Source organism: Acidimangrovimonas sediminis, assembly GCF_002871005.1.
Classification (GTDB): Bacteria; Pseudomonadota; Alphaproteobacteria; order Rhodobacterales; family Rhodobacteraceae; genus Acidimangrovimonas; species Acidimangrovimonas sediminis.
Genome location: NZ_PHSN01000022.1, coordinates 1 through 55,093 on the forward strand (window position 1 = coordinate 1; position 55,093 = coordinate 55,093).

55 protein-coding genes (1 of these 55 cut by a window edge) are annotated in these 55,093 nt (G+C 68.5%); 25 read left to right on the plus strand and 30 right to left on the minus strand.

What is annotated here, in order from left to right:
• Window positions 1-88: 88 nt before the first annotated feature.
• The 3 genes from CVV76_RS18840 to dapD are packed head-to-tail and all read right to left on the minus strand — an operon-like array spanning window position 89 to window position 1,527.
• The gene (locus CVV76_RS18840; RefSeq protein WP_102226242.1) at window positions 89-436 is read right to left on the minus strand and encodes a hypothetical protein; all 348 of its coding nucleotides are present in this window, start codon (window positions 434-436) and stop codon (window positions 89-91) included.
• Between the two features lie 4 nt (window positions 437-440).
• Complete coding sequence (locus CVV76_RS18845; RefSeq protein ID WP_102226243.1) at window positions 441-686, minus strand: GlsB/YeaQ/YmgE family stress response membrane protein; 246 nt, start codon at window positions 684-686, stop codon at window positions 441-443.
• Window positions 687-690: 4 nt separating this feature from the next.
• The gene (gene dapD / locus CVV76_RS18850; protein WP_102226244.1) at window positions 691-1,527 is read right to left on the minus strand and encodes a 2,3,4,5-tetrahydropyridine-2,6-dicarboxylate N-succinyltransferase; all 837 of its coding nucleotides are present in this window, start codon (window positions 1,525-1,527) and stop codon (window positions 691-693) included.
• 149 nt (window positions 1,528-1,676) lie between these two features.
• Here dapD and CVV76_RS18855 point away from each other — a divergent pair, with 149 nt between their 5' ends.
• Both CVV76_RS18855 and queC read left to right on the plus strand, forming a co-directional pair.
• Window positions 1,677-2,504: an LOG family protein gene (locus CVV76_RS18855; RefSeq protein WP_102226245.1), complete on the plus strand. Its 828-nt coding sequence runs from the start codon at window positions 1,677-1,679 to the stop codon at window positions 2,502-2,504.
• A gap of 34 nt (window positions 2,505-2,538) precedes the next feature.
• Window positions 2,539-3,237 (plus strand): 7-cyano-7-deazaguanine synthase QueC, encoded by a 699-nt coding sequence (queC, locus tag CVV76_RS18860; RefSeq protein WP_102226246.1) that lies wholly within the window; start codon window positions 2,539-2,541, stop codon window positions 3,235-3,237.
• Window positions 3,238-3,247: 10 nt separating this feature from the next.
• Here the strand turns inward: queC and CVV76_RS18865 are convergent, their stop codons facing one another.
• The 3 genes from CVV76_RS18865 to CVV76_RS18875 all read right to left on the minus strand — a co-directional run bounded on the left by CVV76_RS18865 (window position 3,248) and on the right by CVV76_RS18875 (window position 6,806).
• Entirely contained in the window at window positions 3,248-4,456 is a 1,209-nt protein-coding gene (locus tag CVV76_RS18865) for a winged helix-turn-helix domain-containing protein (RefSeq protein WP_102226247.1), read from the minus strand.
• A gap of 470 nt (window positions 4,457-4,926) precedes the next feature.
• Window positions 4,927-6,138: a 23S rRNA (adenine(2503)-C(2))-methyltransferase RlmN gene (gene rlmN / locus CVV76_RS18870; RefSeq protein ID WP_102226248.1), complete on the minus strand. Its 1,212-nt coding sequence runs from the start codon at window positions 6,136-6,138 to the stop codon at window positions 4,927-4,929.
• 131 nt (window positions 6,139-6,269) lie between these two features.
• A complete protein-coding gene (locus CVV76_RS18875; protein WP_102226319.1) occupies window positions 6,270-6,806 on the minus strand; it encodes an invasion associated locus B family protein in 537 nt (178 codons plus the stop codon).
• Window positions 6,807-6,977: 171 nt separating this feature from the next.
• Here CVV76_RS18875 and CVV76_RS18880 point away from each other — a divergent pair, with 171 nt between their 5' ends.
• A complete protein-coding gene (locus tag CVV76_RS18880) occupies window positions 6,978-7,967 on the plus strand; it encodes an asparaginase (protein ID WP_102226249.1) in 990 nt (329 codons plus the stop codon).
• A 208-nt stretch (window positions 7,968-8,175) separates the two neighbouring features.
• Here the strand turns inward: CVV76_RS18880 and wrbA are convergent, their stop codons facing one another.
• The gene (wrbA, locus tag CVV76_RS18885) at window positions 8,176-8,769 is read right to left on the minus strand and encodes an NAD(P)H:quinone oxidoreductase (protein WP_102226250.1); all 594 of its coding nucleotides are present in this window, start codon (window positions 8,767-8,769) and stop codon (window positions 8,176-8,178) included.
• Between the two features lie 121 nt (window positions 8,770-8,890).
• Complete coding sequence (locus CVV76_RS18890; protein WP_102226251.1) at window positions 8,891-10,549, minus strand: NAD+ synthase; 1,659 nt, start codon at window positions 10,547-10,549, stop codon at window positions 8,891-8,893.
• Window positions 10,550-10,906: 357 nt separating this feature from the next.
• On the opposite strand from CVV76_RS18890, the gene CVV76_RS18895 reads away from it, so the two are divergent.
• Window positions 10,907-12,379 (plus strand): MORN repeat-containing protein, encoded by a 1,473-nt coding sequence (locus CVV76_RS18895; RefSeq protein WP_408607893.1) that lies wholly within the window; start codon window positions 10,907-10,909, stop codon window positions 12,377-12,379.
• Window positions 12,380-12,418: 39 nt separating this feature from the next.
• On the opposite strand, the gene CVV76_RS18900 is transcribed toward CVV76_RS18895, so the two are convergent.
• Window positions 12,419-13,084, minus strand: a complete 666-nt coding sequence (locus CVV76_RS18900) for a LysE family translocator (protein ID WP_102226253.1) — start codon at window positions 13,082-13,084, stop codon at window positions 12,419-12,421.
• A gap of 95 nt (window positions 13,085-13,179) precedes the next feature.
• Between CVV76_RS18900 and CVV76_RS18905 the strand changes: the two genes are divergently transcribed.
• From CVV76_RS18905 to CVV76_RS18925, 5 genes are all read left to right on the plus strand, one after another.
• Window positions 13,180-13,632, plus strand: coding sequence for an Lrp/AsnC family transcriptional regulator (locus CVV76_RS18905; RefSeq protein ID WP_102226254.1), 453 nt, complete (start codon window positions 13,180-13,182; stop codon window positions 13,630-13,632).
• Between the two features lie 239 nt (window positions 13,633-13,871).
• Window positions 13,872-14,486, plus strand: a complete 615-nt coding sequence (locus tag CVV76_RS18910) for a LysE family translocator (RefSeq protein WP_102226255.1) — start codon at window positions 13,872-13,874, stop codon at window positions 14,484-14,486.
• Between the two features lie 205 nt (window positions 14,487-14,691).
• The gene (clpS, locus tag CVV76_RS18915; RefSeq protein ID WP_102226256.1) at window positions 14,692-15,024 is read left to right on the plus strand and encodes an ATP-dependent Clp protease adapter ClpS; all 333 of its coding nucleotides are present in this window, start codon (window positions 14,692-14,694) and stop codon (window positions 15,022-15,024) included.
• 21 nt (window positions 15,025-15,045) lie between these two features.
• Window positions 15,046-16,056 (plus strand): class I SAM-dependent methyltransferase, encoded by a 1,011-nt coding sequence (locus CVV76_RS18920; RefSeq protein ID WP_102226257.1) that lies wholly within the window; start codon window positions 15,046-15,048, stop codon window positions 16,054-16,056.
• Between the two features lie 33 nt (window positions 16,057-16,089).
• Window positions 16,090-16,905: an SDR family NAD(P)-dependent oxidoreductase gene (locus tag CVV76_RS18925; RefSeq protein WP_102226258.1), complete on the plus strand. Its 816-nt coding sequence runs from the start codon at window positions 16,090-16,092 to the stop codon at window positions 16,903-16,905.
• A gap of 55 nt (window positions 16,906-16,960) precedes the next feature.
• Here the strand turns inward: CVV76_RS18925 and CVV76_RS18930 are convergent, their stop codons facing one another.
• On the minus strand, window positions 16,961-17,410 hold the full coding sequence (locus CVV76_RS18930) for a hypothetical protein (RefSeq protein ID WP_102226259.1): 450 nt from the start codon (window positions 17,408-17,410) through the stop codon (window positions 16,961-16,963).
• 97 nt (window positions 17,411-17,507) lie between these two features.
• Window positions 17,508-19,607 (minus strand): bifunctional DedA family/phosphatase PAP2 family protein, encoded by a 2,100-nt coding sequence (locus CVV76_RS18935; RefSeq protein WP_102226260.1) that lies wholly within the window; start codon window positions 19,605-19,607, stop codon window positions 17,508-17,510.
• Window positions 19,608-19,840: 233 nt separating this feature from the next.
• Between CVV76_RS18935 and hemF the strand changes: the two genes are divergently transcribed.
• The 4 genes from hemF (at window position 19,841) to CVV76_RS18955 (ending at window position 24,295) form a co-directional block, all read left to right on the plus strand.
• Window positions 19,841-20,731, plus strand: a complete 891-nt coding sequence (gene hemF / locus CVV76_RS18940; RefSeq protein ID WP_102226261.1) for an oxygen-dependent coproporphyrinogen oxidase — start codon at window positions 19,841-19,843, stop codon at window positions 20,729-20,731.
• A gap of 79 nt (window positions 20,732-20,810) precedes the next feature.
• Entirely contained in the window at window positions 20,811-21,509 is a 699-nt protein-coding gene (locus CVV76_RS18945) for an HAD family hydrolase (RefSeq protein ID WP_102226262.1), read from the plus strand.
• Between the two features lie 283 nt (window positions 21,510-21,792).
• The gene (locus CVV76_RS25490) at window positions 21,793-23,529 is read left to right on the plus strand and encodes a D-alanyl-D-alanine carboxypeptidase family protein (RefSeq protein ID WP_233193029.1); all 1,737 of its coding nucleotides are present in this window, start codon (window positions 21,793-21,795) and stop codon (window positions 23,527-23,529) included.
• 73 nt (window positions 23,530-23,602) lie between these two features.
• Window positions 23,603-24,295 carry a fumarylacetoacetate hydrolase family protein gene (locus CVV76_RS18955; protein ID WP_102226263.1) on the plus strand — a complete coding sequence of 231 codons (693 nt, stop codon included), beginning with the start codon at window positions 23,603-23,605 and terminating at the stop codon, window positions 24,293-24,295.
• Between the two features lie 61 nt (window positions 24,296-24,356).
• On the opposite strand, the gene ccoS is transcribed toward CVV76_RS18955, so the two are convergent.
• From ccoS to CVV76_RS18980, 5 genes are all read right to left on the minus strand, one after another.
• Entirely contained in the window at window positions 24,357-24,515 is a 159-nt protein-coding gene (gene ccoS / locus CVV76_RS18960; protein ID WP_102226264.1) for a cbb3-type cytochrome oxidase assembly protein CcoS, read from the minus strand.
• Between the two features lie 4 nt (window positions 24,516-24,519).
• Window positions 24,520-26,706, minus strand: a complete 2,187-nt coding sequence (locus CVV76_RS18965; RefSeq protein ID WP_102226265.1) for a heavy metal translocating P-type ATPase — start codon at window positions 26,704-26,706, stop codon at window positions 24,520-24,522.
• A 39-nt stretch (window positions 26,707-26,745) separates the two neighbouring features.
• Window positions 26,746-27,198, minus strand: a complete 453-nt coding sequence (locus CVV76_RS18970; RefSeq protein WP_102226266.1) for a FixH family protein — start codon at window positions 27,196-27,198, stop codon at window positions 26,746-26,748.
• On the minus strand, window positions 27,199-28,755 hold the full coding sequence (gene ccoG, locus CVV76_RS18975) for a cytochrome c oxidase accessory protein CcoG (RefSeq protein ID WP_233193025.1): 1,557 nt from the start codon (window positions 28,753-28,755) through the stop codon (window positions 27,199-27,201).
• A gap of 318 nt (window positions 28,756-29,073) precedes the next feature.
• Window positions 29,074-29,991: a LysR family transcriptional regulator gene (locus CVV76_RS18980; RefSeq protein ID WP_102226320.1), complete on the minus strand. Its 918-nt coding sequence runs from the start codon at window positions 29,989-29,991 to the stop codon at window positions 29,074-29,076.
• Between the two features lie 101 nt (window positions 29,992-30,092).
• Between CVV76_RS18980 and CVV76_RS18985 the strand changes: the two genes are divergently transcribed.
• Complete coding sequence (locus tag CVV76_RS18985; RefSeq protein ID WP_102226268.1) at window positions 30,093-30,335, plus strand: hypothetical protein; 243 nt, start codon at window positions 30,093-30,095, stop codon at window positions 30,333-30,335.
• Window positions 30,336-30,416: 81 nt separating this feature from the next.
• Here the strand turns inward: CVV76_RS18985 and ccoP are convergent, their stop codons facing one another.
• The 4 genes from ccoP to ccoN are packed head-to-tail and all read right to left on the minus strand — an operon-like array spanning window position 30,417 to window position 33,841.
• Entirely contained in the window at window positions 30,417-31,292 is an 876-nt protein-coding gene (gene ccoP / locus CVV76_RS18990) for a cytochrome-c oxidase, cbb3-type subunit III (protein WP_102226269.1), read from the minus strand.
• Window positions 31,289-31,492 (minus strand): cbb3-type cytochrome c oxidase subunit 3, encoded by a 204-nt coding sequence (locus CVV76_RS18995; protein WP_102226270.1) that lies wholly within the window; start codon window positions 31,490-31,492, stop codon window positions 31,289-31,291. The genes ccoP and CVV76_RS18995 overlap by 4 nt, the downstream gene beginning before the upstream one ends.
• A 9-nt stretch (window positions 31,493-31,501) precedes the next feature.
• The gene (ccoO, locus tag CVV76_RS19000) at window positions 31,502-32,230 is read right to left on the minus strand and encodes a cytochrome-c oxidase, cbb3-type subunit II (RefSeq protein ID WP_102226271.1); all 729 of its coding nucleotides are present in this window, start codon (window positions 32,228-32,230) and stop codon (window positions 31,502-31,504) included.
• Between the two features lie 12 nt (window positions 32,231-32,242).
• Window positions 32,243-33,841: a cytochrome-c oxidase, cbb3-type subunit I gene (gene ccoN / locus CVV76_RS19005; RefSeq protein ID WP_102226272.1), complete on the minus strand. Its 1,599-nt coding sequence runs from the start codon at window positions 33,839-33,841 to the stop codon at window positions 32,243-32,245.
• A gap of 249 nt (window positions 33,842-34,090) precedes the next feature.
• Between ccoN and CVV76_RS19010 the strand changes: the two genes are divergently transcribed.
• Window positions 34,091-34,930, plus strand: coding sequence for a universal stress protein (locus CVV76_RS19010; protein ID WP_102226273.1), 840 nt, complete (start codon window positions 34,091-34,093; stop codon window positions 34,928-34,930).
• A gap of 74 nt (window positions 34,931-35,004) precedes the next feature.
• Here CVV76_RS19010 and CVV76_RS25000 read toward each other — a convergent pair whose 3' ends face one another.
• Window positions 35,005-35,148, minus strand: a complete 144-nt coding sequence (locus tag CVV76_RS25000; RefSeq protein WP_158243195.1) for a hypothetical protein — start codon at window positions 35,146-35,148, stop codon at window positions 35,005-35,007.
• A 349-nt stretch (window positions 35,149-35,497) separates the two neighbouring features.
• Here CVV76_RS25000 and CVV76_RS19015 point away from each other — a divergent pair, with 349 nt between their 5' ends.
• Entirely contained in the window at window positions 35,498-36,619 is a 1,122-nt protein-coding gene (locus CVV76_RS19015; RefSeq protein ID WP_102226274.1) for an aspartate-semialdehyde dehydrogenase, read from the plus strand.
• A gap of 293 nt (window positions 36,620-36,912) precedes the next feature.
• Here CVV76_RS19015 and fnrL read toward each other — a convergent pair whose 3' ends face one another.
• Window positions 36,913-37,659: a transcriptional regulator FnrL gene (gene fnrL, locus CVV76_RS19020; protein ID WP_102226275.1), complete on the minus strand. Its 747-nt coding sequence runs from the start codon at window positions 37,657-37,659 to the stop codon at window positions 36,913-36,915.
• Between the two features lie 72 nt (window positions 37,660-37,731).
• Between fnrL and hemN the strand changes: the two genes are divergently transcribed.
• The gene (gene hemN / locus CVV76_RS19025) at window positions 37,732-39,087 is read left to right on the plus strand and encodes an oxygen-independent coproporphyrinogen III oxidase (protein WP_102226276.1); all 1,356 of its coding nucleotides are present in this window, start codon (window positions 37,732-37,734) and stop codon (window positions 39,085-39,087) included.
• Between the two features lie 120 nt (window positions 39,088-39,207).
• Here hemN and CVV76_RS19030 read toward each other — a convergent pair whose 3' ends face one another.
• On the minus strand, window positions 39,208-39,972 hold the full coding sequence (locus CVV76_RS19030) for a DeoR/GlpR family DNA-binding transcription regulator (protein ID WP_102226277.1): 765 nt from the start codon (window positions 39,970-39,972) through the stop codon (window positions 39,208-39,210).
• 169 nt (window positions 39,973-40,141) lie between these two features.
• Here CVV76_RS19030 and glpD point away from each other — a divergent pair, with 169 nt between their 5' ends.
• Both glpD and glpK read left to right on the plus strand, forming a co-directional pair.
• A complete protein-coding gene (glpD, locus tag CVV76_RS19035) occupies window positions 40,142-41,656 on the plus strand; it encodes a glycerol-3-phosphate dehydrogenase (RefSeq protein ID WP_102226278.1) in 1,515 nt (504 codons plus the stop codon).
• 28 nt (window positions 41,657-41,684) lie between these two features.
• On the plus strand, window positions 41,685-43,187 hold the full coding sequence (gene glpK / locus CVV76_RS19040; RefSeq protein ID WP_102226279.1) for a glycerol kinase GlpK: 1,503 nt from the start codon (window positions 41,685-41,687) through the stop codon (window positions 43,185-43,187).
• 351 nt (window positions 43,188-43,538) lie between these two features.
• Here glpK and dapB read toward each other — a convergent pair whose 3' ends face one another.
• Window positions 43,539-44,348 carry a 4-hydroxy-tetrahydrodipicolinate reductase gene (dapB, locus tag CVV76_RS19045; protein ID WP_102226280.1) on the minus strand — a complete coding sequence of 270 codons (810 nt, stop codon included), beginning with the start codon at window positions 44,346-44,348 and terminating at the stop codon, window positions 43,539-43,541.
• A 118-nt stretch (window positions 44,349-44,466) separates the two neighbouring features.
• Between dapB and rbfA the strand changes: the two genes are divergently transcribed.
• From rbfA to CVV76_RS19065, 4 genes are all read left to right on the plus strand, one after another.
• Entirely contained in the window at window positions 44,467-44,916 is a 450-nt protein-coding gene (gene rbfA / locus CVV76_RS19050; protein ID WP_199178654.1) for a 30S ribosome-binding factor RbfA, read from the plus strand.
• Between the two features lie 101 nt (window positions 44,917-45,017).
• Entirely contained in the window at window positions 45,018-45,740 is a 723-nt protein-coding gene (locus CVV76_RS19055; RefSeq protein ID WP_102226322.1) for a phosphodiester glycosidase family protein, read from the plus strand.
• Between the two features lie 161 nt (window positions 45,741-45,901).
• Window positions 45,902-46,810, plus strand: a complete 909-nt coding sequence (gene truB / locus CVV76_RS19060) for a tRNA pseudouridine(55) synthase TruB (protein WP_102226281.1) — start codon at window positions 45,902-45,904, stop codon at window positions 46,808-46,810.
• A 135-nt stretch (window positions 46,811-46,945) separates the two neighbouring features.
• Window positions 46,946-47,452 carry a DUF1643 domain-containing protein gene (locus CVV76_RS19065; RefSeq protein ID WP_102226282.1) on the plus strand — a complete coding sequence of 169 codons (507 nt, stop codon included), beginning with the start codon at window positions 46,946-46,948 and terminating at the stop codon, window positions 47,450-47,452.
• Between the two features lie 174 nt (window positions 47,453-47,626).
• On the opposite strand, the gene CVV76_RS19070 is transcribed toward CVV76_RS19065, so the two are convergent.
• Window positions 47,627-48,538, minus strand: a complete 912-nt coding sequence (locus tag CVV76_RS19070) for a LysR family transcriptional regulator (RefSeq protein ID WP_102226283.1) — start codon at window positions 48,536-48,538, stop codon at window positions 47,627-47,629.
• 98 nt (window positions 48,539-48,636) lie between these two features.
• On the opposite strand from CVV76_RS19070, the gene CVV76_RS19075 reads away from it, so the two are divergent.
• The gene (locus CVV76_RS19075) at window positions 48,637-49,893 is read left to right on the plus strand and encodes a urate hydroxylase PuuD (RefSeq protein ID WP_102226284.1); all 1,257 of its coding nucleotides are present in this window, start codon (window positions 48,637-48,639) and stop codon (window positions 49,891-49,893) included.
• Window positions 49,894-50,015: 122 nt separating this feature from the next.
• Here the strand turns inward: CVV76_RS19075 and CVV76_RS19080 are convergent, their stop codons facing one another.
• Genes CVV76_RS19080 through CVV76_RS19090 form a run of 3 tightly spaced genes read right to left on the minus strand, consistent with a single transcriptional unit; the run spans window position 50,016 to window position 52,172 of the window.
• Complete coding sequence (locus CVV76_RS19080; RefSeq protein ID WP_102226323.1) at window positions 50,016-50,810, minus strand: iron chelate uptake ABC transporter family permease subunit; 795 nt, start codon at window positions 50,808-50,810, stop codon at window positions 50,016-50,018.
• Window positions 50,803-51,630: a metal ABC transporter ATP-binding protein gene (locus tag CVV76_RS19085; protein WP_102226285.1), complete on the minus strand. Its 828-nt coding sequence runs from the start codon at window positions 51,628-51,630 to the stop codon at window positions 50,803-50,805. Before CVV76_RS19085 ends, CVV76_RS19080 begins: the two co-directional genes overlap by 8 nt.
• Window positions 51,627-52,172 (minus strand): helix-turn-helix domain-containing protein, encoded by a 546-nt coding sequence (locus CVV76_RS19090; protein ID WP_102226286.1) that lies wholly within the window; start codon window positions 52,170-52,172, stop codon window positions 51,627-51,629. The genes CVV76_RS19085 and CVV76_RS19090 overlap by 4 nt, the downstream gene beginning before the upstream one ends.
• A gap of 95 nt (window positions 52,173-52,267) precedes the next feature.
• Here CVV76_RS19090 and CVV76_RS19095 point away from each other — a divergent pair, with 95 nt between their 5' ends.
• Window positions 52,268-53,242 (plus strand): zinc ABC transporter substrate-binding protein, encoded by a 975-nt coding sequence (locus CVV76_RS19095; RefSeq protein WP_233193026.1) that lies wholly within the window; start codon window positions 52,268-52,270, stop codon window positions 53,240-53,242.
• Between the two features lie 109 nt (window positions 53,243-53,351).
• On the opposite strand, the gene CVV76_RS19100 is transcribed toward CVV76_RS19095, so the two are convergent.
• Window positions 53,352-54,656, minus strand: a complete 1,305-nt coding sequence (locus tag CVV76_RS19100; RefSeq protein WP_102226287.1) for a UDP-glucose dehydrogenase family protein — start codon at window positions 54,654-54,656, stop codon at window positions 53,352-53,354.
• An 89-nt stretch (window positions 54,657-54,745) separates the two neighbouring features.
• Window positions 54,746-55,093, minus strand: partial view of an NAD-dependent epimerase/dehydratase family protein gene (locus CVV76_RS19105; protein WP_102226288.1) — the end only. Its footprint extends 660 nt past the window's final position; 348 of the gene's 1,008 nt are visible here — the last part of the coding sequence; the start codon falls outside the window, past its right edge; its stop codon occupies window positions 54,746-54,748.

Consider the following 55,093-nt stretch of genomic DNA (forward strand, 5'->3'; position numbering starts at 1 on the left):
GGGGGGGCGGTCGCTTTCTGTCTAGTGCCGTCGTGCGTGGTCTTGGGGCGTGCGGGCGATCTTTCGGCGAAAGATCGTGCCCCGGGCCTCAGTCCCCCTGCTTGTCCAGCACCGTGACCTGCGCGACGATCACCGAATTCTCGGCCAGCGCGCGGTCCATCAGCGCGATCTCTTCCTCGCCGATCTCCTCGCCCGCCGCCTGACGTTCGGCCAGCGTGCCGTAGCCGGTGACGTCGAGTGGCGCCATGTCGGCGGTCTTCAGGAGAGCGACCGTCTCGCGCACCGCCTCGGCCTCGTCCACGCCGGAGGCATAGCACAGAAGGCCCGCGCCGGTCGCGCCCTTGGGCAAGCCGTCGCCGGGCGCGCGGCCGACCTCGACCAGGAGGGTATAGACCTTCTGGACGCGCTTGGGCTTCTTGGGGCTGTCGTCGGTCATCGCGCTACCGCCGTGTGCCGCGGAACAGCGCGATCAGGAGCGATGCGCCGACGATGCCGACCACCAGCTGCGGCAGCCAGGCATTGGCCGCGTAGATACCGATCTTCGCCAAAATCCAGTTCAGCACCACCGCGCCGACGATGCCGAGGATGATGTTGGCGAAGATCCCGGTCTTCGCCTTCATGATCGCCGAGGCGATCCAGCCGGCCAGGCCGCCGACGATGATCGAGGCGAGGATGCCAAGGCCCATCGGATCAGTCCCGCAGCAGTTCGTTGATCGAGGTCTTGGAGCGGGTCTTGGCATCCACCCGCTTGACGATCACCGCACAGTAGAGGTTCACGCCGTTCTTCGACGGCATGGTGCCCGAGACGACGACCGAGCCCGCGGGAACCTCGCCGTACATCACCTCGCCCGTTTCGCGGTCGACGATCTTGGTCGACTGGCCGATGTAGACGCCCATTCCCAGGACCGAGCCCTCGCGCACGATCACGCCCTCGACCACCTCGGAGCGCGCGCCGATGAAGCAATTGTCCTCGATGATCGTGGGGCCGGCCTGCATCGGCTCCAGCACGCCGCCGATGCCGACGCCGCCCGACAGGTGCACGCCCTTGCCGATCTGGGCACAGCTGCCCACGGTGGCCCAGGTGTCGACCATCGTCCCCTCGTCGACATAGGCGCCTAGGTTCACGAACGACGGCATCAGCACCACGCCCTTGGCGATGAAGGCCGAGCGGCGGACGACGCAGTTCGGCACCGCGCGGAAACCCGCGGCGCGCCACTGGTTCTCGCCCCAGCCGGCGAACTTGCTGTCGACCTTGTCCCACCAGCCGCCGCCCTGCGGGCCGCCGGTCTGGATTTCCATGTCCTTCAGGCGGAAGCCCAGAAGAACCGCCTTCTTGGCCCATTGGTTCACGTGCCAGTTGCCGTCGGCCTGGCGTTCGGCCACCCGCAGCCTGCCGCCGTCGAGCGCGCTCAGCGTGTCCTCGATCGCCTCGCGCGTCTCGCCCGTGGTTGCGGGGGTGATCGTGTCGCGGGCCTCCCACGCGGCCTCGATGGCGGTTTCGAGGGCGGCGTTCGGGTTGGTCGTCATCGGCGGATCCTCCGTCACAATCTGGGGCAGGTCAGGCGTTCGTGCAGGGATGGCCCTCCTGCAGGACTGGCCCTCTTGCGGCGTTGGCTATAGACGAGGCGGAGGCCCCGCGCAATCCGACGCGCGGCCGCCCCGGGGTAGGAGCGACCATGAAGGAAGACCACCGCATCAGCCGCCTGCGCGACGCCGGCGAGGATGTGCGCCACGCGCGCGAGACGCCCGACACGCCGCAGGGGCGCTCCCCCTCCTACCGGCTGGCCTATGCCGACACCGATTTCCTGCTGCGCGACGACCTGCGGCCGGTACGCCTGATGCTGGAGCTGCAGAAGCCCGAGGTGATGCTGACGGAGCGCGGGATCGAGTCGACGGTGATCCTGTTCGGCTCGGCCCGGGTGCCGGCCCCGGACGCCAAGGCACCGCCGAACCGCCCCTCGGTCGCCAAGCTCACGAAATGGTACGACGAGGCACAGCGCTTCGCCCGGGCGGTAAGCGCCCGCGCGCTGCAATCGGAGAACCGGGATTTCGTGATCTGCACCGGCGGCGGCCCCGGCATCATGGAGGCGGGCAACCGCGGCGCGGCCGACGCCGGGGGGATCTCGATCGGCCTCAACATCGTGCTGCCGCACGAGCAGGAGCCGAACCCCTACGTCACGCCGGACCTTGCCTTCAACTTCCACTACTTCGCGATCCGCAAGATGCATTTCCTGATGCGGGCGCGGGCGCTGGCGGTGTTTCCCGGGGGCCTTGGCACGCTGGACGAGATGTTCGAGGCGATCACCTTGATCCAGACCGGCAGGATGAACCGCATCCCGGTCCTGCTGTTCAACCGCGACTACTGGGAGCGGCTGATCGACTGGCAGGTGATGGTGGACGCCGGCACCGTTGCGGCAGAGGACCTCAAGCTGATCTCCTTCGTCGAGACGACGGAGGAGGCGCTGGCGATCATGGATGGCTGGAACGGCGGCGCGGGCTGCTGAAGCCCGAACGCCCACCGCGCAACGGAGACGACCGATGAAGACCCTTGTGATCTGTTCCGGCGGGCTCGATTCCGTCTCCCTGGCCCATATGGCGGCCGACACGCGGCAGCTCACGCGGCTGGTGTCGTTCGATTACGGGCAGCGTCACCGCAAGGAGCTGGACTTCGCGGCCCGTGCCGCCGACCGGCTGGGCGTGCCGCACCGGGTGATCGACATGCGCGCGATCGGGGCGTCGCTGACCGGCTCGGCCCTGACCGACGACGTCGACGTGCCCGACGGCCATTACGCGGAAGAGACCATGCGCATCACCGTCGTGCCGAACCGCAACGCGATCATGCTGAGCGTGGCCTATGGCATCGCCGCGGCCGAGGGCGACGCGGCGGTCGCGACGGCCGTGCATGGCGGCGACCACTTCATCTATCCCGACTGTCGCCCCGCCTTCACCGAAGCCTTCGCGCGGATGCAGGACGCGGCGCTTGACGGCTATGCGCAGGTCTCGCTCTGGACGCCGTTCCTTGATGGGTCCAAGGCGGATATCGTGACCGCCGGGGCGGCACATGGCACACCTTTCGCCGAAACATGGTCATGCTACAAGGGCGGCGCCCGGCATTGCGGCCGCTGCGGCACCTGCGTCGAGCGGCGCGAAGCGTTCGAGATCGCGGGCATTCCAGACCCGACCGAGTACGAAGATCCCGACTTCTGGCGCGAAGCGGTGGCAAGCCGGGTCCGATGAACTCCCGGGCTCAGCCCTCCCGCAGCCAGCCGGGATCGAAGCCTACCCTCTCGCAGCCCGCGAAGCCCGCCATCCTGTCCAGCGTGGCCTCCAGCCGCGCCAGCCGGCCCTTGCCCATCGCGACGCCGGCCTCCGGCCAGAAGGCGCGGACGGCAAGCACGCCCTCGTCGCGCCGCGCCTTCATGTCGATGCGGCCGATCAGTCGGTCGCCCTCCATCACCGGAAAGACGTAGTACCCGTAAAGGCGCTGCGCCTCGGGAACGAAGACCTCGATCCGATAGGAGAAGCCGAACAGACGTTCGGCCCGCTTGCGGTCGCGCAGTGCCGGGTCGAACGGGCTGAGGATGCGGATCCGGCCCGGCGGCGCGGGCGCGTCGGCGGCGGCCTCGGCCACGTCGGGGCGCGCGAAGGAACGGCGCGGCGCACCGTCCGCCCCTTCGACGACGACGTCGACGATCTCGCCCCGCGCCAGCGCCTCGGCGCACCATGCCTTCGCCTCGGCCGGGCTGACGGTGGCGAAGAAGGCGGCGATCTCGCCCGAGGTGGCGAAGCCGAGCCGGTCGAGCGCGGCGTTGCAGGCCCAGTCGACCGTTTCCTCCGGATCGGGGCAGGCCGTTGCATGGGCGTCGGGCAGCACCCGTTCGGTCAGGTCGTAAAGCTTGCGGAACCCCTCGCGCCGGGTCACCGACAGGTCGCCCACACGCCAGAGATATTCCAGCGCGGTCTTGGACGGGTGCCATTCCCACCACCCGCCGGAGGATCGCCCCTCGTCCTCGCCCACATCGGAGGAGGACACCGGACCATTCGCCGCGATGCGGGCCAGCACCTCGTCGAACTTCTCCTCGAAACCGTGGCGCTGCCAGCGCTTCCATCGGTCGGCCAGCCGCGCCCGGTCGCGCTCGAACCGCAGCCGCCAATGCGGGAAGAACGCGGTCGGGATCACCGAGGCATCATGCGTCCAGTGTTCGAAAAGCGCGCGATCGCGCTCCAGCAGCCGCTTGAGCGCGCCGGGGCGGTAGGCGGGCCGCCGGGCGAAAAGGATCATGTCGTGGGCGCGTGCGACCGTGTTGATGCTGTCGATCTGGACGAAGCCCAGCTGCTCGATCAGCGCCATCAGGTCCGCACCACGGCCCGGCCCGGCCGGCGCCTCGGCCAGCCCGTGACGATGCAGGAAGAGCCGCCGCGCCTGGGCGTTCGACAGAGGGATCGGGGTGCTCATGCCCTTGGCTTAGCAACGCATTGTTAACTTTGCCATGGAAAGACTGTGACTGCGCCCCGAATTCGCCATCTGGCGGTGATGCATGGCGTCACGTTAACCTGCCAGGCGGGAGGGATGGAACATGCAGATCACGAAGCCGAGCCCCTGGCCCGTTGCGCCGCAACGGCCGCGTCGACCATGGCCGCGCCTCCGCCCCGACCTGCCACCCTGCGACGGCTGGCCCGTTGCCTGGCTACCGGCGGGCACCCCGGGCGCCGCCCCGGCCTCTTCGCGCAACCGGGTCGACCTCTTCGCCTTGCGCCCGCGATCCCTCCGGCCATCGTGACGGCACGATCGTTGGTGCATCGGTGCCATGCCTGACGGGCCGGACGCCCCGGGCCGACAACGGTTTTTCGGAAAGACCTCAGGTCGCGCCTCCCAGAACCCGCGCCGCGGCGGTTGGGTAACGGTCACCCGGGGTCGCGCCCGCATCAGCCCTGCAGGCCGGCCTCCGCCGCGATCTGGGCGCGGCTCTTGCGGGCCCGCTCCGTCGCCGATTTCAGCTGACCGCAGGCGGCCATGATGTCCTCGCCCCGGGGTGTGCGGATGGGCGAGGCGTAGCCCGCTTTGTGGACGATATCGGCAAATGCCTCGATCCGCTCCCAGTCAGAGCGCCGGTAGGGCGCGCCTGGCCATTCGTTGAACGGGATCAGGTTGATCTTGGCCGGGATGCCCGAGATCAGCTTGACCAGCCGCCGCGCATCCGCGTCGCTGTCGTTCACGTCCTTGAGCATGACGTATTCGAAGGTGATCCGCTCCGAGTTCGACAGCCGGGGATATTCCCGTAGCGTGTTCAGCAGCGTCTCGATGTTCCAGCGCTTGTTGATCGGCACCAGCTTGTCGCGCACCTCGTCGGTGGTGGCGTGAAAGCTGACTGCCAGCAGGCAGCCGATCTCCTCGGCCGCGCGGGCGATCTCGGGCACCACGCCCGAGGTCGAAAGGGTGATGCGGCGGCGCGAGAGGCTGATCCCCTCGCCGTCCATCACCACCTTCATCGCGTCGCGCACCGCCTCGAAATTGTAAAGCGGCTCGCCCATGCCCATCAGCACGACGTTGGAGATAAGCCGCGTCTCCTCCTTCGGCACGCCCTGCTGCGGCCATTCCTCAAGGTCGTCGCGGGCCACCATCACCTGGCCGACGATCTCGGCCGCGGTCAGGTTGCGCACCAGTTTCTGCGTGCCGGTGTGGCAGAAGGAACAGGTCAGCGTGCAGCCCACCTGGCTGGAGATGCAAAGCGTGCCGCGGCCTTCCTCGGGGATGTAGACCGCCTCGACCTCATGCCCGCCGGCGATGCGCAGAAGGTACTTGCGGGTGCCATCGTCGCTGATCTGCCGGGTGACGACCTCGGGCAGCTCGATCGTGAACCGCTCTGCCAGCATGGCACGGTAGTCCTTGGCGAGGTTGGTCATCAGCGCGAAATCGCGCACACCCCAGTGGTAGATCCACTGCCAGACCTGCCCCACCCGCATCTTCGCCTGCTTCTCCGGCGTGCCGGCGGCGATCAGCGTGTCGCGCAGCTGGTCACGGGTCAGCCCCACGAGGTTCACCCGCCCGCCCTCGGGCAGCTTGCGGGGGATCGTCACCACGTCCTGGGTGATCGGCGCGGAATGCTGATGTGCGGTCTGCGGCGTGTCGGCGGTCATGGCGCGGTCCGGTTCGGCTTGGGTGCGGAAGCGGGTCATATAGGGCAGACAGGCTGCAATTGGAACAGGAAAATAAGGGCAGTGCCCGCCGGCAGGGCGCGCTCAAACGCACCCTGTCGGCCGCAGCCAACTTACTTGCAGCGGGTCGCCGCGTCCTCGGTCGCCGCGGTGAAACCCAGAAGCGAGAAGGTATCCTTGGTTTCCTTCCCCCGCGAGGAATGCGCGGTGATCACGGCATCCGCCCCGCCCTTCATCGCGTCGATCACCTTCTGATCGTCCTCGGGCTTGGCGGGCCAGGCCCATTCGCCATCGGTGATCATGGTGAACTTGTCCGAGCCGATCACCAGGTCCGCGGTCGAATCCTTGGCGAAGGGATAACCGCCGGTGAATGAGACCTCGCCCTTGCCATCATGCCCCGGGCGATAGGTCACGAACAGCAGGATATCGCCCCGCTGGGCGCTGACCTTCTTGCCATTCTCGGTGATGACCGAAGATTTCGGGCTGGAAACGCCCCAGCATTCCTTGGGATTGCCTTCGGTGAACACGCTCCAGTCGGTTTTGACGGCGACGCGGTTCTTGGTCTCCTGGGCCATCGCCCCGGTCGCCGGCGCGATCATCGCCATTGCCGCGAGCGCGCCGATCATGGCGCGCGCTTTGGTCGGTGTCATCACGATCACTGTCCCTATCTGTCCTTGCCTCGACCCGCCCATCCGTGCGTGGATCGCACCTTTTCCGGTGGCGGGCACCTCTTCAACTCGATATGTCCGTGATAGCCGGAATTGGCCGCTGGTTCAAAGGCCGATGGGCAAGAAATCGCGCATCTTTGAGGAAATCCGAACATGAGCGGAGCACCGATGATCGAGCTGTGGCGCGGCGGGCGGCTGGAGAGCGCCCACCTGGGCCACGCCGTGATCTGCGACACGACCGGGCAGATCGTCGAAAGCTGGGGCGATCCGACCGCGCTGATCTACCCGCGATCCTCATGCAAGATGGTGCAGGGGCTGCCGCTGGTGGAAAGCGGCGCGGCCGATGCCGCGGGGCTGGAACCGCGCCGCCTGGCGCTGGCCTGCGCCAGCCATTCCGGCGCCGCGATCCATACCGACACGGTGACCCGGTGGCTGGGCGACCTGGGCCTGTCCGAGGCCGACCTGCGCTGCGGCAGCCACATGCCGCAGGACAAGCCCGCGCAGAAGGGCCTTGTCTGCTCCGACACCCAACCCTGCCAGATCCACAACAATTGCTCAGGCAAGCATTCCGGGTTCCTGACCCTGACCAAACACATGAAGGCCGGGCCGGAATATGTCGAGATCGACCACCCGGTGCAGCGCGCGGTACGCGCGGCGTTCGAGGATGTCACCGGCGAGGACAGCCCCGGCCACGGCATCGACGGCTGCTCCGCCCCGAACTTCGCGACCTCGGTCACCGGGCTCGCGCGGGCGATGGCGGCCTTCGCCGGCGCCGACGGCAAGCCGGGCGCGCGTGCGGCGGCCATGGTCCGGCTGCGCGACGCGATGCGCGCGCATCCCGAGATGGTGGCGGGCGAGGAACGCGCCTGCACCAACCTGATGCGCGCAACAGGCGGCAAGGTCGCGATCAAGGGCGGAGCCGAGGCGGTCTATGTCGCGATCCTGCCCGAGGCGGGCCTCGGCGTTGCGCTGAAGATCGTCGACGGCGGCACCCGCGCCTCGGAAGCCGCAATCGCCGCGCTGCTGGTCAAGCTGGGCGTGATCGAGGCCGGGCACCCGGCCATCAAGGCCCATCTCGGCACCCAGCGCAACTGGCGCGGGATCGAAACGGGCGAGATCCGGACCGCACCGGGCTTCGCCTGACGGCCTGGCCACTGGCGGCCCCCGGCGCCGGGGGGGGCCACACCCCCGCACCCGCCGCATCAGCGGGGGTTTCACACCCCCGCACCCCCGTGGGATATTTTCACTCAGAAGAAGAGGGGCAACACCGCTGCCCCTTTCATTGTTCTCCAAATACGCAAGCGAGGCGGCCACTCCGAACCACGATCCGGAATGGCCGCGCAGGCCTGCCTCAGGCGTTCAGCTTGGCGGTCACGTCAAGCAGGCGGGTCACCTGGTGGCCGATCACGGTTTTCGCCGCCTCGGTGAATTCCTCGCCCTGGCGGTGGCTGTAGCCGTAGGGATTGCCGGTCTCGAACAGCTTTTCGTGCGTGTAGCCCGGGGTCACGATCACCGTGCCCCAATGCATGAAGCTGGTGTAGAGGCCAAGCAGCGTCGCCTCCTGCCCGCCGTGCAGCGTGCTGGCCGAGGTCATCGCGCTGACCACCTTGCCGGCCAGCTTGCCCTGCTGCCAGAGCGGCCCCAGCGTGTCGATGAAGGCGCGCAGCTGCGACGGCGCCGAGCCGTAGCGCGTGGGGGCCGAGAACAGGTAGGCATCGGCCCAGGTCATGTCGTCATGGCTGACTTCGGGGATATCGGCCGTCTTGTCGGCCTGCGCCTTCCAGGCATCCTGCCCCTCGACCACCGATTTCGGCGCGGTCTCCGCGACCTTCAGCAGGCGCACATCGGCGCCGGCGGCCTTCGCGGCGGCGGCCGCGATCTCGGCCATCTGGTAGTTCGTGCCGTATGTCGAGTAGTAGATGATCGCGAGTTTCACTGCGGACATGTCTCTCTCCTTTCCGGTTGAGGTCGCGGAGAGGATACCGGCAGATGCGATCCCGGAAAGCCCCTTTCGCCGCGCGGAATTTGTGCGCCCCCGCGCGGAACTCCCTCGCTGCGGGCGGGCGTCAGCCCCGGTCGCGCCAGCGGTTGACGATCGGGTAGCGCCGGTCGAGCCAGAACGCCATGGTCGACAGCCGCGTCCCGGGGGCGGATTGGAACCGCTTCCATTCGCTGATGTAGAGCAGATGTTCGACCCGCTCGACCGTGGCGCGGTCAAAGCCAGCGTCGACGATCTCGGCGATCGATTCCTGGTTCTCGACCAGGCGTTCGAGAATGGCATCCAGCACCGGATAGGGCGGCAGGCTGTCCTCGTCCTTCTGGTCGGCGCGCAGTTCGGCCGATGGCGGCTTGTCGATGATCCGGGGCGCGATGACCTCGCCCGCCGGGGCCATCATCCAGGGCCGGTGATTGGCGTTGCGCCAGCGGCAGGTCTCGAACACCCGGGTCTTGTAGAGATCCTTGATCGGGTTGTAGCCGCCCGACATGTCGCCGTAGATGGTGGCATAGCCCACCGCCATCTCGGACTTGTTGCCGGTGGTCAGAAGCATCCCACCGAATTTGTTCGACAGGGCCATCAGCATCAGCCCGCGCAGGCGCGACTGGATGTTTTCCTCGGTGACATCGGGCTGCGTGCCCTCGAACAGATGCGCCAGCGCGCCGCCCACCGCCTTGCGCGCCTCCTCGATATGCACGGTGTCGAGCTTGCAGCCCAGCGCCCGCGCGACCGAGGCCGCATCATCGAGCGAGCCCTGCGAGGTGAATTCCGACGGCAGCATGATGCAATGCACGTTCTCGGGCCCGATGGCATCCGCGGCGACGGTGGCGACCAGTGCCGAATCGATGCCGCCGGACAGCCCCAGCAGCACGCGCTTGAACCCCGACTTGCCGAGGTAGTCGCGCAGCGACAGCACCATCGCGTGGTAATCCTGTTCCCACGCGTCGGCGACCGGCACGGTTTCACCCTGCGCCACGCGCCAGCCCTCGTCGGTGTTTTCGAGCGTGAGTTCGCTGATGACCTCCTCGAAGGCCGGAAGCTGCATCGCCAGCGCCCCGCCGGGGTTCAGCGCGAAGGAGGCGCCGTCAAAGACCTGGTCGTCCTGCCCGCCCACGGTGTTGAGATAGATCAGCGGCAGGCCCGTCTCGACCACCCGGGCGACGGTGACGTTCAGCCGCAGGTCCCGCTTGCCCCGGCGGTAGGGGGAGCCGTTCGGCACGAACAGCACCTCGGCCCCGGTCTCGGCCAGGGTCTCGGCCACGTCGGGGTGCCAGGCGTCCTCGCACACCGGGATGCCGAGGCGCAGCGGGCCGATGCGGATCGGCCCAGAGATCGGGCCGGGGGTGAACAGGCGCACCTCGTCGAAGACATCGTCATTCGGCAGCTCGTGCTTCAGCATCCGTGCGGCGATCTTGCCGTCCTGCAAGATGAAATAGGCGTTGTAGAGCGCGGCCCCCTCGACCCATGGGCCCCCGATCCCCAGCGGCGGGCCGTCGGCGCAGCGTGCCGCCAGTTCCTCGATCGCGAGCATGGCGTCGCGCTGGAAGGCGGGGCGGCGGATCAGGTCCTGGGTCTGGTAGCCGGTGACGAACATCTCGGGCATCGCGACAAAGTCGCTGCCGGCGTCGCGCCCCGTCTCCCAGGCCGCGAAGGCCTTGTCGGCATTGGCTTTCAGCGCACCCACGGTCGGGTTGAGCTGCGCCAGCGTGATGCGGAAAATCTCGGTCATGTCCTGTCGCGCCCGTTCTGCCGTGCTGCCCGTAACCGGGCCGATCTTTAGCAGAACATGGGGCGAGGGAAAGCCTTGGAAACCCGTGCCGGCCCCGTCAGACCGCGCAGCCGGGCGAAAGACCCGCGGCACGGCCCGGACCTGTACCGGATCGGCACGGCACCGACAGGCCTTCACCCCGGGGTCCGCAGCGAAGTTCCGCCCGCCCGGCGCCGGCGACTGCTTGTCAGACCGGGGCGCCCTCCCTTAGGCTTGCCCCGCCCGCAACCGCGACGGCTAAGAGGGAGACATCCGGTGAAACGCACTTTCCGCGCCTCCAGGAACGGCCGCGCGCGCAGCCCGCTGCGGCTTGCGGCCGTGGCCGCACTGACCGCCCTGCCCTTCGCCATTCCCTTCGGCGTCTGGGCACAGGATTCGACCCCGGTCACCAAGCAATACGACAACGGCGGTATCTATACCGGCAGCTTCAAGGACGGAAAGCAGAACGGCCGGGGCACCTACAAGATGCCCAATGGATACGAATACACCGGCCAGTGGGTCGAGGGAGAGATCAGGGGACAGGGCACCGCGAAATTCCCCAACGGGTCGGTCTACGTCGGCCACTTCTCCAAGGGCGAACCCGACGGCAAGGGCAAGATCACCTCGGCCGACGGCTCGACCTACGACGGCGACTGGGTCAAGGGACAGATGACCGGCCAGGGCACCGCGACCTATGCCAACGGGGTAAAATACACCGGGGGCTTCAAGAACGGCGTGCAGGACGGGACCGGCAAGATGACCGGCCCGGACGGCTATGTGTACGACGGCCAGTGGGTGAACGGCGCCAAGCAGGGCAAGGGCAAGATCACCTATGCCGACGGCTCGACCTATGTCGGACAGCTGGAGGCCGGCCAGCGCCAGGGCCAGGGCACCCTGACCATGAAGGACGGCACCGTCTATACCGGCGCCTGGAAGGGCGGGCAGATCAACGGCTCGGGCAAGCTCACCATGCCTGACGGCGATGTCTACGAGGGCGAACTCGTCGATGGCAAGCGCCAGGGGCAGGGCAAGCTCAGCTACGCCAACGGCGACGTCTATGAGGGCGGGTTCAAGGACGACAAGCGCGATGGCCAGGGCACCTACCGCGCCAAGGACGGCTACGTCTACAAGGGGGTCTGGAAGGACGGCAAGCTGAACGGCACCGGCACCATCACCTATCCCGACGGCTCGACCTATACCGGCGACGTGGCCGACAGCGTGCCGAACGGCACCGGCAAGATGACCTACACCGACGGCTCGACCTACGAGGGCGCCTGGAAGGCCGGCGTCATCTCGGGCCAGGGCACCGCGAAATATGCCAGCGGCATCACCTACACGGGCGAGTTCAAGAACGGCCGCAACGACGGCCAGGGCACGACCGTCTATCCCGACGGCTACCGCTACGAGGGCCAATGGAAGGACGGCCAGCGCGATGGCGAGGGCACCGCGACCTATCCCGACGGCACGGTCTACAAGGGGCACTTCAGCCAGGGCAAACGCGACGGCGAGGGTGCGATCACCATGAAGGACGGCTTCAAGTACGAAGGCGCATGGCAGGACGGCCAGATCTCGGGGAAGGGCAAGGCCACCTATGCCAATGGCGACGTCTACGAGGGGATGTTCAAGGACAACCACCGCCAGGGCCAGGGTACGATGCACTACGCCACGGGTCAGCAGGCCTCGGGCGAGTGGAAGAACGGCGCGCTGACCGGCCAGGGATCGGCCCCGGCGCCGGCGCCCGACGGCGTGGCGCCCAAGGTCGAGACACCCCCGGCCGAGGGCACCACGGGAAGCGGCGGCTCGGGGAACTGAGCCCCGCCATTTTCCGGCGCCCCGTCCCGGTGGCGCCCGTCACCCGGCCAGCATCGGCCAGAGCGAGGCCAGCAGAAGCGCCGCCATGGTCCAGTTGAAGACCGCCAGCCGGCGCGGAGAGGTCAGCAGCCGGCGCATCTGTCTCCCCAGGACGGCCCAGCAACTGATCGACGGGAAGCCGACCAGCATGAAGGCCGCGGCGACCACGATCACCCCTCGGAAATCGCCCGCCGGCGCGTAGCCCGCCAGCGCCGCCGTGATCATCGCCCAGGCCTTCGGGTTCACCCACTGGAAGCCCATCGCCTGCAGGAGCGTCATCGGCCGCCCTGTCGCGGCCTCTTCCTCCGCGCCCCCCGATCGCTCCGTACCCCCGACGCCTGTCGTGGCGCCTTCGCCGATGCCCTCGCCCGCCCGCGGTGGCGGCGCCGCGTGGGCGATCTTCCACGCCAGCCAGGCCATGTAGGCGACGCTGGCCAGTTTCAGCGTAAGATGCAGCCCCGGCCAGACCTCGAACGCCTGCATCAGCCCGGCGCCCAGCAGCAGTACCATCACCACCATCCCGAGCGAGATCCCCAGCATGTGCGGCAGGGTCCTCAGCACACCGAAATTCGCCCCTGAGGCCAGCAGCATCAGATTGTTCGGCCCCGGCGTGATCGACGAAACCAGTGCGAACAGCGCAAGCGCCGCGAGGATCTGGAAGGTCATGTCACCTCTCCCGTTGAGACTGAGACGCAATCTTATGCGCCGGAAAGCGCAATTTGATTGCGATCCGCGTTCCGGATCATCTATTCACGCAATCCATGGCGGAACTGGATCAGATCAACGAAAACATATTGCGCGAGCTCGGCCGCGACGGCCGGATGTCCAACCTCGATCTCGCGGCGCGGGTCGGGCTCTCGCCCTCCGCCTGCCTGCGCCGGGTGCAGGAGCTGGAGCGCCGCGGCGTGATCCTCGGCTATCGCGCCCGCATCGACCCCGGGGCGCGCGGCGCGGGCTTCATCGCCTATGTCGCCGTCGGCCTATCGCAACACACGAAGTCCTCCCTCGAGGCCTTCGAACGCGCCGTGGCCCGCGCCCCACAGGTCACCGAATGCCACAACATCACCGGCGGCATCGAATACCTGCTCCGGGTCGAAGTTGCCGACATCGCGGCCTACAAGACCTTCCATACCGACATCCTGGGCGCCCTGCCGCAGGTGAATTCGGTCACCTCCTACGTCGTGCTCGGCTCGCCCAAGGATAGCCGCGCGTGAGCCGCGGGGCGCCTCTGCCCGGGCGGCGGCGCGGGCTGGGAGAGCTGCGTATTTGGGGAACAATGAAAGGCAGGCGGATCGCGGCGTGGATTTAGGGGTGGCGGCGAAGAGGCGGGGATAAGGGGCGGCCTTTCGGGCTTTCCCGATCCGTCCCTCGCCTTTTCGTCCTGGGAGCCGTATTCTGGAACGGATTGGGGCGAGCCCCCGATCCCCGGAACGATGCCATCCGAAGGCCGCAGATGACCCTGACCTCGCTTCTGATCTTTGCCGCCGCGCTGGCGGTCGCCGCCGGGTCGCCCGGCCCCTCGATCGCGGCGCTCGTGGCCCGCGTGCTGTCGCGCGGGGCGCGCGACGTGCTGCCCTTCCTGGCCGCGATGTGGGTGGGCGAGGCGATCTGGCTTTCGCTCGCCGTCTGGGGCCTCTCGGCGATCGCGCACGGGATGCAGCCGCTCTTTGCCGCGATCCGCTGGGCCGGGGTCGCCTATCTGCTCTACCTCGCATGGAAGATGTGGCGCGCGCCCGCCGAGACCGACGACGCCGCCCTGCCATCGCGCGCGGAACCCTGGCGGATGTTCGCAGCCGGCTTCGCGGTGACCCTGGGCAACCCGAAGATCATGCTGTTCTACCTCGCTCTCGTGCCGACGATCCTCGACCTCGCGCGGCTTGACGTCGGCGGCTGGGCCGAGCTGACCCTGACCATGACCGCGGTGCTGATCGCGGTCGACCTGAGCTGGGTGCTGCTGGCCAGCCGCGCCCGGCGGTTGCTGCGGTCCCCGCGCGCGATCCGCGCCACCAACCGCGGCAGCGCCGTGGTGATGGCCGGCGCCGCCTCGCTGATCGCCGCCAAGGGCTGACGGCGGGCCCGCTTTTGCGCCCGGACAGCCCTCCCTGCGCCGCACCGGCGCACGCGGCCCTTTTCTCAAACGCGACTCGGGTTATATTGAGGGCCGAACCGAAATCCCCCGTGTCCAACTCTCACTCCCGTGGAGCCTGCCACCCTTGACCTTTACGGCAACAAACCCGACGATCGCGACCCCGTTCGCCCTTCCCCTCCGCTCGATGGCCGAGCGCAAGGATGGTGAAGGCGGAGGACGCGACGGCGAAGGCGGCCTGCTGACCGAGACCAAGACCAGGACCCAGCGCCCGCCGCTCTACAAGGTGCTCCTGCTGAACGACGATTACACCCCGATGGAATTCGTCGTCCATGTGCTGGAACGGTTCTTCGGCCTCAGTCACGCCCAGGCCTTCGAGATCATGCTGACGGTGCACAAGAAGGGCCTCGCGGTGGTCGGCGTTTTCTCATTCGAGGTGGCCGAGACCAAGGTCGCGCAGGTGATGGATTTCGCCCGCCGACACCAGCACCCGCTGCAATGCACAATGGAAAAGGAGTAGGGCCGCACGTTCCGGCCGCCCATGCGCTCCGCCCGCCTTTCGCTCGCGCTGGATACCGGCGCCCTCGTGCTGCCGGCCGAGGGCCGGATCGCGCTGTTCCGTCCCACGGGGGACGAGGACCTCTCCGCATTGCCGCGCGACCGGATCGACGCGATCCAGTCGTTCCGCCCCGATCATGATGCGCTGACCCGCCGCGGCCTCAAGGTGTCGCCCGAGGCGTCGGGCAGCTACGCCGCCGCCATCGTCTGCCTGCCCCGCGCCAAGGCCGAGGGCCGCGCGCTGGTGGCCGAGGCCGCGCGCCGCCTGCCAGAGGGCGCCCCGCTCTGGGTCGACGGGCAGAAGACCGATGGCATCGATTCGATGCTGAAGGACCTGCGCGGCAGGGTCGAGGTCGGCGCGCCGCTTTCCAAGGCGCATGGCAAGCTGATTTCCTTCGCCAATCCCGGCGCCGCGACCTTCGCCGACTGGCAGGCCGCCCCGCGCAAGATCGCGGGCGATTTCGTCACCCTGCCCGGGGTGTTCTCGGCCGACGGGCCCGACCGCGGCTCTGTCCTCTTGGCCGAGGCGCTGCCCGCGAAGCTGCCGGCGCGGGTGGGCGATTTCGGCGCCGGCTGGGGCTATCTCTCGCGCGCCATCCTTGCCCGCGACGGCGTCGAGGAGCTGCACCTGATCGAGGCGGAGAAGACCGCGCTTGACTGTGCCCGCAGCAACGTCACCGATCCGCGCGCGCAATTCCACTGGGCCGATGCCACGCAGGACGTGCCCGGCGCGCCGTTCCAGGCGGTGGTGACAAACCCGCCGTTCCACCAGGGCCGCGCGGCCGATCCCGACCTGGGCCTTGCCTTTCTTGCCTCGGCGGCGCGTCAGCTGACGGGCATGGGCACGCTGTGGCTTGTCGCCAACCGCAATCTGCCCTATGAGCGCAGCCTTGCGGCGCTGTTCCGCGAGGTCGAGGAAATCGCATCTGACGGCGCCTTCAAGGTGCTGCACGCCACCGGTCCGATGACGCGGGCCAGGCCGCGGGCGCACTAACCCCCGGAAATCCAGGAACGTATCGAGGAAGCCATGTCCTTTTCCATTGCCGGCAAGACCGCCATCGTCACGGGCGCTGCCAAGGGAATCGGCCTCGCCATCGCCCGCCAGTTCGTCGAGAAGGGCGCGAACGTCATGTTCGCCGACATGGACGAGTCCTGCCTCGCCAACGAACTCGGCGATCTGCCGAAGGAAGAAGGCCCGGTCCGCATGTTCGGCGGCGACCTTCGCCACAAGCTGACCCTGCAGAACCTGCTGTCGGCCACGATCGACGCCTTCGACCGGGTGGACATCCTGGTCAACGCCAGCCGTCAGATGTACGCCGCCGACCCGCTCTCGTCCGAGGACGACGGGGTCGAAGCGCTTCTGGAGCAGAACCTGATGACCAGCCTGCGCATGTCGCAGATGGTCGCCAAGCGCATGATCGCCCAGGCCGAGCGCGAGGGCACGGGCGGCAACGGCGCCACCATCGGGTCGATCGTCAACATCTCGTCGATCGCCGCGCGCCGGGCCCAGCCCGAGCTGATGGCGTTCTCGATCTCGTCGGCGGCGGTGGACCAGATGACCCGCTCGCTTGCCGTGGCACTGGCGCCCAAGCGGATCCGCGTGAACGGCATCGCCTTCGGGTCGGTCATGAGCACGTCTTTGAAGGAGGCGCTGAAGGACCACCCCGAGATGCGCGACCAGATCCGCAGCCGCACGCCGCTGGAACGCATTGCGCCCCCCGGAGAGCTTTGCGACGCGGCGCAGTTCCTTGCCTCGGACGGTGCGGGCTTCATCACGGGCCAGGTCCTCACGGTCGACGGCGGCCGGTGCCTCGTCGACGCGGCCCTCGCCCCCGTATTCTGACGCCCTGGCCTGAAGCTTTCTTCCGGGAGTCTGCTCCCGGCTCAGCACTCCCGGCTCAGCCCTTGTCAGGATAGGCCTGCCTGCAGGCGGCGATGGCGGGGCCCGCGCGCCGTTCCAGCTCCCGCCGCTTGACCTTCAGCTGCGCCAGCTCCTTGCGTGCCGCCGCCATGTCGAAGGCGGCCGGCCGTTCCACCGTGCGCCCGACCTCGGCAAGGCACATGTCGGGCCCGATCGGCCGCCCGTGCCGGTCGCGCGGCCGCGGGAAGGGACCGCAGGGCACCCATTGCACATCGCGCACCCGGTGGGCCTTCAACGTGTAGCCGCGGGCGAGATCGGTCTCCAACTGCGCGATCAGCCGGCTGACGACCTGAAGGTCGCGCGTCTCGCGGTCGATGCATTGCTGCTGCGGCGTGGCGCAGGCCGCCAGCGCCAGCATCAGCGAGAGGCCGATCGCGGGGCGCCCGCCGAGGGCGGCGTTGCGGCGCTGTAGGCGAGCTGTGGTCATCGAATCCCCTCCTCCGGGGCGTCAGTCTAGCCTCGTCGGGCCGCATGGGGGAAGCGCCCTTAGGGAAAGCACCCCACTTGCGCCCCGCTCCGCGCCGTCACTTCAGCACGACCACCGCCGCGGCGCCATCCGACGTCCAGCGCCCCTTGCGCGCCGCATCGCCCTTCGGCAGCGCGGCCCGCATGGTCTTCGCCACCTGCCCCGAGGCGCTCAGCGCCTGCACCACCCAGTCACGGTCGCGATCGACCTTGGCGTCCATGTCCTCCACCGCGGCCCAGGGCTGGGCGTCGGCATAGCCTGCGCTGGCAACGAAGATCGCCCGCCCGTCCGGGCCGCGCCGGTCGGTCGGCCAGACCCGCAGCAGGTGACGTTTGTGCACACCGTCCTCGGGCCGGGCGCGTACCCAGGTCATGCGGTTCGCCGTGCCGTTCCAGAAGGCGGGCATCGCCGGTGCCCGCGGGTCGGGCTTGCCCGACAACTCGGCCAGCACCGCGTTCAGCAGGGATGAGAGCGTGGCGGAATCGGTGGTCACCATCCCCGCCTCCTTCAGCGCGTCGCTGAGCGCCGAACGGTCCTTGGCCAGCAGCACGAGGTTGATCGGCGCCTCGGCCCGCCCGTCGATCCCCTGGATCTGCCCCGGCAACCCGGCGCTTGCGAAGAACGTCGACAGATCGGCCACGGGCGCGGCCTTCTCCGGTGCGGCGGGCGGGGTCAGCGCCTTGTGATAGCTGATCGCCACCACCACGCATCCGACCAGCGCCGCCGCCCAGACCGCAGTCGCCCCCCAGCGCGCGACCCGGCGCGGCGCCGGCGGCAGAAGCTTGGGCAGCGATCGGTGCACCTGACGGCTGCGCAGCCACTCGCCGACCGAGACCCCGATCAGAAGCCACATCGCGCCCACGAGGTAGCCGTTCAACACGTCGCTCAGGTAATGCTCGATCAGGTAGAGCCGGCTCAGCCCGATCAGGAAGGCCACGATCAGCGCCAGAAGCGCCGCCACCAGCGGCCCGATCAGCCGCACCCGCCAGGCGACATAGGCCAGCATGCCGTAGCAGGCGACCGAGATCGCGGCGTGGCCGCTGGGAAAGCTGCCGCTCGTCTCGACGAAATAGGCAAGGTCGGGGCGGGCGCGGTGGAACGCCATCTTCAGGATCGCCACGGTGATCACGTTGCCGACGATCGAGGTGATCATCCCCACCGCCAGCGCCCCCCGCCCGGCCAGCCAGAGCGAGGCGACGGTCGCCACCAGGACCAGCGTCACCGCCTGCCAGATCCCGAACGCGGTGACATAGGCCGCAAGGTGGATCAGCAGCGGGTTGCGGAACAGGTGCATCAGCGCGGCGACGTTCCGGTCCATCTGCACCACGCTTGCCGAGCCGAGGAAGTCGAACACCGTGTCGAGGTAGACGGTCAGCACGTAGACGAAGGCCACCGCGATCAGCGTCGCCGGCAGCCCGAGGAAGCGGCCGCGATCGACCCTTGCGGCCAGAAAGGCGACGGTCGCAGGGTGACGGTCGCGCCAGGCGCGGATCTTCGGCCGCTCTCCCAGCGCGGCGAGGTAGGAGCCTCCGATCGACAGCAGCGCAGGCAGGTTGCGCTCCAGCTTGACGACGACGTAGATCAGCACCGCCAGCAGCACCGCGGCGGCGGCGACGAAGATCGCGATCCGGGTGGTCGCCGGGCCGAGCCGGGCAAGGATGTCACCGAAGAAATAGCCGAAGGCGAGGTGGCCGAGGGCATAGGGCACAGAGCCCACGACGTTCCAGATCCGGAACCGCCGCGGCTCCATCCCTGCCAGTGCTGCGGCCAGCGGCACGAAGCCCGAGACCGGCCCGAGGAACCGCCCCACCACCAGCGCAAGGCCTCCGCGCCTGTCGCACAGGTCGCGCGCCTTGCGGAACGCCTTGGAACTGTCGGGATCGAAGCGGCGAAACAGCGGCCCGCTGCCCCATCGCCCGACCCAGAAGCCCATCTCGTTGCCGAGGATCGACCCGATCGCCACGAACCACGTCATGTCGAAGAACCCGACATACCCGCGCTGCGCGAGGATCCCCGCCGCATCGACGACCAGCGTACCGGGCACGATCACCCCGGTCAGGAAGAACGCCTCAAGCATCGAGGCCGCGCCCACGATCCAGTAGGTCCAGATCCCCAGTGACTGCAGCGAGGGCAGTAGGGCGTCGATCGAATGGGGCATTGTCCCTCCTTGGTGGCCTGGCCCCGAAAGGCCCCCGGGCGGCGCCTGGTTCCAGGGTCAACGCCACGAAGTGCCAATCTGTTCACTCCGCACCGGAAGGGGAAGACCGTTTGCGCGACGCCGGCCCCACCCTTCCCGCATCCGCCCTTGCGCGGCGCGTCCTGCGGCCTATGTTCGGCGCGCCGTGGCGCCGCCGATCCGATCCCGCGCCGCCCGATGCCAGAGGAGCCCCGATGACCGAGGATTTCGACACCCGCAAGGCCCGTGCCGCCGACTGGTTCCGCGCGCTGCGCGACGAGATCGTCGCGGCCTTCGAGGCGCTGGAGGATGAACAGGAGAAGGGCCCCTTCGCCGCCCTCCCCCCCGGCCGCTTCGAGGTGACGCCGACGAAACGCACCTCCGACGACGGCTCGGACGCCGGCGGCGGGCTGATGAGCGTGATGCGCGGCGGCCGCGTGTTCGAGAAGGTGGGCGTCAACGTCTCGGCCGTGCACGGCACGCTGGGCGAGGCGGCGCAGAAGGCCATGGCCGCCCGCGGCGTGCCGGGGATCGAGGCGGACCCGACCTTCTGGGCCTCCGGCATCAGCCTGGTCGCGCATATGCAGAACCCGCACACCCCTGCGGTGCACATGAACACGCGGATGTTCTGGACCCCGCACGCCTGGTGGTTCGGCGGCGGGGCCGACCTCAACCCCTGCATCGAGTACGAGGAGGACACGGCCTTCTTCCACGGCGTCCTGCGCGAGCATTGCGATCGCCACAGCACCGATTACTACCCCGGCTTCAAGGCCTGGGCCGACGAGTATTTCTTCATCCCCCACCGCGGCCGGGCGCGCGGCGTCGGCGGCATCTTCTACGACGACCTGAACACCGGCGACTGGGACAGCGACTTTGCCTTCACCCAGGACGTGGGCCGCGCCTTCCTGCCGGCCTTCCTGGGCGTCACCCGCACCCGGCGCGACATGCCCTGGACCGAGGCCGACCGCGAGACCCAGGCGATCCACCGCGGGCTTTATGCCGAGTACAACCTCGTCTACGACCGGGGCACCAAGTTCGGCCTGGCCACCGGCCACGACGCGAACGCGGTGCTGATGAGCCTGCCGCCGGTGGCGAAATGGCCGTGAGGAAAGGGGGCGCTGCCCCCGCCGCGCCCCAAGGGGCGCGACTCCCCCGGGATATTTGAGAGCAGAAAGAGGAGAGCGCATGGCACGGGTGACGACGATCGGCTTCGACGCGGACGACACGCTGTGGCAGAACGAGCAGTTCTTCCGCATGACGCAGGACCGCTTTGCCGAATTGCTGGCCGACCATGCCGCGCCCGCGCATCTGGAGGAGCGGCTTCTCGCGGCCGAGCGGCGCAACGTCGGGCGGTACGGGTTCGGCATCAAGGGCTTCACCCTGTCGATGATCGAGACGGCCATCGAGGTGACCGAGGCGCGGGTGCCGGCCTCGGTCATCGCCGAGATCATCGCCGCCGGGCAGGAGATGCTGATCCATCCGATCGAGCTCTTGCCCGAGGCGCGCGCGGCGGTCGAGGCGCTGGCGGGGACGCACCGGGTGATCCTGATCACCAAGGGCGATCTGCTGGACCAGGAGCGCAAGCTGGCGCAATCGGGGCTGGGCGATCTCTTCGACGGGGTCGAGATCGTGTCGAACAAGACCGCGGCGGTCTACGCCGAGATCTTCGCCCGCCACGGCGAGGGCCCGGGACAGGCGATGATGGTCGGCAACTCGTTGAAATCCGACGTGATCCCGGCGCTCGAGGCCGGCGGCTGGGGGGTCTACGTGCCGCATGACCTGACCTGGGCCTTCGAGCATGCCGAGACCCCGGCCGAGCATCCGCGGTTTCGCGAACTGGCCGACCTCGGCGCCCTGCCCGGGCTGGTGGCCGACCTCGCCTGAGGGCACCCTTCCGCGACGGTTCCGCGCGGGCAGGGCCAGATCGGGGGGGCCGCGCCGTGAGGCGCCGCAACATATGCCTCGCGGATCGTGAGAATCGTCGCGAAAGTCTTTGAAACACGGGGCTTTCGGGAACCGCTGGCCCGTGCTATCGTGTAACGAAGCAGCAAGATGATCCCCGCAGAAGACGGGGGCACGAGGCAGACAGAAGGGCAGTGACGTGGCAACGCGTATCGGGCGGATTCTCCGTGATTTCGGATGGTGTGCAGGTCTGACCTGCGGTCTCATGCTATGGGCGGCGGGCGCGAAGGCGGCCCCCTACGCCGCTTACGTGATGGATGCGCGAACCGGCGAGGTTCTCTACCAGAAGAACGCCGACGCGCGGCTGCACCCGGCCTCGCTCACCAAGATGCTGACGCTCTACATCTGCTTCGACGCGATCGAGCGCGGCGAGATCAGCCTCGACACGGTGGTCACCGTCTCGAAGGCCGCGGCAAGCCAGCCGCCCTCGCATCTCGGGCTGCGCCCCGGGCAGAAGATCAAGCTGCGCTACCTGATCCGCGCGGCGGCGGTGAAATCGGCAAACGACGCGGCCTGGGCGATCGGCGACGCGATCGCGGGCAACGTGACCGAGTTCGCAAAGCGCATGAACGCCACCGCAAAGAAGCTGGGGATGGACGATTCGCACTTCGAGAACCCGAACGGGCTGACCCTCAAGGGGCACCTGTCCTCGGCGCATGACATGGCGATCATCGGCCGCCACCTGTTCTACGACTTCCCGCAGTTCTACAACATCTTCTCGCGCCGCTCGACCTATGCCGGCGTGGCCGAGGTCTATTCGACCAACCGCAAGTTCCTGAACGCCTACCGCGGCGCCGACGGGATCAAGACCGGCTACACCTACGCTTCGGGCTTCAACCTCGTCGCCTCGGCCGAACGCGGCGGAAAGCGGATCATCGCGGCGGAATTCGGCGGCACCTCGACCGCCGAGCGCAACGCCAAGATGGCGGAACTCCTCGACCTGGGCTTCAAGCGCGCCCCGGCCCACGTCGCGCTTCAGAAGCCGAAGAAGCCGAATCTCGACCGGATCGCCGCGCTCTACACCGCGCATTCCTCGGCCACGCGGATCGCGCTGGCCGACGATACCGACAGCACCCGCGTCGACTCCAGCCCGCGGCCCGAACCGCGCCCGGGTGCGGCACACTCGCCCTCGCCCGCGCTGATGGCCGCGATCCAGGATAATATCTCCAACACGCTCGACAGGGTCGCGGACGGCGCCACCCCGGCGCCCGCCGCCGAGACGGCCGCCGAGACCGCCGCGCTTGCCCCGGCGGACAGCCCGATCAAGCCGGCGCGTCGCCCGGGGGCCGCACCGGTCCAGGTCGCCGCGGCCGCGCTGCCCGTCGAACGCGCCGACCCGGTCGCCGACCGGACGGATATCGGCACCGACGGCGCGCCCGACCTGCCGCCGCCGCCGCGCCCGGCCGACCTCGTGGCGACGGCCACCCCCACCGCCATCGTGCCCTCGACCGACGCCGCAAGGGCCTCGGCCGCAGCCGAGACCGCGGCAGGTGGCGGCGCGCTCACCGTCGCCTCGGCCGCCACGGCGCCGATAGAACAGGTAGAGCCGACCTCGGCCGACGCCGCCGCCCCGGTGACCGCCTCCAAGGCCCCTGTCGGCAAGGATGCAAAGGCGGATTCGGGCGTGGTCTTCGCCTCTATCGCCCCGCGCGAAGTGCCCAAGCCCGAGGCCCGGCCCGAGGTCGTCACCCGCATGTCCACCTCGGGCGGCCGCAACTGGGGCATCAACGTCGGCCGCTTCCCCTCGGCCTTCGTCGCCGAGAAGGCCCTCCTGCGCACTGCGCTGGCCGAAAGCAGCGCCCTCTCCGACGGGCTGCGCAAGGTGGTGCGGCGCCCGAACGGGTTCGACGCGAACTTCATGGGGCTGACGCAGGATCAGGCCGACCTGGCCTGTTCGCGGCTGCAGGCGCGCGGGATCCAGTGCTTCTCGCTGGCGCCCTGATCGGGCGACGGCGACCGGCAGGCCATTGCCCTTGCCCGCCCGCGGGCGCATAGAGGCGACAGGAGGACCCCCGATGACCGAATTCGCCATTCCCGCGCCCGCCCAGCCCAGCCTTGCCATCGCCGGCTCGGACGCCCGCTTCCCGGTGCGCCGGATCTTCTGCGTCGGGCGCAACTACGCCGACCACGCCCGCGAGATGGGCCACGATCCCGACCGCGAACCGCCCTTCTTCTTCACCAAGCCGGGCGACGCGGTGATCGGGGACGGGGCCGAAATCGCCTACCCTCCCCAGACGGAGAACCTCCACCACGAGGCCGAACTGGTCGTCGCCATCGGCACCGGCGGTCGCGACATCGCGGCGGCCGACGCGCTGTCCCATGTCTGGGGCTACGGCGCGGGCAACGACCTCACCCGCCGCGACATGCAGAACAAGGCCAAGGAAATGCGCCGCCCCTGGGACATGTCGAAGGGCTTCGACCGCTCGGCCCCCTGCGGCGCGCTCTACGCCGTCGCGGAACATGGCCATCCCCCGGGCACGGCCCGGATCACCTGCACGGTGGACGGCGCCGTCACGCAGGAAAGCACCCTCGACCAGATGATCTGGCCGGTGGCCGACGTGATCGCCTATCTCTCCGGCCTCGTCGAATTGCAGCCCGGCGACCTGATCATGACCGGCACCCCCGCCGGCGTCGGCCCGATCGCGAAAGGCCAGGCCTGCACCGTCGCCATCGACGGCCTCGGCGCCGTCACGACAACGCTGATCTGATCTTCTTCTGAGCGGAAATATCCCGGGGGGTCCGGGGGGCTGGCCCCCCGGCCTCTCCGCCTCAGGGCTTCGGCCGGTCGTCCCATTCGTCCGACAGGATCCGCCGCGCATCGCCCTCCGGATCGTCGTACTGACCCTTTCGCAGGGTCCAGAAGAACCCCGCGAGGCCGATGCCGCCGAGCAGCAGCGAGATCGGGATCAGGTAGGCAAGGACGTCCATCGGATCAGCGAAGCCTCAGCGCATTCAAAGACACGGTAATCGACGAGGCCGACATCGCAAGGGCCGCCGCCAGCGGTGTCGCCAGCCCCAGGATCGCGACCGGCACGGCAATCAGGTTGTAGGCAAGCGACACGCCGAAATTCTCCTTGATCCGCCGCACCGCCCGGCGCGCGACCTGCGCCGCCTCCGCGATCGGCGCCATGTCCTGCCCCAGCAGCACGATGTCCGAGGCCACCCGCGCCGCGTCCAGCGCCGAGGCCGGCGAGATCGAAACATGGGCCGCCGCCAGCGCTGCGGTGTCATTGAGGCCGTCGCCCACCATCAGCACCCGCGCCCCCTGCCCCGCCAGCGCGGCGACCCGCGCGGCCTTCTGCTTTGGCAGCGCGCCGGCGGTCCATTCCGCGATTCCCAGCCGCGCGGCCAGATCGGCCACCGACGCCTCGGTATCGCCCGAAATCAGCAGCACCCGCTTGCCCTGCGCCTTCAGCGCCGCCACCGCCGCCTCGGCCCCGGGCCGCAGGCGGTCGGCAAAGGTGAAGGCGCGCGGCGCGCCCTCCCCGGTATCGAGCCAGGTCGCGGTCGCCGCCACCGGCTCTGCGCCCAGCCATTCCGCCCGGCCCAGACGCACCCGGCGCCCCTGCCACAGCCCCTCGATCCCCCGTCCCGGCACCTCGCGCAGATCCGAGAGCGGCGCAGGGCCCACCCCTTCCGCCGCGGCCGCATCGGCCAGGGCCCGGGCAAGGGGATGGGCGGAGGCCCCGGCCAGCGCCGCCGCGATCTCCAGATCCGCGCGGGAGTGATCGTGCAGGTTCCGCAGGACAGGGGTTCCCATTGTCAGCGTGCCGGTCTTGTCGAACACCACAGTGTCGACCTCGGCCAGCCGTTCCAGCGCGGTGCCGTCCTTGATGAGGAGCCCCCGGCGGAACAGCCGCCCCGAGGCCGCCGTCACCACCGCAGGTACCGCGAGGCCAAGGGCGCAGGGGCAGGTGATGATCAGCACCGCAACCGCGATGTTCACCGCCAGCCGCACATCTCCGCCCGAGACCCAGAGCCAGCCGAGGAACGCCGCCAGCGACAAGAGATGCACCCCCGGCGCATAGATCCGCGCCGCCCGGTCGGCAAGCGAGGTGTAGCGGTTGCGCCCGCTCTCCGCGACCGCGACGAGGTCGGCCATCCGCTGCAACGCGCTGTCCCGCCCCGCCGCCGTCACCCGCAGGGTCAGCGGGCCGGTCAGGTTGACCTCGCCCGCGCTGACGGTGCTGCCCGGGCCCGCGGGGACGGGCAGGCTCTCGCCCGTCAGAAGCGACCGGTCCAGCTCCGACCTGCCCTCCGTCACCACGCCGTCCGCCGGCATCCGCGCGCCGGGACGGACGCGCACCAGATCGCCCACGCGAAGCTCGGCGATGGGCACGGTCACCTCGTCCCCGTCCTGCAGCCGGCTGGCGCGCGGCACTTCCAGCGCGGCCAGCTCCTCGGCCGCCGACCGCGCCACCGCCCGGGTCCGGAAATCGAGGTAGCGCCCCGCCAGCAAGAAGAAGGTGAGCGAGACCGCCGCGTCGAAATAGGCATGCCGCCCGCCCTCGATCGTCTCATAAAGCGAAAGGCCCGCGGCCAGCAGGATGGCCAGCGTGATCGGCACGTCCATCCCCAGCCGCCCGGCCCTGAGCGCGACCCAGGCGTTTCGAAAGAACGGCTGCCCCGCGAAGACCACTGTCGGCAGCGCGATCGCGGCGGACAGCCAGTGGAACATGTCGCGCGTCTCGGCCTCGGCCCCCGACCAGACCGCGATCGACAGAATCATGACGTTCATCATCGCGAAGCCCGCGACGCCCAGCCGCATCAGCAGGTCCCGCCCGCGCCGGTCGGTCTCGGTCGTGTTCAGCGACCCGGCATCCAGTTCGTGCGCCTCGTACCCGAGACCGTCGAGGACGGCGATCAATTGATCGGCGGTCACCTCCGGCTCGGCCTCGACCGAGACGCGTTTGAGAGTCAGGTTCACCCGGGCCGAGCGCACCCCCGGCACCGCGCCGAGACCCCGCTCCACCGTCGACATGCAGACCGCGCAATGCGCCGTGGGCAGCGACAGCATCAGAGGCGCCGCCTGTGCCGCCGGCGCGGCCAGGGCCTCGGCCGCCGGCACGGCGGCGCAGGCGGGGCAGGCTGAGGCGGAAGGGCGGGCGGCGGCGGTCATCGGGAAGGCGTTCCGGGGCTGGGATGAGGGGGGAAGGGGCTAGTTCGTCACGTTCAGAGACAGCCTTTGTCGGAACCGCGTGCCATCGGTGGCGCGCGCCTGCACCACGACCATCCACTTGCCCTTGTGCAGGTCCAGCGGTGCCGAGAACACGTCGCCATTGCGAGAGAAGACGGGGTGCTTGTCCTCGCGCGCCTCGGTCGGCCGGCCCACCAGCACGTCAAGCGAAGCGACATCGGCGATCGGGTCCTCGCCGCGATCGAAGCCCAGGGAAAGCACCTTGCCGGCATAGCCAAGCTTCAGGCCCCACCCCAGCGCCTTCTGGGCTTTCTGGTCGCGGTCGAAGGTCTGGCTTTCGACATAGCCGTTCTCGACCTCCAGCCCCGGGAAGGTGTGGACCGCCTGGTAGGCCATCACCACGTTGACCGCGATGATGATGCCGAAGGCCCCGACGAAGCCCGCCAGAACGTGGCGTCCGGTGATCTCGGCCATCTACTTGCCCTTTCCGAAGAACACGGTGTCATCCTTGACGCGGTCGGCGCCGTTCGCGTCGTCGACCCAGACCCTGACGGGCGTGCGCTCTGCCGCCGCGGGGGCCGAGCCAGGCGCGGCGGTGATGTAGACGCGCTGAAGCCGGGTCTCGTCCGCCGGGACAGAGACGGTCGCGCCCTCGGTCCCCTCAAGCGTCATGGTCAGGCCGGGCACCGGGTCCATGCTGATCTCGAACGGTCTTGCGCCGTGCTGCATGTTGCGCAGCCGCACGTCGTAGGTGTTGCGGATCGAGCCGTCGGACATCGTGACGTAGATCGGGTTGCGCACCGGGGCGACGGTCAGGCCGATCGGCTGGCGCAGGAACAGCGCCACGAGCAGGCCCACCCCCACCGCCGACCACAGCGCGGTATAGAGAATGGTGCGCGGGCGGAAGATGTGCTTCCAGATGCGACGCGGATGACCGCCCGCGCGTTCCAGCTTTTCGTCGGTCAGGGCCATGTAGCCGATCAGCCCGCGCGGCTTGCCGATCTTTTCCATCACCTCGTCGCAGGCGTCGATGCACAGCGCACAGGTGATACAGGCCATCTGCTGGCCGTCGCGGATGTCGATCCCCATCGGGCAGACGTTGACGCAGGCGTTGCAGTCGATGCAATCGCCAAGGCTGTCCTTCGCCGGGATCTCGCCGCCCACGCCCTTGGGCATCCCCGGCATCGGCACGAAGGGCGACCCGCCCTGCTTCGGCCCGGCCGCCGCCACCTCGGCCTCGGCCCGCGCCACGCGTTCCTGCATCTCGGCGCGGCGCCGGTTCTTGCCCTTGGCGCGCGGTTCGCCCCGCCATTCGCGGTAGGCCACGGTGATCGTGTCCTCATCCATCATCGCCGCCTGGATCCGGGGCCAGGGGCAGGCGTAGATGCAGATCTGTTCCCGCGCGAAGCCGCCGAAGGCGAAGGTGGTGAAGGTCAGCACCGCCAATGTGAGGTAGGCCACCGCCGGCGCCTGCAGCGTGACAAGGTTGACCAGCAGAGTCGGTGCATCGGCGAAGTAGAAGACCCAGGCCCCCCCGGTCGCCAGCCCGATCAGGAGCCACGCCACCCACTTCGTCAGCCGCAGCCGAAGCTTGTGCGCGTTCATCTTCTGCCGGTGCAGGCGCAGGCGGTTGTTGCGGTCGCCCTCGATCCAGCGCTCGACCAGGATGAAGAGGTCCGTCCACACCGTTTGCGGGCAGGTGTAGCCGCACCAGACCCGCCCCAGCGCCGAGGTAAACAGGAAAAGCCCCAGCCCCGCCATGATCAGAAGGCCCGCGACGAAGTAGAATTCATGCGGCCAGATCTCGATCCAGAAGAAGAAGAACCGGCGATTGGCAAGGTCGATCAGCACCGCCTGATCGGGCAGGCTGGGACCGCGGTCCCAACGGATCCAGGGCGTGACATAGTAGATCCCCAGCGTGACCACCATGATCACCCATTTCAAGTTGCGGAAGGTTCCGCGCACCCGCCTGGGAAAGATCGGCTCCCGCGCCGTGTAGAGGGGATCTGTGGTGGTGTCGGGGGCGGTCAACGGCAGGTCTCCGGGCTGATCACGAAATATCGCAAAAGCGTTATCTGACGCCCCGGATCTAGGCGCTTTGACCTGCATCAACAATGTGTCTTATCGCCCCGCCCCGGCGCGCCCCACGCAGCGGCCGCAACTGCGTCCAGGACGCAAAGAAAAAGGCGTCGTGCCAGTGGACACGACGCCGGAGGTATTGGCACCGGCACCCCCAGGAAACGCGCGAACAGGACGGGGTGCCGGTGCAGGCCCTTGACCAGAGCCATCCCCTTCATGGCCCCGAATCGCCCGAGTCGCATTGACCTGTGTCAATTCGGGTAGGTGCGTTCAACTTTTCTTCAGTAGGGTTCCGGGGACATCCGCCCCCCCCTGTTCCGCGGCAACCTGGCGACGCGCCCACTGCGCGAAGGCACGGGCTGGCGGGCGCAGCACACCCTCGGGCGTGACCAGGAAATAGCCCTTCTTGCGGTTGTCGGCATAAAGCTCGCGCAGCCGGCCCGCGGCGATGTCGGCCGCCACGAAGGCCCGCGCGATCACCGCGACCGCCAGGCCGTCGCGCGCCGCGTCGATCATCATGTTGCCGGGAAGCGAGGTCATCCCCCGCTGCGCGCGCCCGGCCACCCCGTGCGCCGCGAGGAAATCGCTGGCCTCGCTCGTGCCCAGCTCCTGCATCCACGGCAGATCGGCGAGGTCGGCGATCCCGTCGACCTGCCTGTCGCCGACCAGGGCGGGCGCGGCCACCACCACCACGTCGGAATCGACCAGCAGGAGCGATTCGCAGCAAGGCCATTCCCCCGCCCCGTACCGCAGCGCGAGGTCGAAACCGCCCGGGCCCAGCGTCTGTATGGTTCCGGTCGGGTCGATCACCACGTCGATCTCGGGGTGCCGGTCGCGAAAATCGGCGATCCGCGGCATCAGCCAACTCGCGGCAAAACCGGGCGTGGTGGTGATCCTCAGCGGCCGCTCCGCCTCGGCCCCGGTCAGCGCGGCGACACTGTCCGCGATATGGCCGAAGCCTTCCGTAAGCGCGGCGGCAAGCTCGCGCCCCTCGGACGTCAGCACAAGCTCCCGCCCCCGCCGGCGCAGCAAGGCAAGACCCATATGCTGCTCGAGCGCGCGAAGCTGCTGGCTGACAGCGGCATGGCTGACGTTCAGCTGCGCCCCCGCCGCCACGACAGAACCGCTTTCGGCAAAGGCGGCAAAGGCGCGAAGCGCCGTCAGGGGGGGCAGGTCACGCCAAGATATCATGTAAGAAAGCCTTACGGATCTACAGAATTGCTGACTCGCATCCTGACGCAGGATTCCCAATTATCCAAGCATGGAAACACGGATCACAGGAGATTGTCATGTTGGGAATTCTTGGAGAAACGTACATGATCGCCGCCCGGACCGACCGCTTCCGCCAGGATCGGCGGGTCCGTGGCACGATCGAGACCCCCGCCAGTCACGACCCCGAGCGGGAGTGGATCGACGACGACCGCCGCCGCCGTCTCTACGGGCGCGACGCCGCCAGGGCCGCGCGCCGCCGGGCCGACCTTCGGTTCTGGCGCCAACGGCGGAGCGATGCCCCCGCCGACGGCAACGACTGACCCGCCGCACAGGCGGCCCACATGGCAGGAAGGCCCGGGATCCGTCCCGGGCCTTCCCTTTGCGCGGCCTCTCCGGCAGGATTATTCGCCGCCGCCGAGGCTGTGGACGTAATAGGTCACCGCCTGAATATCCGCGTCCGACAGCCGCTTGCCCCAGGCCGGCATCACGCCGAAGCGGGCATTGGTCACCGTCTCGGTCAGGGTCTTGCGATCGCCGCCATACAGCCAGATCGCGTCGGTCAGGTTCGGCGCGCCCTGCGTCCTGTCGCCCTTGGCGTTTTCGCCATGGCAGGCCGCGCAGTTCTCGGCGAACACGGTCTTGCCCGCCTCGGCCGCCTTCGGGTCGGTCGCGGCGTTGGACAGCGACATGACGTATTGCACGACGTCGCGGATCTGCGTCTGGTCGAGGATCCCGTCCTTGCCGAAGGCCGGCATCTGCGAATAGCGCGCATCACCGTCATCCGCGTTCCGCACCCCGTGAGTCACGGTGAAATGGATATCCTGCAACGTGCCGCCCCAGAGCCAGTCGTCATCCAGAAGGTTCGGGAAGCCCTTGTTGCCCGCCGCGCCGGAGCCGTGGCACTGCGCGCACCAGGTGCGGAACACCGCCCCGCCGGCATTGGTCGCGAATTGCGCCAGCGCCGGGTCGGCCTTTATCTCGGCCAGCGGCGTCGCCACGAGCTTCGCCTGGATTGCCTTGTTCTGGTCGTGCCAGGCGGTCATCTCCGCCTTGACGTCGCCGCGCGTCGACCAGCCCAGGATCCCCGGCGTCGCCCTGTTGACCAGCGGCCAGGCCGGGTACAGCACCGAGTAGATCAGCGCAAACGCGATGCAGAGGTAGAAGACATAGACCCACCAGCGCGGCATCGGGTTGTTGAATTCCTCGATCCCGTCCCAGCTGTGGCCGGTCGTCTCGGGATCGCCCGGCTTGCGGTTGGTATGAAGGTTGTCGCTCATTTTCTCGCCTCCTTCCCGGCGGCCTCGCGGCCGTCACGGGCGGGTCTGTCCTCGTTGCGGAAAATCGACGTCGCGGCATCGCGCTGGTCGCCTCGGCTGCCCGGACGGAAGGCCCAGACGATGACGCCGAGGAAGATCAGCACGAGGAGCAGAAGCATCCAGCTGTCCGCGAAATGCCGAAGGGTGTCGTATGTACTCATGCCCCTCCCCTATCGGCTCGCGTCCGGGGTGAAGGTCGAGAAGTCGACCATCGTGCCCAGCACCTGAAGGTAGGCGATCAGCGCGTCCATTTCGCTCAGCCCGGGCTGACCGTCGAAATTCGCGACCTTCACCTTTTCGCCGTAGCGCGCCCTGAGGCCGTCGACATCGGCCTCGGGATCCGCCTGGGCGGTGAAGTCGGCGACCGCGTTCGACAGCATGTCGTCGGTGTAGGGCACGCCGACGACGCGGTTGGTCCACATCGTGTCCTTGATGTAGGTGCCCTCGATCATGCGGCTCTTGAGAAAGCCGTACTTGGGCATCACCGATTCAGGCACCACCGACTGCGGGTTGGTCAGGTGATCGACATGCCACGCGTCCGAATAGCGGCCGCCGACGCGGGCAAGGTCGGGCCCCGTCCGCTTCGACCCCCACTGGAACGGGTGGTCGTACATCGATTCCGCCGCCAGCGAGTAATGGCCGTAACGCTCCACCTCGTCGCGCATCGGTCGGATCATCTGGCTGTGGCAGACGTAGCAGCCCTCGCGGATGTAGATGTTGCGCCCGGCCAGCTCGAGCGGGGTGTAGGGGCGCACCCCCTCCACCTTCTCGATCGTGTTCTTCAGGTAGAACAGCGGAACGATCTCCACCAGGCCGCCGATGGTCACCACGAGGAACGCCAGCACCAGCAGAAGTGTCGCGTTGGTCTCGATCGCCTTGTGTTTGTCAAGAAAAGCCATTGTCGTTTCCCGTCATTCCGCCGGCACGGCGGTGCTGTAGGCCTTGGGGGCCCCGGCGGTGACCGTCTTCCACAGGTTGAAGCACATGATGATCGCACCGGTCAGGTACATGCCCCCACCCAGCGCACGAACCACATACATCGGGAACTTGGCGGCCACGGTGTCGGCGAAGGAGTTCACGAGGAAGCCGTTCGCGTCGACCTCGCGCCACATCAGACCTTCCATGATGCCGGTGACCCACATCGAGGCGGCGTAGAGAATGATCCCGATCGTCGCGAGCCAGAAGTGCCAGCTGACGAGACTGAGCGAGTAGAGCCGCTCGCGGTGCCACAGCCGCGGCACGAGGAAGTAGAGCGCGCCGAAGGTGATCATGCCATTCCAGCCCAGCGCGCCGGAATGCACGTGGCCGATCGTCCAGTCGGTGTAGTGGGAAAGCGAGTTGACCGCGCGGATCGACATCATCGGCCCCTCGAAGGTCGACATGCCGTAAAAGCCCACCGAGATCACCATCATGCGGATGATCGGATCGGTGCGCAGCTTGTCCCAGGCGCCCGACAGCGTCATCAGGCCGTTGATCATGCCACCCCACGACGGCATCCACAGCATGACCGAGAAGATCATCCCCAGCGTCGAGGCCCAGTCGGGAAGCGCGGTGTAGTGCAGGTGGTGGGGGCCTGCCCAGATATACAGGAAGATCAGCGCCCAGAAGTGGATGATCGAGAGCTTGTAGGAATAGACCGGGCGCTCCGCCTGCTTCGGGACGAAGTAGTACATCATGCCGAGAAACCCGGCGGTCAGGAAGAAGCCCACCGCGTTGTGGCCATACCACCACTGCGTCATCGCGTCCTGCACGCCCGAGAAGACCTGCACCGACTTGGACCCGAAGATCGAGACGGGGATCGCCAGATTGTTGAAGACGTGCAGCATGGCCACTGTCACGATGAAGCTCAGGTAGAACCAGTTCGCGACGTAGATGTGCTTTTCGCGGCGCTTGATGATCGTGCCCAGGAAGACGGCAAGGTAGACCAGCCAGACGATCGTCAGCCACAGGTCGACATACCATTCCGGCTCGGCGTATTCCTTCGACTGGGTGGCGCCCAGGATGTAGCCGGTCGCCGCCAGCACGATGAACAGGTTGTAGCCCCAGAACACGAACCAGGCGGCATTGCCGCCCCAGAGACGCGCCGCCGAGGTGCGTTGCACGACGTAGAACGAGGTCGCGATCAGCGCATTGCCCCCGAAGGCGAAGATCACCGCCGAGGTGTGCAACGGCCGAAGCCTGCCGAAGTTCATGTACCCCTCGGCCCATTCGAAGTTGAGCGAGGGAAAGGCCAGCTGGCTGGCGATGAAGACACCGGCGGCAAAGCCGACGACGCCCCAGAAGGCGGTCGCGATCACGCCCGCCCGCACCACGCTGTCGAAATATTCGTTCGCGGGCGCGGGTACCCGGATATCCCCCGTCCGGCGCAGGCTGAAGATGAACATGGCCGCTGCGACGACCATGATCAGGACAGCGTGCACCTGGTAGGCAAGATCATGGCCGTAGTTGGCGGCGATCGCGGCAAACAGCGCGATCACGGCCAGCACGGCCAGTTTGATATAGTCCCACATCGTGCGTCCCTTTGTCTTGACCTCACCTGCCCGGACGGACCGGCGGGCTCTTTACGACTGATCGCTTCTTGCCCCCCGGACGGATCGGTCGCCTTGATCCATGTCAACCTTTCGTGAGCTCCCGTGTATAACCGTGAGATCGAGTTTGATCTTGGTCAATGCTTCAGCGAACGCTGTGCGATATCGTCGCAGACAACGGCCCCGGCCCATCGCGGTGCAGGGCGGTCCAAACGCGCGGAGGATGACGCGATGGCGTATAAGACTTTGTTAACAGTGCTGACCTCGCTCGCCGGTGCCGACCATGCGCTGGCGGCGGCGGTCGAGATCGCGCGGCGCGAGGATGCACATCTCGATGTGCTGTGCCTCGGGATCGACCGCACCCAGGCCGGCTATTACTACGCCGGCGCCACGGTGATGTTGCAGCAGGAACTGATCGACCGCGCGAAATCCGACGCCGAAGAACTGGAGGCGAAGGCGCGGAGCATCCTCGAGAGAGAGGGGATCCGCTGGGGCGTCGACTCGGCGGTGGCGCAGATCGGCGGGTTGGGGGCGATCGTCGCCCTGCATGCGCGCTTTTCCGACCTCGTGATCCAGCCTCTGCCCTACGGTCCGACCTGCGGCCAGGAGGACGAGGCCGTGGTCGAGGCGGCGATGTTCGACGGCCGGGCCCCGGTGCTCGTGGTGCCCGCGGTCGGCCTGGGCGGCAGCCTCGGCAAGCGCGTGGTCATCGCGTGGAACCAGTCGAACGAGTCGCTCACCGCGATCCGCCGGGCGCTGCCGATGCTGACCGCGGCGGACACGGTGAACATCGTCGTGGTCGATCCGCCCCAGCACGGGCCGGAACGGTCGGACCCCGGTGGGCCGCTCAGCCAGATGCTGACCCGGCACGGCATCCGCACCGAGGTGTCGGTGCTGGCCAAGACGATGCCGCTGGTGTCGGACGTCCTCAAGCGGCACCTGCGCGACCAGAACGCCGACCTTCTGGTGATGGGCGCCTACGGTCATTCGCGCTTCCGCGAGGCGATCCTCGGCGGCGCGACGCGGGCGATGCTGGAAGGCACGGAGGTGCCCGTCTTCATGGCGCACTGAGCCTGCGCCGACGGATCACGAAACGGATGAAGGGGGCCGCGAGGCCCCCTTCGATCGTCTGGGCTGGTCCGCCCCTAGTTCTTCGAGACGGTGCAGGCCGGATTACCGGAACTGGCGTTTTCACCGCAGACCGCAGGCAGATGCGGCCCGACGACCTCATAAGCGGAAATCGCGGCAACGGTGACGGCGGCCAACCAAACCAATCTGAAGGCACTCATAAACAGCTCCTTACCGATCAACTTCCTGTTCAATCGCGGAGGACGGAACTTCTTTCAACCCTCGCGCGTTTAATCCAATCGGTAAATCGCCTCACGTGTTATCCCGGTGACACTGCCCTACAGGGCACATCGCCGTTGCCGCTTGATTTTCGCGCGGATTGCGGATAGCGACGTGCACATGTCTATGATGATCGCCACCTGGAAACGCACCGTAAAGACCACCGCCTCGGCGGGGGTTCTCGGGGTGTGCGCGGCGATCTGACGACGACCATCCCAAGGCCCCTCCGGGAAGGAGAGGGCCAGGACCAGTGATCAGCCCCTCCTCCCGCCCCAACGAGAGCGAGAGATCATGCTGACCGAAGCCCACCTTTCCGAAGATGAACCGCCCGCAGGCGCCGCGCTGGCCGGCCCGTCCCTGCCCGCCCCCTTTGCGGCGGCCTCGCCGGCCCCGCGCGTCGCGATCGTGGGCGCCACCGGGGCCGTGGGCATCGAACTGATCCGCTGCCTCGAGGCACGGGCCTTCCCGCTCGCGTCGTTGCGGCTGCTGGCCTCGGCCCGCTCAGCCGGGCGGCGACTGCCCTTCGCGGGCAGCGAGCTTATCGTCGAGGAGCTTACCGACGACAGTTTCGAGGGCGTCGACATCGCGCTGTTCTCGGCCGGAGCCACCATCTCGCGCCATTACGCGCCGCTCGCGGCCGAGGCAGGCGCCGTGGTGATCGACAATTCCTCGGCCTTCCGCATGGCGCCCGAGGTGCCGCTGATCGTGCCCGAGGTGAACGGCGCACTGCTGGCGGGCCACGGCGGGCTGGGCGGTTCGGGCGGGATGATCGCCAATCCGAACTGCGTGGCGGCGATCCTGACGGTCGCGCTGGCGCCGCTGAACCGGGTGCAGCCGATCCGCCGGATCCAGGCCGCCACCTACCAGGCGGCCTCGGGCGGCGGGGCCGCGATGATGGAGGAGCTGCGTGAAGGCACCCGCGCCGCGCTGGCGGGCAAGGACCATGCCCCGCAGGTCCTGCCCCAGCCCTACGCCTTCAACCTGTTCAGCCACAACGCCGAGGTCGACGCGCGCTCGGGCTACAACGGCGAGGAACTGAAGGTGATCGCCGAAACCCGGCGCATCCTCGGCCTTCCGGCGCTTCCGATCGGGATCACCTGCATCCGCGTGCCGGTGCTGCGTGCCCATGGCATCGCGGTGACCCTGACCTTCGACAGCCCCTTCGGCGCGTCCGAGGCGCGGCGCATCCTCGAGGCCGCCGCCGGGGTGCGGGTGGTCGACGACCGCGCCGCGAACCACTTCCCCATGCCGTCCGAGGCCTCGGGGCAGGATGACGTCCTCGTGGGGCGCATCCGCACCGACCTGGGCGATCCCTCCGGCTGCTCGCTGTCGCTCTTCCTCGTGGGGGACCAGCTTCTCAAGGGCGCCGCGCTGAACGCGGTGCAGATCGCCGAGGCGCTGGTGGCGAGGTGAGGCGGAGCGGTCGTGCCCGGGCGGCCAGCCCGGGCAGCGCCCGACCCTCCCGCACGGCAGCAGGGCCTGCGCGGGCCCATGGGGTGGCGCGTGCAATCCGCCGGCAGAGAGGTACCTTGTCCCGGCCACGACCCTCTGCCGTCTGAGCATTCTACACGGATGACAACGCGCCAGCCGGCCGGAACGGGCCGGCGCTGGCCCCGTGACTTCGCCCCGCACCGGGCCGGATCAGCGATCATCGGCCCCGGAACAAGACCCCCTGGAAATCATGAAGGGCGGAGTGCCGCTTGCCGTCAGACCAGCATACCGCCGTCCGCGTCGTCGCCCGCCTCTTCCAGCAGGCGATCCATGTCGGGGATGGTGACGTGGCGCTTGCCCTGCATCTCGATCACGTGGTCGCGGCGCAGGGCCGAGATCTGGCGGCTTACCGTCTCCAGCGTCAGCCCGAGGTAATCCGCCATCGCCTCGCGCGTCAGCGGCAGGTCGAAGGTCACCGCCCGCTCGCGCCCCGCACCGTTGGCCGAGGCGTCGCGCTTGGCGATGATGGCGACCAGAGAGGCGATCTTTTCCCGCGCCGTCTTACGGCCCAGAAGCAGCATCCACTCGCGCGCCGCGTCCAGCTCGTCGAGCGTCATCTCCAGCAGGCGCTGGCCGATGTGCGGAGTGCGCAGCATCATCTCCTCGAACGGCTTCTTGCGGAAGCAGCACATCACGATATCGGTGGTCGCGGTCACGTCATAGGCGGCCCGCTCGCGCCCGGGGCGGCCCACGAAATCCGACGGCAGCAGAAGCCCCACCATCTGGCGCCGCCCATCCTCCATCGTCTGGGTCAGCGTCGCGATTCCAGTCACCACCGAGCCCACGAAATCCATCGGATCGCCGGACCAGACCACGGTCTGCCCGGCCTCGTAGCTGCGGTAATACTTGATCTGCTCCAGCTCATCGAGCTCCCGATCATCGCACCGCGCGCACACGGCCCGGTGGCGTATCGGGCAGTCCCCACAATCATGGGAGTTGAAGGTGGCCATTGCCATATCCATCGTCACAGCATCCGATCAGCGAGGTTTGATCTGCGTCAAGGCAAGGAAATCCCTTGAGGATAGCCTAAGTCAATGGACACTGAATCGCAACTCATGCGGCTCGGGCTATTCGATGCGCGCGTACCTCGATACACGAGTTATCCCACCGCCCCGCATTTTGCGGGCGGCGTCGATCCCGGCCATTTCGCCCGATGGCTCCAGGCGATCCCGCCCGGAGCACAGATTTCGCTTTACGTGCATGTGCCGTTCTGCCGGCGCCTGTGCTGGTTCTGCGCCTGCCGCACCCAGGGAACATCCTCGGATGCGCCCGTCCGCGCCTATGTCGAAACCCTGAAGGCCGAGATCGCGCTGATGCGGGCAAAACTGCCGCAGGGCGTCAGTCTGTCGCGCCTGCACTGGGGCGGCGGCACGCCGACATTGATGTCACCCGACATGATCACCGATCTTGCGGGTACAATCCTCGACGCCGTGCCGATGGGCCCGGGCGCCGAGTTCTCGGTCGAGATCGATCCGAACGAGATCGACGCCGCGCGGCTCGACGCGCTGGCGGCCGCGGGGATGAACCGCGCCTCGATCGGGGTGCAGGATTTCGACCCCGGCATCCAGAAGATGATCGGCCGGGAACAGAGCTACGAGGTGACCCGCGACGCGGTCGAGGCGATCCGCGCCCGCGGCGTGACCAGCCTGAACGCCGACATCCTGTTCGGTCTGCCCGACCAGTCGCGCGCCAAGATTGCGGCTTCGGTGCAGAAACTGCTGTCGCTCTCGCCCGACCGGGTGGCGCTCTACGGCTATGCCCATGTGCCGTGGATGGCCCGCCGGCAGGTGATGATCCCCGGCGAGGCGATGCCCCGCCCCGAGGAACGGCTCGCGCTCTTCGAGACGGCGCGGACGCTCTTTGCCGCCGACGGTTACCGCGAGATCGGGATCGACCACTTCGCCCTGCCCGGCGACGGGCTGGCCCGAGCGGCGGACGCGGGCCTCCTGCGGCGCAACTTCCAGGGCTATACCGACGACACGTCCGAGGTGCTGGTGGGGCTGGGCGCCTCGTCCATCTCGCGCTTTCCGCAGGGCTATGCGCAGAACGCCTCGGCCACCGCGGCACATGCCAAGGCGATCCGCGGCGGCAAGTTCTCGACCCACCGCGGCCATGCCTTCACGCAGGAGGACCGGCTGCGCGGCCGGATCATCGAGGCATTGATGTGCGACTTCCGCGTCTCTGGCGACGAGATCACGGCGCGCTTCGGGATCGGCCGGGCGGAACTGACGGCGATGTTCGAGGCCGCGGCACGGGGATTTCCCGGGATGATCGAACTGAGCGACGCGGGGCTTTCGATCCCGGAACGTGCCAGGCCGCTGACCCGGATGATCGCCCGGGCCTTCGACGCCTACGACCTGTCGAAGGCGGGCCACAGCCCCGCGATCTGACTGCCCCGCCTTAAGCCCCGCGTTAAGCCCCTCGTCGGGCCGCTTCCGGCGCCTCCTCGTCCGCCCAAACCGACGAGGAGGCGCCGAAGGGCGCACGACGAGCGGCCCCGGCTGCCCCCGTCACGTCCCGGCGACGACGATCCGGGTGCCCCATTCGGCGCAGCGTTCCACCACCGCAGGCGGCGGCGGCGCATCGGTGAAGAAGCTGTCCACCGCCTCCAGCGACCCGATCCTGACCGGCGCCGTCCGCGAGAATTTCGACCGATCCGCCACCAGGCACCGCCGCCGCGCCTGGCCCAGGATCGCTTGGCTCACCCGCACCTCGCGGAAGTCGAAATCCAGAAGGTCGCCTTCCTCGTCCAGCGCCGAGGCCCCGATCACCGCGAAATCGACCTTGAAGTGGCGCACCATCTCCAGCGTCATCTCGCCCACCAGCCCGGCATCGGCCCGCCGCAGCACGCCACCGGCGACGATCACCTCGGCGGTCGGGTTTTGCGCCAGGATCGTGGCCACGTTGAGGTTGTTGGTCACCACCATCAGCTGACGGTGCCCCAGAAGCGCCCGCGCCACGGCCTCGGTCGTCGTCCCGATGTTGAGAAACAGCGACGCCTCGTCCGGGATCGCCGCCGCGCAAGCCCGGCCGATCCGGTCCTTTTCCTCCTCGTTCAGGCGGCGCCGGTCCTCATAACCGATGTTCGCCACGCCCGAGGCGAGGATCGCCCCGCCGTAGACCCGCGTGAGCTGCCCGGTGTCGCACAGCTCCGACAGGTCGCGCCGGATCGTCTGCAGCGTCACCCCGAAATGCTGCGCCAGGTCCTCGACCACCACCTTGCCCCGGTCCCGGGCAAGCTGGAGGATTTCCCCGTGGCGGAAATTCTGTGCCATGTCCCGACTGCGCCGTCCCTTCATGCCCCTCTCCCGATAGCGCGTTTCCAGCGGGAGTATCGTCACCGGTGTGGCATCGTTTCAAGACACTAATGTTACAAACGAACCCAATACTTGACGAAACGAACATCACAGCACAGGTTCCCCCCCAAGCACAGGAGACGCCGAAATGGGTTCAAGAACGCCGGTCGACCTATTCGTCATCGGTGGCGGCATCAACGGCTGCGGGATCGCGCGCGACGCCGCGGGGCGCGGCCTGTCTGTCTGTCTGGCCGAGATGGGCGACCTCGCGCAGGCCACCTCGTCGAAATCGACCAAGCTGTTTCACGGCGGGCTGCGCTACCTCGAGTATTACGAGTTCCGCCTGGTGCGTGAGGCGCTGAAGGAACGCGAGACGCTCCTGCGCGCGATGCCCCACATCTCGTGGCCGATGCGGTTCGTGCTGCCGCTGCACAAGGACATGCGTCCCGGCTGGCTGATTCGCCTCGGCCTGTTCCTTTATGACCACCTCGGCGGGCGAAAGATCCTGCCGGGCACGTCGACGCTCGACCTCACCCGTGCGCCCGAGGGCAGGCCGCTGAAGCCCTTCCTGCGCAAGGCCTTCGAATATTCCGACTGCTGGGTGCAGGACTCGCGCCTTGTCGCGCTTAACGCCCGGGACGCGGCGGAGCGGGGTGCACGCATCCTCACCCGCGCCCGCGTCACCGGCGCGCGGCGCGAGGGCAAGCTGTGGCATGTCTCGGTCGACCATGGCGGGCGGGTGGAGGAGGTCGCGGCCCGCGTCCTCGTCAACGCCGGCGGCCCCTGGGTCGGCGACCTGATCACCGACACCCTGCACCTGCCCTCGACCGAAGGCGTCCGGCTGGTGCGCGGCAGCCATATCGTCACCCGCCGGCTCTTCGACCACGACAAGTGCTATTTCTTCCAGGGCGGCGACGGACGGATCATCTTCGCCATCCCCTACGAGGAGGATTTCACCCTGATCGGCACCACCGACGCCGACCACAAGGGCCCGCCGTCCGAGGCCGTCTGCACCCCCGAGGAACAGCAGTACCTGTGCGACTTCGCCAGCCAGTATTTCGAGACGCCGGTGACCCGGGACGACATCGTCTGGACCTATTCGGGCGTGCGCCCGCTCTATGACGACGGTGCCAAGTCGGCCACCGCGGCGACCCGCGACTATGTTCTGTCGCTGCACGATCACGACGGCGCGCCGCTGCTCAACGTCTTCGGCGGCAAGATCACCACCTACCGCCGGCTTGCCGAACACGCGATGGAAAAGCTCGGCCCCTTCTTTCCGCGCGGCCGGGTGCCCTGGACCGCCGGCGTTGCCCTGCCCGGGGGCGATTTCCCGGTCGACGGCGTGGCCGCGCTGATCGACGGTCTCTTGCGCGACTATCCGTTCCTGACACCCGCCTGGGCCAAGCGCCTCGTGCGGCACTACGGCACCGAGGCGCGTGAGATCCTCGGCCGGGCGCAGACGGCCGCCGCGCTTGGCCACGACTTCGGCGCTACCCTGACCGAAGCCGAGGTCCGATGGTTGGTCGCGCATGAATTCGCCATGACCGCCGAGGACGTGGTCTGGCGCCGCACCAAGCTGGGCCTCAGGATGGCACCCGAGGAGATCGCGGCACTCGATGCCTGGATGCAGCGGCAGGGCGACATGTGGCAGGAAGAGGACTGAACCTGCACGCCATGAGGGGGGAGGAAGAATGAGCCATGTACTTGCGATCGACCAGGGCACGACGTCGAGCCGCGCGATCGTCTTCGACGCGGCACTGAGCCCGGTCGCCACCGCGCAGGAGGAATTCACGCAGCATTTCCCCCGCTCCGGCTGGGTCGAACATGACCCCGCCGAGATCTGGGACAGCGTCGCGCGCACCTGCCGTGCGGCGGTGAAGAAGGCGGGCCTCGCGGCCGGTGACATCGCCGGAATCGGCATCACCAACCAGCGCGAGACCACCCTGTTGTGGGACCGCGCCACGGGCGAGGCGCTGCACAACGCCATCGTCTGGCAGGACCGGCGCACCGCCGGCACCTGCGCCCGCCTGCGCGAGGCCGGCCACGAGGCGATGATCCGCGCCCGCACCGGCCTGCTGATCGACCCGTATTTCTCGGCGACCAAGCTTGCCTGGCTCCTGGACAACGTCGAGGGCGCCCGCGCCCGGGCCGAGGCCGGGGAACTCGCCTTCGGCACCGTCGACAGCTACCTGATCTGGAAGCTGACCGACGGCGCGGCCCACGTGACCGACGCCACCAACGCCGCGCGCACCATGCTCTACAACATCGCCGACGACCGCTGGGATACCGAGATCTGCGAGCTGATGGGCATTCCCATGTCGCTCCTCCCCGAGGTGAAGGATTGCGCCGACGCGTTCGGCACGACCCGCCTTCTGGGCGACGAGATCCCGATCCTCGGCGTCGCGGGCGACCAGCAGGCGGCAACCCTCGGGCAGGCCTGCTTTTCCCCGGGCATGGCGAAATCGACCTACGGCACGGGGTGTTTCGCCCTGCTGAACACCGGCGAGACGATGGTGGCCAGCGACAACCGCCTGCTGACGACGATCGCCTACCGCCTCGACGGCCGCACGACCTATGCGCTGGAAGGGTCGATCTTCGTCGCAGGCGCGGTGGTGCAGTGGCTGCGCGACGGGCTGGGGATCGTCGCGGCGGCCTCCGAGACGCAGGCCATGGCCGAACGCGCGGACCCGCACCAGCGGCTGTTCCTGGTGCCCGCCTTCACCGGCCTCGGCGCGCCCTACTGGGATGCCGAGGCACGCGGCGCCCTCTTCGGCCTCACGCGCGGAACCGGGCCGGATGAGATGGCGCGCGCCGCGCTGGAAAGCGTGGGCTACCAGACCCGCGACCTGATGGAGGCGATGGCCGCCGACATCCGCGGCGCGGCGGGCGCGGCGCTGGGGGATGCGGCAGTGCAGACACTGCGCGTCGACGGCGGCATGACGGCCAGTGACTGGACGATGCAGTTCCTCGCCGACATCCTCGGCGCCCCGGTGGACCGCCCCAAGGTGCTGGAGACGACGGCGCTTGGGGCGGCCTGGCTGGCAGGCTGGAAGGCCGGGATCTGCCCCGGGCCGGAAGGATTTGCCGAAAGCTGGGCACTGGACCGGAGGTTCGAGCCGGAGATGCCGGAAGAGGAACGCGAAGAGCGCTATGCCGGGTGGAAGGATGCGGTGCGGCGGACACTGACCAGCTGAGAGAGGTGGGCGGCGGCTGGCCGGAGTCTTGGCGAGGCAGCCCTCTGCTGAAGAAAAAACTCCCTGATGTCCTGATCGCGTACGGGACGTCGACCGCGCCGGATCATGCCCTCTGTCAGAGGCGCCGATCCGGCCCGGTGCGCAACGAAGCCGCAGGGCCAGCGCCGGCCCGTCCCATCACGCCGAAGGCGTGCCTTCGGTACGACGGACGGGCTGGCGCATTGTCACCCGCGCGTGGCGCTCGGTGGAGGGAGAGGTGTTGCAGCATGAAGCACCTACCCGAACCGAAGTAAGCGCCGCCTCATGGGCCGGCGCTGGCCCTGCTTGCGTGAACGCCCCCGTGCCCGCGCCCTACAGCCCGAGCACGTCCATCATGTCGTATTCGCCCGGGCCCTTGTCCTGTGCCCAGATCGCGGCCTTCACCGCCCCTCGGGCGAAGATCGCCCGGTCGGTCGCGATATGCGACAGCACGATCCGCTCACCCGTGCCGGCAAAGATCACTTCGTGCTCGCCCACGATGTCGCCACCGCGCACCGCCGAAAAGCCGATGTGCCCGCGCTCCCGTGCCCCGGTGATGCCGTCGCGGCCCCGGTCCGACACCGCGTCCAGGTCGATGCCGCGCCCCTCGGCCGCGGCCTCGCCCAGCATCAGTGCGGTGCCGGACGGCGCGTCGACCTTGTGGCGGTGATGGGCCTCGACGATCTCGATGTCGAAATCGTCGTCCAGGGCGGCGGCCACCTTCTTCGTCAGCTGCACCAGCAGGTTGACGCCAAGGCTCATGTTGCCCGCCCGCACGATCGGCGCGTGCCGCGCGGCCAGCGCCAGCTTGCCCAGGTCATCGGCCGACAGCCCGGTCGTGCCGACCACGTGCACCGCGCGGGCCTGCGCCGCCAGCTTGGCAAACCCGACGGTCGCCGCCGGCGCGGTGAAGTCGATGACCGCCTGCGCCCCGGAAAACGCCTCGAGCGCGTCATCGGTCACGGTGACACCCACTGCCGCCCCGCCCATCGCCTCGCCCACGTCGCGGCCGATCCAGGCGTGGCCCTCGCGCTCGATACAGCCCGCCAGCCGGGCCTTGTCGCTTTCCAGCACGGTGCGGATCAGCATCTGACCCATCCGCCCCGACGCCCCGGTAATGACGATCCCCGGCTTATCGCTCATCGCACGCTCCTTCACGCTTTGCCCGAGGCCATAGCGGTTTCCGCGCGCCTTGGCAAAGCTTCGTCACCCCGGACGGGACTTGCAGAGCATGGTTGCGGGAACGCCGCAAAGCGCCTAGATGGGCGCCATGGCAAGCAACCGCTTCAACTCGGCCTCGGGCCCCTCTCAACGCCAGCTCCGCGTGGGCGAGCTCATCCGGCGCACCCTGTCGGACGTGCTGATGCGCGGCGACCTGCACGACCCGGAACTGTCGCGCCTGTCGATCACGGTAGGCGAGGTGCGCTGTTCCCCCGACCTCAAGGTCGCCACGGCCTTCATCATGCCGCTCGGCGGGCACGGCGTGGACGAGGCTCTGTCGGGCCTGCGCCGCCACCGCAAGGAGCTGCGCCACCTCGTGTCGCGCGAGATGACGCTGAAATACGCGCCGGAGCTCCGGTTCGAGATCGACCAGACCTTCGACCAGATGGACGAGACCCGGCGGCTGTTTTCCGACGAAACGGTGCGGCGCGACATCGCCGCCCCCGAAGACGACAGCCCCGAGAACGAAGCGCCGGGCGACCGGGACTGATGTCCCTCCGCCGGATCGACCTGCGCTCCAGGCTGTTCGGCGGCAGGCGCCCGCTCTTCCTTCTGCTGGGCTACCTCGCCTCCGTCCTGGGGTCGGCCACGATGTCAGCCACGGCGGCGGCCACGGGCGGCGGCCCCTGCCAGGACATCACCTACCAGGGCACCGGCTACACCCTCTGCACGATCCACGCGGGCGACGACCTCCGGATCTGGCAGAATCAGCCCGGCGGCACCCCCTTCGGCAGCTTCGAGCAGGTGAATTCCGTGCTGAAACCCGAGGGGGAGCGGCTCGCCTTCGCGATGAACGGCGGCATGTACCACCCCGATCGGCAGCCCGTGGGCTTGACCATCGTCGGCGGCAAGGAGGTGCACCCGATCGTCACCACCGCAGGGCCGGGCAATTTCGGCATGCTTCCGAACGGCGTGTTCTGCATCGGCAGCGGCAAGGACGCCGGCTTCTCGGTGGTCGAAAGCCGCCGCTTCTCCAAGTCTCCGCCCGCCTGCGGCTATGCCACGCAATCGGGGCCGATGCTGGTGATCGACGGCGCCCTGCACCCCCGGTTCATGGCGGATTCGGATTCCACCCACATCCGCAACGGCGTGGGCGTCAGCGCCGACGGCCGGACCGCGGTCTTCGCGATCTCGGACGGCGCCGTCACCTTCCATGATTTCGCCAGCCTCTTCCTCGACAAGCTGAAGATGCCGAACGCGCTTTACCTCGACGGCTCGATCTCGCGGCTCTACGCCCCGGGCCTCGGGCGCGAGGACATCGGCCTGCCGCTCGGCCCGATCATCGGACTGGTGACCCCCGCGCAGCCCCGGTAGCGAGCGGTCGAACACACCCGACGCCCCGCACCCCGCCCCGCACCCCGCCCCGCAGGTCTCCGCCCTGCCGAACCCGAACGTCACCGCGCCCGCTAGATGCTTGACGCCCCCCGCCCCGCCGGGCTAGCAGGCGGCCTCTCGCAGACGACGGACGGACACACATGGGACGCAAGCGCAAGGGCCGCGACATCTCGGGCTGGCTGGTGGTCGACAAGCCCGCGGGCGTGACCTCGACTTCGGTGGTCAACAAGGTCCGCTGGGCCCTCGACGCGAAGAAGGCGGGCCATGCCGGCACGCTCGACCCCGCCGCGACCGGTGTCCTGGCGGTGGCGCTCGGCGAGGCGACGAAGACCGTGCCCTACATCACCGACGCACTGAAATGCTACCGCTTCGTGGTCACCTTCGGCGCCGCGACCACCACCGACGACGCCGAGGGCACTGTGACCGAAACCTCCACCACCCGCCCCACGGATGACGAGATCCGCGCGGCCCTCGCCCCCTTCCGGGGCGAGATCGAACAGGTCCCGCCGCAATTCTCGGCGGTCAAGGTGGATGGCGAGCGCGCTTACGACCTCGCCCGCGAAGGCGAACGGATGGACCTCGCCCCGCGCCCGCTTTGGGTCGAGAGCCTCGAATTGATCGCCCGCCCCGACGCCGACCACGCCGAGCTGGAGATGGTCTGCGGCAAGGGCGGCTACGTCCGCGCCATCGCCCGCGACCTCGGGCAGGCGCTGGGGTGCCTCGGCCACGTCCAGTGGCTGCGCCGCAGCTGGTCGGGCCCGTTCGACGCGGACACCGGCCTGTCGCTCGACCGGATCGACGAGATGGCGAAGACAGAGGCGCTCGACACCCACCTCCTGCCGCTGGAAACCGGTCTCGCCGACCTTCCCGAACTGAAGGCCACCCCCGAGGGCGCTGCCCGCCTGCGCAACGGCAACCCCGGCATGGTGCTGCCCGCCTCCGGCGTCGAATACGGCGACGAGGCCTGGGCCAGCTTCGAAGGCCGCCCTCTCGCTGTCGGCAGCTACCGCGGCGGCGAACTGCACCCCAGCCGCGTCTTCAACCTCTGACCCGGGCGCCGCAGCCCACCCTCTCTTGCCGAAATACGCCGGGATCCCGGGACGCGCCCACGGCGCGCCCCGCCCTACGCTGCCCTTCCACGGAACACGCTTGCACCGCCGCGCCCGCCGGGCCAAGACATCGGCATGATCACCCGCACCCACCTCAAGGGCGACGCCCCCTCGACCGCCGTCTATTCCGACTGCGAACGCTACCGCTACCTGCTGACCCGCACCTGGGACCCGGACGGCACGAAGGCGCTTTTCGTCATGCTCAACCCCTCGACCGCGACCGAGGTGCAGAACGACCCCACGGTCGAACGCTGCGAACGCCGCGCCCGGGCCTTGGGGTTCGGCGCCTTCCGGGTGTGCAACATCTTCGCCTGGCGCGATACCGACCCGAGGAAGATGCGTGCCGCCACCGACCCGGTCGGCCCCGGGAACGACGCCGCGATCCTGGAAAGCGCCGCCTGGGCCGACCGCATCGTCTGCGCCTGGGGCAGCCACGGCGAACACCTCGACCGCGGCCGCGCCGTCGAAGCGCTGCTGCGCGGAACAGGCCTGCCGCTGCACCACCTCGGCCTGACCAAGGGCGGGCAGCCGAAGCACCCGCTCTACATCGGCTACGACCGCCAGCCGGAGCCGTGGATCTAGACGCTGCATCCGCGGGGCTTTCACCCCCCGCACCCACCGCATCCGCGGGGGTTTCACACCCCCGCACCCCCGTGGGATATTTCCACTCAGAAGAAAGGAATGCCCTCCTCGTCTTTCTGCTCGAAAATATCCCGGGGGTGCAGGGGGCAGCGCCCCCGCTCTGCCACCGCGGCCCTACGCCGCTGCCGCGACGGCGGCCTTGCAGCGCGCCACCATGAAGTCGACGAAAAGGCGGATCTTCGGGTCCCTGAACCGTCGGTGCGGTGTCAGGCACGACAATTGCACCGGCAGCGGCGGCGTCGCCACGGCCACCGGGACGAGGCGACCGGCGCGCAGATGCTCGGCCACCTCGAAGACCGGCTTCATCACGATCCCCCGCCCGTCGAGCGCCCACCCGGTCAGCACGTCGCCGTCATCCGATTCGAACGGCCCCCCGATCTCGTACCGGCGGGGGCCCTCGGCGGTCTGCAATGTCCACTGGAATTCCCGGGCGCCGGGAAAGCGCAGGTTGAGGCAATCGTGCCCGTCCCCGACCAGCGCCGCGCCATCCGCCGGCATCCCCCGCGCCGCGATGTAGTCCGGTGCGGCGCAAAGCACGCGGGGGCAGTCGGCGATCACCCGCACCTTCAGCGTGCTGTCCTCGAGGATCCCCAGGTGGAACGCCACGTCCAGTCCTTCGCCCGTCACGTCGATCGTGCGGTCCGACAGGCGCAGGCGCACGTCGATCTCGGGATAGCTGTCCTTGAAGGCCGGCACGTCGGGCGCGATCAGCCGCCGCCCGATCCCCAGCGGCGCCGCGACATAGACCGTGCCGCGCGGATTCTGCGTGGCGTCCACCACGGCCGCCTCGGCCTCGTCGATCGCCTCGAGAATCCGCTGCGCACCCTCGTAGAAGGTGCGTCCATGCTCGGTCGGCGTCAGGCTGCGGGTGGTGCGGTTGAACAGCCGCACGCCCAGGTGCTTTTCCATCTCCGCCACCCGGGCCGAGGCGACGGCGGGCGAGGTGCGCTGATCGCGTGCCGCCGCACTCATGCTGCCCAATTCGTAGACACGGACGAACATCCGCACGTTGTTGACGTAAGCCATGGCGATTTTTCGGGCCGCTTTGAAAGTCCTCTGACATTTGCAGCATTAACAAGAATACACACGACGGGATAGCGTTCCGCCAAACGGGGAAGGAACGCGTGATGGACTGGACGATACTCGAGGAATGGCTGCAATTCGCGGTGCGCTGGTTCCACGTCATCGCGGGGATCGCCTGGATCGGCTCGTCCTTCTACTTCATCGCGCTAGACCTCGGGCTTCGGCGCGACACGCCCCTTGCCACCGGCGCCGACGGCGAGGAATGGCAGGTCCACGGCGGTGGCTTCTACCATATCCAGAAATACATGGTCGCGCCCGAGGCCCTGCCCCAGCACCTGACCTGGTTCAAGTGGGAGGCCTACACGACCTGGCTCACCGGCTTCCTGATGATGGTGCTGGTCTATTACATGGGCGCGGGCATCTACCTCGTCGATCCGCAGGTGCTGAACATCCCCGTCTGGGTGGCGATCTGCATCTCGCTCGGCTCCCTGATCCTCGGCTGGATCCTCTATGATCTGATCTGCAAGTCGCGCTTCGGCGACGACAACACGCGGCTGATGATCGGGCTCTACGTGATCCTGGTCGCGATGGCCTGGGGCTATACCCACGTGTTCTCGGGACGGGCGGCGCTCCTGCATCTCGGTGCGTTCACGGCGACGATCATGTCGGCCAACGTCTTCATGATCATCATCCCGAACCAGAAGATCGTGGTGGCCGACCTGCGCGCCGGCCGCACGCCCGATGCCAAGTACGGCAAGATCGCCAAGCAGCGCTCGACCCACAACAACTACCTGACGCTGCCGGTGCTGTTCCTGATGCTGTCGAACCACTACCCGCTGGCCTTCGCGACGCAGTGGAACTGGCTGATCGCAAGCCTCGTGTTCCTGATGGGGGTGACGATCCGGCACTTCTTCAACACCTACCACCAGACGAAACGGAAACTCTGGTGGACCTGGGTGGCGACCGCGGTGATCTTCGCGATCATCGTCTGGCTCTCGGCCGCCCCGCTCCGCTCCGAAGAAGTACAGAACGAAGCGGCCCTGCCCCCCGCGGCACAGCGCTTCGCCCAGGCGCCGGGATTTCAGGACGTGACCGACATCGTCAGCGGCAATTGCTCCATGTGCCACTCCACCCAGGCCGCAGAGAACGGGATCGTGGCCCGCGCGCCCAAGAACGTGCTGCTGGAAACCCCAGCCGAGATCGCGCAGGAGGCGCACCGGATCTACATCCAGGCGGGCGTGACCCACGCCATGCCCCCGGGCAGCTACAACTACATGGACCCGGCCGACCGCGCGAAGATTGTTGCCTGGTACAAGGCGGCGAAGGCGGGCGAGACAGCCCAGCCGCAGGGCGGATGACCTGCGGCGGAGCTGGGGGTTTCACACCCCCAGACCCCCGTGGGATATTTCCGCTCAGAAGAAGACACGCCCCTCCCTTCTTCTGAGCGGAAATATCCCGGGGGTGCGGGGGCTGGCCCCCGCTAACCGCGCCGCAACATACCGCCAAGGCCCGCGGACAGGATGAAGACCGCGGCCGCGGCGACCACGATCGACGGCCCGGCGGGCGTGTCGAAGTGGAATGACCCCCAGAGACCAACGAGGACCGCCAGCACACCGATGAGCGCCGCGAAGAGGGCCATGGTCTCGGGAGTGCGGGAAAGGCTGCGGGCGGCGGCGGCCGGCACGATCAGCATCGCCGCGATCAGGAGCGCGCCGACCACCTTGATCGCCACTGCGACCACGACGGCCAGCGCCAGCGTCAGCACCAGCCCCTCGCGCGCCGGGTTGATGCCCGAGGCCTGCGCCAGATCCTCGCTGATCGTCGCGGTGAGCAGCCCCGACCAGCGCCAGGCGAGCCCTGAAAGCACCAGCGCCGCGCCGCACCAGACGAGGATCACGTCGCGCCAGGACACCGCGAGGATGTCGCCGAAAAGGTAGCTTTGCAGGTCGACCCGGACGCCCGGCACGAAGCTGATGGCGACGAGGCCGAGCGCCAGCGCGGTATGGGCCAGCACCCCCAGCATCGTGTCCGCGGCCCAGCCTCTTCCTGACAATGCCGATACTGTCAGCGCCATCAGGAGCGCCATGCTCAGCGTACCGACGTAGATCGAGACCGAGAAGCCGAGGGCCAGCGCGACGCCGAGGATCGCCGCATGGGCCGTCGCGTCGCCGAAGAACGCCATCCGGCGCCAGACCACGAAGCAGCCGAGCGGCCCCGCCGCCAGTGCCAGCCCCAGCCCCGCCAGGACCGCGCGCAGGAGGAACGGCTCAAGCATGGTCGCGGGCTCCATGGCCGTGTTCGGGGTCATGATCATGGTCCTGCCCGCGATCATGGTCTGGATCATGTCCTGTATCATGGCCCGGGCCGTGCCCGTGGTCGTGCGCATGGTCGTGCGCGTGATCGTGGTCGTGCTGGTAGAGCGCCAGCGCGCCGCGGGTGCCGACACCGAAGAGCGCGCGGTATTCCGGCGCGTTCGACACCACGTGCGGCGTGCCCTGGCAGCAGACATGATGGTTGAGGCAGATCACCCGGTCGGAGGCGCTCATCACCACGTGCAGGTCGTGGCTGACCATCAGGATGGCGCAGCCCATCTCGGTCCGGACCTCCTCGATCAGCTTGTAGAACGCGGCCTCCCCAGGCTGGTCGAGGCCCTGCGTCGGCTCGTCCAGGATCAGCAACTCGGGCCGGGCGAGAAGCGCCCGGGCAAGCAGCACGCGCTGCATCTGACCACCCGAGAGGCCCACCAGCTGGCGCGCCTCCATGCCGGCCATGCCGACACGCGCCAGCACCCGGGCGGCCTCGCCCGCCGCGTGGCCATGCGGCAGCGACAGGAAGCGGCGCACTGTCAGCGGCAGCCCGCGGTCGATGTGCAGCTTCTGCGGCACATAGCCCAGCCGCAACCCGGTCTTGCGGGTGATCCGGCCAGAGGCCAGCGGCTGAATGCCCAGCAGCGCCCGCAGGAGCGTCGACTTGCCCGAGCCGTTCGGGCCGACCACGGTGACGATCTCGCCCGGCTCCAGCGACAGGCTGACGTCTTCGAGTACCGCGTCGCCGCCGAAGCGCACGGTCAGGGATTGCGCGTCGAGCAGGCTCATGCCGGGGTGGTCTCGTCCGCAGAGGCGGCGCCTTCGTCGGCCTGGCAGGCGGGGCAGAGACCCACCGCCTCGATATTGGCGCGGCGGATGGCAAAGCCCACCTCCTGCGCCGCGCCGACAAGGGCGCCGTGCACCTCGGCCCCCGGCGCCTCGGCCACTGTGTTGCAGCCCGAGCAGATCAGGAACACCGGGCTGTGCGGCTCGCCCGAGTGGACGCAGGCGGTGAAGGCGTTAAGCCGCCGGATACGGTGCGCGAACCCCTGGTCGACGAGGAAATCGAGCGCGCGGTAGGCCACCGGCGGCTGCTTGCCGAAGCCCTCGGCCGCCAGCCGGTCGAGCACCTCGTAAGCGCCGAGCGCCCTGTGTTCCTCGAGCAGGATCTCAAGTGTGCGGCGGCGTACCGGGGTCAGGCGCAGGCCGCGCTGGTCGCTCAGCGTTTCGGCGCGGCTCAGCGCGTCCTCGGCGCAATGGGCGTGGTCGTGGCGGTGAAAGACGATGCCGGGATCTGCGGGATCGCCGGACGGCGCTGGGATCTTGGGCATGGGGCTCGCTCGAAAGTTATGATATTACGTCTCTTGACGTGTTACCATATAACATACGATGTAAGGGCCGTAGCGACAACCCCGGAGATCTTTTGATGACCTGCGCAAATCCGAAGGGCCTGATGCTGGCCGCCACCCTGACCCTGCTTGCCGGCGCGGCCCAAGCCGAGGTGCCCAATGTCGTGACCGACATTCCGCCCGTCGGGTCCCTGGTAAGCCAGGTGATGGGCGATCTCGGCAAACCCGTCGTGCTGACCGGCAAGGGCGCCGATCCGCATGATTTCCAGATGCGGCCCTCGCAGGCCTCGGCACTGTCCAAGGCCGACATCGTGTTCTGGATCGGGCCCGAGCTGACGCCCTGGCTAGACCACGCGCTCAAGGGCGTCGGCGCCGAAGGGCGGGCCGTGGCGCTGTTGCATGCGAAGGGCACCACACAGCTCAGCTATGCCGTGGGCGAGGGCGACCCGGGCGCGGAAGGGAACCACAACGACAAGAGTCAGAAGGACGAGGGCCACAAGGACGGGGGTCACGATCACGAAGGCCACGATCAAGAAGGGCTGAACCCGCATGCCTGGCTCGACCCGGACAACGCGCAGGTCTGGCTGAAGCTGATCGCGGCGGATCTTTCGGCGAAGGATCCGGCCCATGCGGCCACCTATGACGCAAACGCCGCGGCGGCCGCGAAGGCGATCGCGGCGGCGGACACGGCGGCGAAGGCGACCCTGACTCCGGTGCGCGGCGCGCCGATCGTCGTCTTTCACGACGCCTTCGGCTATTTTGCCCGGCACTACGGCCTGAACGTCGCCGGCTCGGTCGCCGAGGGCGATGCGGCGACCCCGGGCGCGAAGCGGCTTGCCGACATCCACGACATGCTCGACCGCACCGGTGCGGTCTGCGTCTTCCCCGAGGACAACCACGATCCGAAGCTGGTCGAGGCGGTGGTTTCGGGAACGAAGGCGAAGATCGGCGCCCCGCTGGACCCCGCCGGAACGTCGCAGCCGATGGGGCCGGATCTCTACGAGACGCTGATCGAGCGACTGGCGCACCAAGTGGCCGATTGCGCCGGGTGACCGGCGCAGAGCCGATGGGCGCAGAGCTGACGGACGCAGAGCAGGGGGGCCGTCTGCCCCCCTGCACCCCCCGAGGATATTTCCGCTCAGAAGAAGGGGCGGCGGGCGATTACCGTCCGACGCCGATATAGGCCTCGAAGCCCGCGCGCCTGGCGTCCTTCTCGGAGTAGATGTTGCGCAGGTCGGCCATCCGGGCCGTCGCCATTCCGCCCGCCAGCCGCTTGAGGTCGAGGGCGCGGAATTCGTTCCACTCGGTCAGCAGGATCACCACATCCGCCCCGGCGGCGGCATCGTAGGCGTCGTCAACCCAGCTGACCCCCGGCAGGAGCGCCTCGCCCTCCTTGCGGCCCTGCGGGTCGACCACCTTGACCCGGGCGCCGCCGCCCACCAGCGCCGGAACGATCGTCAGCGACGGCCCCTCGCGCATGTCGTCGGTGTTGGGCTTGAACGTCACCCCCAGCACCGCCACGGTCTTGCCGTTCACCGTACCGCCGCAGAGATCGACGATGCGGTCTATCATCCGCCGCTTGACCTCTTCGTTCACCGCAATCACCGTCTCGACGATGCGCACCGGCGAGGCATGATCCTGCCCGATCCGGGCAAGGGCGTTGGTATCCTTGGGGAAGCACGAGCCGCCGTAGCCCGGGCCCGCGTGCAGGAACTTGTTGCCGATCCGGCCGTCGAGGCCCATGCCCTTCGACACCGCCTTGACGTCGGCGCCGACGCGTTCGCACAGCGCCGCGATCTCGTTGATGAAGGTGATCTTGGTGGCCAGGAAGGCGTTGGCCGCGTACTTGATCATCTCGGCCGATTCCAGGTCGGTGAAGACGATCGGGAAGTCGCGCAGGAAGAGCGGGCGGTAGATGTCGCCCATGACCTCGCGTGCGCGCTCCGACTCGACCCCGACGACCACGCGGTCGGGGCGCATGAAATCGTCGATCGCCGCGCCTTCGCGCAGGAATTCGGGGTTCGAGGCGACATCGAAGCCGGCCGCGGGATTGGCCGCGGCGATCACCTTCTCGACCGCGCGGTTGGTGCCCACCGGCACCGTCGATTTGGTGACGATTACCGAATACCCGGTGAGGGCGGCCGCGATCTCTTCGGCCGCGGCCATCACATAGGTCAGGTCTGCATGGCCATCGCCGCGCCGGGTGGGCGTGCCGACCGCGATGAACACCGCCTCGGCCCCGTCGACCGCCGCCGCCAGATCGGTCGTGAAGGTCAGTCGCCCCGCCTCGACGTTGCGGGCGAGGACCTCGTCGAGGCCCGGCTCGTAGATCGGGACCTCACCGGCCTCTAGCATCTCGATCTTGGCGGGATTCTTGTCGACACAGACCACGTCGTGCCCGAAATCCGAGAAACACACCCCGGACACGAGGCCCACGTAGCCCGTACCGATCATCGCGATCTTCATCCGAAAGCTCCCAAATTCACTGTCCACCCAAGGGAATGCGCGACCGCGCCGCGCAAGTCAATTCCGCCGTCGCTGCGGCGCGGCATGATTCAGGCGTTGTAGCGCGCGCGGTACCATGTGACGAACTCGGCGACCCCCTCGGTCACCTCCGTGCGCGGAAGCGCGCCGACCAGCGCCTCCAGCAGCCGCGTCTCGGCCCAGGTCGCGGGCACGTCGCCGGGCTGCATCTCCATGAAGTTCGGGATCGCCGCGCGGCCGGTCGCGGCCTCGATCGCCGCGATGAAATCCATCAGCTTCACCGGCTGGCCGTTGCCGATGTTCACCACCCGCCACGGTGCCACCGGCGACAGACTGTCGAACGTGCCCGCGGGCGCACCGGTAACGGGCGGCACCTCCATCAGCCGTCGGATCCCGAGGACGAGATCCTCGACATAGGT

Coding starts and splice junctions, on each gene's coding strand:
- CVV76_RS18840 (WP_102226242.1), bottom strand. CDS start 436: ATGACCGACGACAGCCCCAAGAAGCCCAAGCGCGTCCAGAAGGTCTAT.
- CVV76_RS18845 (WP_102226243.1), bottom strand. CDS start 686: ATGGGCCTTGGCATCCTCGCCTCGATCATCGTCGGCGGCCTGGCCGGC.
- dapD (WP_102226244.1), bottom strand. CDS start 1,527: ATGACGACCAACCCGAACGCCGCCCTCGAAACCGCCATCGAGGCCGCG.
- CVV76_RS18855 (WP_102226245.1), top strand. CDS start 1,677: ATGAAGGAAGACCACCGCATCAGCCGCCTGCGCGACGCCGGCGAGGAT.
- queC (WP_102226246.1), top strand. CDS start 2,539: ATGAAGACCCTTGTGATCTGTTCCGGCGGGCTCGATTCCGTCTCCCTG.
- CVV76_RS18865 (WP_102226247.1), bottom strand. CDS start 4,456: ATGAGCACCCCGATCCCTCTGTCGAACGCCCAGGCGCGGCGGCTCTTC.
- rlmN (WP_102226248.1), bottom strand. CDS start 6,138: ATGACCGCCGACACGCCGCAGACCGCACATCAGCATTCCGCGCCGATC.
- CVV76_RS18875 (WP_102226319.1), bottom strand. CDS start 6,806: ATGACACCGACCAAAGCGCGCGCCATGATCGGCGCGCTCGCGGCAATG.
- CVV76_RS18880 (WP_102226249.1), top strand. CDS start 6,978: ATGAGCGGAGCACCGATGATCGAGCTGTGGCGCGGCGGGCGGCTGGAG.
- wrbA (WP_102226250.1), bottom strand. CDS start 8,769: ATGTCCGCAGTGAAACTCGCGATCATCTACTACTCGACATACGGCACG.
- CVV76_RS18890 (WP_102226251.1), bottom strand. CDS start 10,549: ATGACCGAGATTTTCCGCATCACGCTGGCGCAGCTCAACCCGACCGTG.
- CVV76_RS18900 (WP_102226253.1), bottom strand. CDS start 13,084: ATGACCTTCCAGATCCTCGCGGCGCTTGCGCTGTTCGCACTGGTTTCG.
- CVV76_RS18905 (WP_102226254.1), top strand. CDS start 13,180: ATGGCGGAACTGGATCAGATCAACGAAAACATATTGCGCGAGCTCGGC.
- CVV76_RS18910 (WP_102226255.1), top strand. CDS start 13,872: ATGACCCTGACCTCGCTTCTGATCTTTGCCGCCGCGCTGGCGGTCGCC.
- clpS (WP_102226256.1), top strand. CDS start 14,692: ATGGCCGAGCGCAAGGATGGTGAAGGCGGAGGACGCGACGGCGAAGGC.
- CVV76_RS18920 (WP_102226257.1), top strand. CDS start 15,046: ATGCGCTCCGCCCGCCTTTCGCTCGCGCTGGATACCGGCGCCCTCGTG.
- CVV76_RS18925 (WP_102226258.1), top strand. CDS start 16,090: ATGTCCTTTTCCATTGCCGGCAAGACCGCCATCGTCACGGGCGCTGCC.
- CVV76_RS18930 (WP_102226259.1), bottom strand. CDS start 17,410: ATGACCACAGCTCGCCTACAGCGCCGCAACGCCGCCCTCGGCGGGCGC.
- CVV76_RS18935 (WP_102226260.1), bottom strand. CDS start 19,607: ATGCCCCATTCGATCGACGCCCTACTGCCCTCGCTGCAGTCACTGGGG.
- hemF (WP_102226261.1), top strand. CDS start 19,841: ATGACCGAGGATTTCGACACCCGCAAGGCCCGTGCCGCCGACTGGTTC.
- CVV76_RS18945 (WP_102226262.1), top strand. CDS start 20,811: ATGGCACGGGTGACGACGATCGGCTTCGACGCGGACGACACGCTGTGG.
- CVV76_RS25490 (WP_233193029.1), top strand. CDS start 21,793: ATGCTATGGGCGGCGGGCGCGAAGGCGGCCCCCTACGCCGCTTACGTG.
- CVV76_RS18955 (WP_102226263.1), top strand. CDS start 23,603: ATGACCGAATTCGCCATTCCCGCGCCCGCCCAGCCCAGCCTTGCCATC.
- ccoS (WP_102226264.1), bottom strand. CDS start 24,515: ATGGACGTCCTTGCCTACCTGATCCCGATCTCGCTGCTGCTCGGCGGC.
- CVV76_RS18965 (WP_102226265.1), bottom strand. CDS start 26,706: ATGACCGCCGCCGCCCGCCCTTCCGCCTCAGCCTGCCCCGCCTGCGCC.
- CVV76_RS18970 (WP_102226266.1), bottom strand. CDS start 27,198: ATGGCCGAGATCACCGGACGCCACGTTCTGGCGGGCTTCGTCGGGGCC.
- CVV76_RS18985 (WP_102226268.1), top strand. CDS start 30,093: ATGTTGGGAATTCTTGGAGAAACGTACATGATCGCCGCCCGGACCGAC.
- ccoP (WP_102226269.1), bottom strand. CDS start 31,292: ATGAGCGACAACCTTCATACCAACCGCAAGCCGGGCGATCCCGAGACG.
- CVV76_RS18995 (WP_102226270.1), bottom strand. CDS start 31,492: ATGAGTACATACGACACCCTTCGGCATTTCGCGGACAGCTGGATGCTT.
- ccoO (WP_102226271.1), bottom strand. CDS start 32,230: ATGGCTTTTCTTGACAAACACAAGGCGATCGAGACCAACGCGACACTT.
- ccoN (WP_102226272.1), bottom strand. CDS start 33,841: ATGTGGGACTATATCAAACTGGCCGTGCTGGCCGTGATCGCGCTGTTT.
- CVV76_RS19010 (WP_102226273.1), top strand. CDS start 34,091: ATGGCGTATAAGACTTTGTTAACAGTGCTGACCTCGCTCGCCGGTGCC.
- CVV76_RS25000 (WP_158243195.1), bottom strand. CDS start 35,148: ATGAGTGCCTTCAGATTGGTTTGGTTGGCCGCCGTCACCGTTGCCGCG.
- CVV76_RS19015 (WP_102226274.1), top strand. CDS start 35,498: ATGCTGACCGAAGCCCACCTTTCCGAAGATGAACCGCCCGCAGGCGCC.
- fnrL (WP_102226275.1), bottom strand. CDS start 37,659: ATGGATATGGCAATGGCCACCTTCAACTCCCATGATTGTGGGGACTGC.
- hemN (WP_102226276.1), top strand. CDS start 37,732: ATGGACACTGAATCGCAACTCATGCGGCTCGGGCTATTCGATGCGCGC.
- CVV76_RS19030 (WP_102226277.1), bottom strand. CDS start 39,972: ATGGCACAGAATTTCCGCCACGGGGAAATCCTCCAGCTTGCCCGGGAC.
- glpD (WP_102226278.1), top strand. CDS start 40,142: ATGGGTTCAAGAACGCCGGTCGACCTATTCGTCATCGGTGGCGGCATC.
- glpK (WP_102226279.1), top strand. CDS start 41,685: ATGAGCCATGTACTTGCGATCGACCAGGGCACGACGTCGAGCCGCGCG.
- dapB (WP_102226280.1), bottom strand. CDS start 44,348: ATGAGCGATAAGCCGGGGATCGTCATTACCGGGGCGTCGGGGCGGATG.
- rbfA (WP_199178654.1), top strand. CDS start 44,467: ATGGGCGCCATGGCAAGCAACCGCTTCAACTCGGCCTCGGGCCCCTCT.
- CVV76_RS19055 (WP_102226322.1), top strand. CDS start 45,018: ATGTCAGCCACGGCGGCGGCCACGGGCGGCGGCCCCTGCCAGGACATC.
- truB (WP_102226281.1), top strand. CDS start 45,902: ATGGGACGCAAGCGCAAGGGCCGCGACATCTCGGGCTGGCTGGTGGTC.
- CVV76_RS19065 (WP_102226282.1), top strand. CDS start 46,946: ATGATCACCCGCACCCACCTCAAGGGCGACGCCCCCTCGACCGCCGTC.
- CVV76_RS19070 (WP_102226283.1), bottom strand. CDS start 48,538: ATGGCTTACGTCAACAACGTGCGGATGTTCGTCCGTGTCTACGAATTG.
- CVV76_RS19080 (WP_102226323.1), bottom strand. CDS start 50,810: ATGCTTGAGCCGTTCCTCCTGCGCGCGGTCCTGGCGGGGCTGGGGCTG.
- CVV76_RS19085 (WP_102226285.1), bottom strand. CDS start 51,630: ATGAGCCTGCTCGACGCGCAATCCCTGACCGTGCGCTTCGGCGGCGAC.
- CVV76_RS19090 (WP_102226286.1), bottom strand. CDS start 52,172: ATGCCCAAGATCCCAGCGCCGTCCGGCGATCCCGCAGATCCCGGCATC.
- CVV76_RS19095 (WP_233193026.1), top strand. CDS start 52,268: ATGACCTGCGCAAATCCGAAGGGCCTGATGCTGGCCGCCACCCTGACC.
- CVV76_RS19100 (WP_102226287.1), bottom strand. CDS start 54,656: ATGAAGATCGCGATGATCGGTACGGGCTACGTGGGCCTCGTGTCCGGG.